This is a genomic window from Iodidimonas gelatinilytica, assembly GCF_008579125.1.
GTDB classification, from domain to species: Bacteria; Pseudomonadota; Alphaproteobacteria; order Sphingomonadales; family Rhodothalassiaceae; genus Iodidimonas; species Iodidimonas muriae.
On sequence record NZ_BKCL01000007.1, the window covers coordinates 1 to 57,671 of the forward strand.

45 protein-coding genes, 1 other RNA gene and 7 pseudogenes (1 of these 53 running past the window's edge) are annotated in these 57,671 nt (G+C 55.3%); 26 read left to right on the forward strand and 27 right to left on the reverse strand.

Annotated elements, in window-relative coordinates; genetic code table 11:
- Positions 1–69 precede the first annotated feature (69 nt).
- The 4 genes from JCM17844_RS09890 to JCM17844_RS09905 all read right to left on the reverse strand — a co-directional run bounded on the left by JCM17844_RS09890 (position 70) and on the right by JCM17844_RS09905 (position 5,779).
- Positions 70–1,722: a UDP-N-acetylmuramoyl-tripeptide--D-alanyl-D-alanine ligase gene (locus JCM17844_RS09890; RefSeq protein ID WP_150000811.1), complete on the reverse strand. Its 1,653-nt coding sequence runs from the start codon at positions 1,720–1,722 to the stop codon at positions 70–72.
- Positions 1,719–2,480, reverse strand: a complete 762-nt coding sequence (locus JCM17844_RS09895) for an alpha/beta fold hydrolase (RefSeq protein WP_210431766.1) — start codon at positions 2,478–2,480, stop codon at positions 1,719–1,721. Before JCM17844_RS09895 ends, JCM17844_RS09890 begins: the two co-directional genes overlap by 4 nt.
- Complete coding sequence (locus JCM17844_RS09900; RefSeq protein ID WP_150000813.1) at positions 2,473–3,696, reverse strand: D-alanine--D-alanine ligase; 1,224 nt, start codon at positions 3,694–3,696, stop codon at positions 2,473–2,475. Before JCM17844_RS09900 ends, JCM17844_RS09895 begins: the two co-directional genes overlap by 8 nt.
- 148 nt (positions 3,697–3,844) lie before the next feature.
- Positions 3,845–5,779, reverse strand: coding sequence for a sensor histidine kinase (locus JCM17844_RS09905; protein ID WP_210431767.1), 1,935 nt, complete (start codon positions 5,777–5,779; stop codon positions 3,845–3,847).
- A gap of 218 nt (positions 5,780–5,997) precedes the next feature.
- Here JCM17844_RS09905 and JCM17844_RS09910 point away from each other — a divergent pair, with 218 nt between their 5' ends.
- From JCM17844_RS09910 to cysK, 3 genes are all read left to right on the forward strand, one after another.
- Positions 5,998–6,720, forward strand: a complete 723-nt coding sequence (locus tag JCM17844_RS09910; protein ID WP_150000815.1) for a lysophospholipid acyltransferase family protein — start codon at positions 5,998–6,000, stop codon at positions 6,718–6,720.
- A gap of 184 nt (positions 6,721–6,904) precedes the next feature.
- Positions 6,905–7,777 carry a serine O-acetyltransferase gene (locus JCM17844_RS09915; protein WP_235898972.1) on the forward strand — a complete coding sequence of 291 codons (873 nt, stop codon included), beginning with the start codon at positions 6,905–6,907 and terminating at the stop codon, positions 7,775–7,777.
- 59 nt (positions 7,778–7,836) lie between these two features.
- Positions 7,837–8,757 carry a cysteine synthase A gene (cysK, locus tag JCM17844_RS09920; protein ID WP_150000816.1) on the forward strand — a complete coding sequence of 307 codons (921 nt, stop codon included), beginning with the start codon at positions 7,837–7,839 and terminating at the stop codon, positions 8,755–8,757.
- Between the two features lie 5 nt (positions 8,758–8,762).
- On the opposite strand, the gene JCM17844_RS09925 is transcribed toward cysK, so the two are convergent.
- The 4 genes from JCM17844_RS09925 to JCM17844_RS09940 are packed head-to-tail and all read right to left on the reverse strand — an operon-like array spanning position 8,763 to position 11,782.
- Positions 8,763–10,049 (reverse strand): DUF2336 domain-containing protein, encoded by a 1,287-nt coding sequence (locus JCM17844_RS09925; RefSeq protein WP_210431768.1) that lies wholly within the window; start codon positions 10,047–10,049, stop codon positions 8,763–8,765.
- Positions 10,050–10,053: 4 nt separating this feature from the next.
- Positions 10,054–10,794, reverse strand: a complete 741-nt coding sequence (locus JCM17844_RS09930) for a GGDEF domain-containing protein (RefSeq protein WP_150000818.1) — start codon at positions 10,792–10,794, stop codon at positions 10,054–10,056.
- The gene (locus tag JCM17844_RS09935; RefSeq protein WP_150000819.1) at positions 10,758–11,612 is read right to left on the reverse strand and encodes a PAS domain S-box protein; all 855 of its coding nucleotides are present in this window, start codon (positions 11,610–11,612) and stop codon (positions 10,758–10,760) included. Before JCM17844_RS09935 ends, JCM17844_RS09930 begins: the two co-directional genes overlap by 37 nt.
- Positions 11,579–11,782, reverse strand: coding sequence for a hypothetical protein (locus tag JCM17844_RS09940; protein WP_150000820.1), 204 nt, complete (start codon positions 11,780–11,782; stop codon positions 11,579–11,581). Before JCM17844_RS09940 ends, JCM17844_RS09935 begins: the two co-directional genes overlap by 34 nt.
- Positions 11,783–11,838: 56 nt before the next feature.
- Here JCM17844_RS09940 and JCM17844_RS09945 point away from each other — a divergent pair, with 56 nt between their 5' ends.
- On the forward strand, positions 11,839–12,591 hold the full coding sequence (locus JCM17844_RS09945; protein WP_210431769.1) for a pyrimidine 5'-nucleotidase: 753 nt from the start codon (positions 11,839–11,841) through the stop codon (positions 12,589–12,591).
- Positions 12,592–12,621: 30 nt separating this feature from the next.
- Here the strand turns inward: JCM17844_RS09945 and JCM17844_RS09950 are convergent, their stop codons facing one another.
- From JCM17844_RS09950 to JCM17844_RS09975, 5 genes and pseudogenes are all read right to left on the reverse strand, one after another.
- On the reverse strand, positions 12,622–13,536 hold the full coding sequence (locus JCM17844_RS09950) for a RidA family protein (protein WP_150000821.1): 915 nt from the start codon (positions 13,534–13,536) through the stop codon (positions 12,622–12,624).
- A 30-nt stretch (positions 13,537–13,566) separates the two neighbouring features.
- A complete protein-coding gene (locus JCM17844_RS09955; RefSeq protein WP_150000822.1) occupies positions 13,567–15,966 on the reverse strand; it encodes a TonB-dependent receptor in 2,400 nt (799 codons plus the stop codon).
- Positions 15,967–16,123: 157 nt separating this feature from the next.
- Positions 16,124–16,876, reverse strand: coding sequence for a sulfite exporter TauE/SafE family protein (locus tag JCM17844_RS09960; protein WP_150000823.1), 753 nt, complete (start codon positions 16,874–16,876; stop codon positions 16,124–16,126).
- Positions 16,877–16,903: 27 nt separating this feature from the next.
- Positions 16,904–18,219: pseudogene (locus JCM17844_RS17310) on the reverse strand (MFS transporter).
- The gene (locus tag JCM17844_RS09975; RefSeq protein WP_150000826.1) at positions 18,197–19,144 is read right to left on the reverse strand and encodes an NAD(P)-dependent oxidoreductase; all 948 of its coding nucleotides are present in this window, start codon (positions 19,142–19,144) and stop codon (positions 18,197–18,199) included. The pseudogene JCM17844_RS17310 and the gene JCM17844_RS09975 overlap by 23 nt, the downstream one beginning before the upstream one ends.
- A 270-nt stretch (positions 19,145–19,414) precedes the next feature.
- On the opposite strand from JCM17844_RS09975, the gene JCM17844_RS09980 reads away from it, so the two are divergent.
- Positions 19,415–20,440, forward strand: coding sequence for a LacI family DNA-binding transcriptional regulator (locus JCM17844_RS09980; RefSeq protein WP_150000827.1), 1,026 nt, complete (start codon positions 19,415–19,417; stop codon positions 20,438–20,440).
- A 32-nt stretch (positions 20,441–20,472) separates the two neighbouring features.
- Here the strand turns inward: JCM17844_RS09980 and JCM17844_RS09990 are convergent.
- The 7 genes and pseudogenes from JCM17844_RS09990 to JCM17844_RS10020 form a co-directional block, all read right to left on the reverse strand.
- Positions 20,473–21,746 (reverse strand): annotated as a pseudogene (locus JCM17844_RS09990) (dihydrolipoamide acetyltransferase family protein).
- A 12-nt stretch (positions 21,747–21,758) separates the two neighbouring features.
- Complete coding sequence (locus JCM17844_RS09995) at positions 21,759–23,207, reverse strand: NAD-dependent succinate-semialdehyde dehydrogenase (RefSeq protein ID WP_150000830.1); 1,449 nt, start codon at positions 23,205–23,207, stop codon at positions 21,759–21,761.
- A 3-nt stretch (positions 23,208–23,210) separates the two neighbouring features.
- Complete coding sequence (locus tag JCM17844_RS10000) at positions 23,211–24,188, reverse strand: alpha-ketoacid dehydrogenase subunit beta (protein WP_150000831.1); 978 nt, start codon at positions 24,186–24,188, stop codon at positions 23,211–23,213.
- Positions 24,176–25,212, reverse strand: a pseudogene (locus tag JCM17844_RS10005) (thiamine pyrophosphate-dependent dehydrogenase E1 component subunit alpha). Before JCM17844_RS10005 ends, JCM17844_RS10000 begins: the two are co-directional and overlap by 13 nt.
- Positions 25,213–25,229: 17 nt before the next feature.
- The gene (locus tag JCM17844_RS10010) at positions 25,230–26,537 is read right to left on the reverse strand and encodes a M24 family metallopeptidase (protein WP_150000911.1); all 1,308 of its coding nucleotides are present in this window, start codon (positions 26,535–26,537) and stop codon (positions 25,230–25,232) included.
- A gap of 175 nt (positions 26,538–26,712) precedes the next feature.
- Positions 26,713–27,459: a glutathione S-transferase family protein gene (locus tag JCM17844_RS10015; RefSeq protein WP_210431775.1), complete on the reverse strand. Its 747-nt coding sequence runs from the start codon at positions 27,457–27,459 to the stop codon at positions 26,713–26,715.
- A 10-nt stretch (positions 27,460–27,469) separates the two neighbouring features.
- Positions 27,470–28,183, reverse strand: coding sequence for a peroxiredoxin family protein (locus JCM17844_RS10020; RefSeq protein ID WP_188873631.1), 714 nt, complete (start codon positions 28,181–28,183; stop codon positions 27,470–27,472).
- A 152-nt stretch (positions 28,184–28,335) separates the two neighbouring features.
- On the opposite strand from JCM17844_RS10020, the gene JCM17844_RS15075 reads away from it, so the two are divergent.
- From JCM17844_RS15075 to dapE, 3 genes and pseudogenes are all read left to right on the forward strand, one after another.
- Entirely contained in the window at positions 28,336–28,494 is a 159-nt protein-coding gene (locus tag JCM17844_RS15075; RefSeq protein ID WP_210431776.1) for a hypothetical protein, read from the forward strand.
- A gap of 83 nt (positions 28,495–28,577) precedes the next feature.
- On the forward strand, positions 28,578–29,423 hold the full coding sequence (gene dapD / locus JCM17844_RS10025; protein ID WP_150000834.1) for a 2,3,4,5-tetrahydropyridine-2,6-dicarboxylate N-succinyltransferase: 846 nt from the start codon (positions 28,578–28,580) through the stop codon (positions 29,421–29,423).
- Positions 29,423–30,609: pseudogene (dapE, locus tag JCM17844_RS17315) on the forward strand (succinyl-diaminopimelate desuccinylase). Before dapD ends, dapE begins: the two are co-directional and overlap by 1 nt.
- Positions 30,610–30,665: 56 nt before the next feature.
- Here the strand turns inward: dapE and JCM17844_RS10035 are convergent.
- Positions 30,666–31,331: a putative metalloprotease CJM1_0395 family protein gene (locus JCM17844_RS10035; RefSeq protein ID WP_150000835.1), complete on the reverse strand. Its 666-nt coding sequence runs from the start codon at positions 31,329–31,331 to the stop codon at positions 30,666–30,668.
- 160 nt (positions 31,332–31,491) lie between these two features.
- Between JCM17844_RS10035 and JCM17844_RS10040 the strand changes: the two are divergent.
- Positions 31,492–33,023: pseudogene (locus JCM17844_RS10040) on the forward strand (acyl-CoA carboxylase subunit beta).
- 28 nt (positions 33,024–33,051) lie between these two features.
- On the opposite strand, the gene JCM17844_RS10045 reads toward JCM17844_RS10040, so the two are convergent.
- Positions 33,052–33,801, reverse strand: a complete 750-nt coding sequence (locus JCM17844_RS10045) for a DUF4197 domain-containing protein (RefSeq protein WP_150000836.1) — start codon at positions 33,799–33,801, stop codon at positions 33,052–33,054.
- A gap of 182 nt (positions 33,802–33,983) precedes the next feature.
- On the opposite strand from JCM17844_RS10045, the gene JCM17844_RS10050 reads away from it, so the two are divergent.
- Positions 33,984–34,991 carry a Vgb family protein gene (locus JCM17844_RS10050; RefSeq protein ID WP_210431779.1) on the forward strand — a complete coding sequence of 336 codons (1,008 nt, stop codon included), beginning with the start codon at positions 33,984–33,986 and terminating at the stop codon, positions 34,989–34,991.
- The gene (locus JCM17844_RS10055; protein WP_150000837.1) at positions 34,988–35,542 is read left to right on the forward strand and encodes a choice-of-anchor V domain-containing protein; all 555 of its coding nucleotides are present in this window, start codon (positions 34,988–34,990) and stop codon (positions 35,540–35,542) included. Before JCM17844_RS10050 ends, JCM17844_RS10055 begins: the two co-directional genes overlap by 4 nt.
- 47 nt (positions 35,543–35,589) lie before the next feature.
- On the opposite strand, the gene JCM17844_RS10060 is transcribed toward JCM17844_RS10055, so the two are convergent.
- Together JCM17844_RS10060 and JCM17844_RS10065 are read right to left on the reverse strand one after the other, a co-directional pair.
- Positions 35,590–36,102, reverse strand: a complete 513-nt coding sequence (locus JCM17844_RS10060; protein ID WP_150000838.1) for a tetratricopeptide repeat protein — start codon at positions 36,100–36,102, stop codon at positions 35,590–35,592.
- 137 nt (positions 36,103–36,239) lie between these two features.
- Positions 36,240–37,166: a glutaminase gene (locus tag JCM17844_RS10065; protein ID WP_150000839.1), complete on the reverse strand. Its 927-nt coding sequence runs from the start codon at positions 37,164–37,166 to the stop codon at positions 36,240–36,242.
- Between the two features lie 165 nt (positions 37,167–37,331).
- Between JCM17844_RS10065 and JCM17844_RS10070 the strand changes: the two genes are divergently transcribed.
- Positions 37,332–38,087 carry a hypothetical protein gene (locus JCM17844_RS10070; protein WP_150000840.1) on the forward strand — a complete coding sequence of 252 codons (756 nt, stop codon included), beginning with the start codon at positions 37,332–37,334 and terminating at the stop codon, positions 38,085–38,087.
- Positions 38,088–38,130: 43 nt separating this feature from the next.
- A complete protein-coding gene (locus tag JCM17844_RS10075) occupies positions 38,131–38,364 on the forward strand; it encodes a hypothetical protein (RefSeq protein ID WP_150000841.1) in 234 nt (77 codons plus the stop codon).
- 37 nt (positions 38,365–38,401) lie between these two features.
- On the opposite strand, the pseudogene JCM17844_RS10080 reads toward JCM17844_RS10075, so the two are convergent.
- Both JCM17844_RS10080 and JCM17844_RS10090 read right to left on the reverse strand, forming a co-directional pair.
- Positions 38,402–41,577: pseudogene (locus JCM17844_RS10080) on the reverse strand (efflux RND transporter permease subunit).
- Positions 41,574–42,773 carry an efflux RND transporter periplasmic adaptor subunit gene (locus JCM17844_RS10090; protein WP_150000844.1) on the reverse strand — a complete coding sequence of 400 codons (1,200 nt, stop codon included), beginning with the start codon at positions 42,771–42,773 and terminating at the stop codon, positions 41,574–41,576. Before JCM17844_RS10090 ends, JCM17844_RS10080 begins: the two are co-directional and overlap by 4 nt.
- A 129-nt stretch (positions 42,774–42,902) precedes the next feature.
- On the opposite strand from JCM17844_RS10090, the gene JCM17844_RS10095 reads away from it, so the two are divergent.
- Positions 42,903–43,592 (forward strand): TetR/AcrR family transcriptional regulator, encoded by a 690-nt coding sequence (locus tag JCM17844_RS10095; protein ID WP_150000845.1) that lies wholly within the window; start codon positions 42,903–42,905, stop codon positions 43,590–43,592.
- Positions 43,593–43,622: 30 nt separating this feature from the next.
- On the opposite strand, the gene JCM17844_RS10100 is transcribed toward JCM17844_RS10095, so the two are convergent.
- Positions 43,623–43,895, reverse strand: a complete 273-nt coding sequence (locus JCM17844_RS10100; RefSeq protein WP_150000846.1) for a hypothetical protein — start codon at positions 43,893–43,895, stop codon at positions 43,623–43,625.
- A 146-nt stretch (positions 43,896–44,041) separates the two neighbouring features.
- On the opposite strand from JCM17844_RS10100, the gene rnpB reads away from it, so the two are divergent.
- From rnpB to murC, 12 genes and pseudogenes are all read left to right on the forward strand, one after another.
- An RNA gene (rnpB, locus tag JCM17844_RS10105) (RNase P RNA component class A) lies at positions 44,042–44,432 on the forward strand.
- A gap of 433 nt (positions 44,433–44,865) precedes the next feature.
- On the forward strand, positions 44,866–45,348 hold the full coding sequence (locus tag JCM17844_RS10110) for a division/cell wall cluster transcriptional repressor MraZ (RefSeq protein WP_210431780.1): 483 nt from the start codon (positions 44,866–44,868) through the stop codon (positions 45,346–45,348).
- Positions 45,338–46,327, forward strand: a complete 990-nt coding sequence (rsmH, locus tag JCM17844_RS10115) for a 16S rRNA (cytosine(1402)-N(4))-methyltransferase RsmH (RefSeq protein ID WP_210431781.1) — start codon at positions 45,338–45,340, stop codon at positions 46,325–46,327. The genes JCM17844_RS10110 and rsmH overlap by 11 nt, the downstream gene beginning before the upstream one ends.
- Positions 46,324–46,887: a cell division protein FtsL gene (gene ftsL / locus JCM17844_RS10120; protein ID WP_150000847.1), complete on the forward strand. Its 564-nt coding sequence runs from the start codon at positions 46,324–46,326 to the stop codon at positions 46,885–46,887. The genes rsmH and ftsL overlap by 4 nt, the downstream gene beginning before the upstream one ends.
- Positions 46,884–48,569, forward strand: a complete 1,686-nt coding sequence (locus JCM17844_RS10125) for a peptidoglycan D,D-transpeptidase FtsI family protein (RefSeq protein ID WP_150000848.1) — start codon at positions 46,884–46,886, stop codon at positions 48,567–48,569. The genes ftsL and JCM17844_RS10125 overlap by 4 nt, the downstream gene beginning before the upstream one ends.
- The gene (locus tag JCM17844_RS10130; protein ID WP_235898975.1) at positions 48,569–50,029 is read left to right on the forward strand and encodes a UDP-N-acetylmuramoyl-L-alanyl-D-glutamate--2,6-diaminopimelate ligase; all 1,461 of its coding nucleotides are present in this window, start codon (positions 48,569–48,571) and stop codon (positions 50,027–50,029) included. Before JCM17844_RS10125 ends, JCM17844_RS10130 begins: the two co-directional genes overlap by 1 nt.
- Positions 50,026–51,363, forward strand: coding sequence for a UDP-N-acetylmuramoyl-tripeptide--D-alanyl-D-alanine ligase (locus JCM17844_RS10135; RefSeq protein ID WP_150000849.1), 1,338 nt, complete (start codon positions 50,026–50,028; stop codon positions 51,361–51,363). Before JCM17844_RS10130 ends, JCM17844_RS10135 begins: the two co-directional genes overlap by 4 nt.
- Before the next feature lie 122 nt (positions 51,364–51,485).
- On the forward strand, positions 51,486–52,562 hold the full coding sequence (mraY, locus tag JCM17844_RS10140; RefSeq protein WP_150000850.1) for a phospho-N-acetylmuramoyl-pentapeptide-transferase: 1,077 nt from the start codon (positions 51,486–51,488) through the stop codon (positions 52,560–52,562).
- A gap of 4 nt (positions 52,563–52,566) precedes the next feature.
- Entirely contained in the window at positions 52,567–53,934 is a 1,368-nt protein-coding gene (murD, locus tag JCM17844_RS10145; RefSeq protein ID WP_150000851.1) for a UDP-N-acetylmuramoyl-L-alanine--D-glutamate ligase, read from the forward strand.
- Positions 53,931–55,087, forward strand: a pseudogene (locus JCM17844_RS10150) (FtsW/RodA/SpoVE family cell cycle protein). The gene murD and the pseudogene JCM17844_RS10150 overlap by 4 nt, the downstream one beginning before the upstream one ends.
- Positions 55,084–56,274: an undecaprenyldiphospho-muramoylpentapeptide beta-N-acetylglucosaminyltransferase gene (gene murG, locus JCM17844_RS10155; protein WP_210431786.1), complete on the forward strand. Its 1,191-nt coding sequence runs from the start codon at positions 55,084–55,086 to the stop codon at positions 56,272–56,274. The pseudogene JCM17844_RS10150 and the gene murG overlap by 4 nt, the downstream one beginning before the upstream one ends.
- Positions 56,271–57,671 carry the 5' portion of a UDP-N-acetylmuramate--L-alanine ligase gene (gene murC, locus JCM17844_RS10160; protein WP_150000852.1) on the forward strand. The gene runs 24 nt beyond the window's last position, so the window shows 1,401 of its 1,425 coding nt (coding positions 1–1,401); its start codon is at positions 56,271–56,273; the stop codon falls past the right edge of the window. The genes murG and murC overlap by 4 nt, the downstream gene beginning before the upstream one ends.

The window sequence follows — 57,671 nt, forward strand, 5'->3', positions numbered from 1 at the left end:
GCAGCCTGAGGCGGCACAATTCGTGCCGTCTTTTTTGTGCAGATCGCACGGCTTTGGAAGCGGCCTGTCTTAAAATCCCGGCGGTTTTTCATAAAGGTCGGGCAGATTGTTTTCATATAAAATCACATCGCCATTTTGCGCATGGGCCTTGATCCAGTTTTGTGCATCCTCTTGCCGGTCAAAGCGCAAAAGCTGGGCATGGGACGGTTTTTGCGCTTCATAAGCGGTCACAAAGGACGGGATTCTTTCCGGCGTGACCACCAGCGCAATATCCACATGGCGGGCGGCCAGTTCGCCCAGCTTGTGATGTTCTTCTTCGTGCTTTTCCCCCAATTCCACCATGCCGGGGGTGATCAGGATACGCCGTCCGTCCTTGGCTTTTAAAATGTCCAGCAATTCCAGACCGGATGCAAAGCCCGATGGATTGGAATTATAGGCATCGTCGATAATGGTGATGTCGCCAGACCGCACCACTTCCAGCCGGTGGCGGCTTTGGGGGGCCGAGGAAAGGGCGGCGCGGATCGCATCGATCGGCATGCCAAGGCTATGGGCAGCGGCGGTGGCCGCCATGATATTATGGGCCTGATGCAAGCCATAAAGCGGTGCATGCAAAACCACCTCGCCCATATCATCCCCAACAATTTCAAGCCGTACCCCATCAGGCGTTTGATCGGCAGATACCAACCGCAAAGTGCAGTCTTTATCGCTGCCGACACGGATGAAAGGCGTTCCATCCGAAAGGCGTTTTTGCAGCAAATGGCCGGGGATGGCATCTTGATTGACGATTGTGGTGCCGCCGGATTGTGCTACGGCATCGGCCAGCTCAAATTTCGCATCAAACACCGTTTCAATCTGCTTGAACCGTTCATAATGCGCCCAACCGATGGCGGTGATTACGCCCAGTTTCGGCGGTGCCAAGCGGCAGAGCCGGGCGATGGAACCGGGGCCATAGGCACCCATTTCAACGATAAAATAGCGATGCTCCGGCTCTAATTGTTCCCGCACCACACGGGTGATGCCCATTTCCGTATTCACGCTGCCCGGCGTTGCCAATGTGGGGGCGGCGCTGGACAGGATATGGGCAAGGATCGATTTGGTAGAGGTTTTGCCGTAACTGCCGGTAATGCCGATAATATAAGGATCAAGCCGCCGCAGCTTTTGGCGGGCCTCTTCCAGAAAGCGGGCTTTGACGCGGTTTTCAAAGGGCTGCAATGCGGCATTAGCCAGCATGAGCAGATAGGGGGAGGCTTGTGCCAGAACCACAATGGCGATCAGGCTTGCGGCAAGGTTTGATGCGGGCGCCCCAAAACGGACCCCGGCATATATAAGGCCGGCCAAAAGCGCGGAAAACAAAACATGAAGCTGTAAAATGCGCTTGGCCCGATCTGTCATCACCAAGGGCTTTTTGGCCTGCGAAAGGCTGCGGCGGCTGCGGCGAATACCGTCTAGAAGTCCGAAGATCAAAGCCGCCCAGCCCAGCGCTTCAAGCCATGCAAAGCCATAGCTGAGGCCAAAGCATAATCCCCCTGCCGCCAGCGCAAAAACCGAGGTGGCACGGTCCCGGCCATGATGGGCGGACAACCAGTGCCGGAAGCGCTTGGCATCATATTCTTCTTGCTGGAAGTACATCAGATAGGCTTTGCCGCGCTGATGGGCAAAGACAAGGCCAAGAAGGGCTGTCAGGATCAGCGCTGCACTATATGGGAAAAACGCCGTGGTCATGAACTATGTCGCTCCAGAAATCGGTCGATCAGGGTTTGGCACTGCCAGATGCCGCGCCCCAGAATATCCAGATGGCCAAAACCTTTGAGGCAATGATACTCCGCTCCGGAAATCAGGGCGGCGTATTTTTCACCGATTTCAGGCGGTGTGGCATCATCCAGGGCACCATAAATCAGCAATGTGGGGCAGAGAAGGCTTTGGGCCTGTTCGCTTAGATCTTCATTGACGGCGGATAAGAAGGTGGGGCGCAGATCTCCGGCCTTGCGGTAATCGGCACTGCCAAAGCGTGCGGCATAGGCCGCGGCCAGCTTTGTGCCAAACAGCCGGTCGCAGGCCCGCGCCGCCTTGCCCATCATGCGCAAGAAAAAGGCACGGATGCGGAAGCTTAAAGACCGCCGCCGCTTCAATCCCGCTCCGGCGATCAAGATCACTGCGGCCACCCTGTCGGGATATCGGGCGGCATATTGGATCGCCACGCGCCCTCCATAGGAATGGCCGGCCAGAATGCGCTTTGGCCCCGTATCAAGCCACTGATGCAGGGCATCGGCATAATCGGCGGTGCCGGCACCTTTCGCCAGCATGGGGGTGTTCCCAAAGCCGGGGAGATCGACCACCCGATTGCGGGTCCGGGCTGCAAACAGCCCCGCCAGCCCCATTAGGCTTGCCCCCGTTTGCCCCCAGCCATGCAGCCAAAGGATCTCTGTTGCCGCATCCTTGGGGGCGGGAAGCGGGTGCTCGAACCAGCCTCGGTCAGTCACGGCCAAAGATCCGGGCATTGCCTATGGCTGTCCCGGTTTCCCCTTTTTCCGCACGGCTAAGAACCATGCCTTCTTCTACGATGGTACGGCTGAGATCGGTGAAGCTTAATGGATCTTGGGCGGTTTGCCATAGGAAATAGGCAAAGGAACCGGGGATGGAATTGACTTCATTCAGCCATAATTCGCCGGTTTTGGCGTTACACAGAAAATCGATACGCACGGTGCCTGCCAGATCCAGCAGATCAAAGGCAGTGCTGGCCGCGCTGCGGATCAGGCCGTCTTGCCCTTCACTCAGCTCCGCAGGGTTCAGTTCTCTGTTCAGCGAGGCCATCCCGTCGCTTGGGGCTTCATCAAGTTTCGGCGCACCATTGCTGCCTGCCCGGTATTTGGTGTTGAAATCCAGCATATCGCTGCCATTGAGCGGCTTTTCGATGGCCGATGTGATCACCTGCCCGTCTTTGCGCATGACGGCGATATTATATTCCACCAGATTGGGCACCAAGGGTTCGATCAAAGCGCCTGTATCCATGCGGAAAATGCTGGACAAGGCGGCGTCCAACCCATCGGCATCGCGGGCAATGGTCACCCCGACGCTGGAACCAAGGCGGCGCGGTTTTACGATCACCGGGAACATGTCGGCGCCCAGCTTTGCTTCCATTTGCGGCAAGATGGTATCGCGTGAAAGGAAGGTTCCGGCTGCGGGCTTTTCCACCAGAATATGGGGCAAAAGCGGAATATTGCGGGTTTTTAGCGCTTCCTTGGTGACATGTTTGTCCATCGTGGCCGCGGCCCCCAAAGGCCGGCATCCGGCATAAGGAATACCGGTAAAAGACAGCAAACCTTGCAAGCTGCCATCCTCGCCATTGGAACCGTGAATGGCGGGCACTATCAGATCGAACGGAATGGTGATGGCTTTGCTGCCTAAAAAGCCTTTTTGGCTGGCCATCAAATGCGGGCGACCACGAATGGAGGTGCCAAGGGGAAGGGTGACAGGGGTTAGCCGGGCGCGGGTATCGGCGCTGTGGGGATAAAGACTGCGCTTTAAAAGCAGATCGCCGGTCCACCATTGGCCATCCGGGTCCACATAAAGGGGCAGACCTTGATAGCGGGATTGATCCAGCGCATCGAGAAACTGCAAGCCTGTGAGAATGCTGACATCATGTTCAACGCTGCGACCGCCGAAAATGACAGCGATGATAAGCTTTTCTTTCGTCATAAAGGTCCTGCCGGGAATTCCTGATCCGGTGCCAATAGGGCATCACAAAGAGGCATCATAAGGCAAGGTTCCCGGGCCGTAAACGCATAAACGCCTGTGCTGCCCCCTTCTTTGTTCAGGCAGTTGCCGCCTATGGTCATATGGAGTGTTATGGGGCCATGTTTTTATGTGACGTTTTTGTATCGGGTGATGTGGCCTGATGCGCGGAAAGAGGCAGACGGATGGTGGCACAAATACCTTTATCGGGGACGTTTCCAAGCGATAAATTGCCCCCATGTTTCTGGATGAGAGAATGGGCTATGGACAATCCCAATCCCATGCCCCCTACGCTGGATATATCGCTGCGATTGCCTCGCCAGAATCGTTCGAACACCAAAGGCAGGTCTGCCTCTGCAATGCCGGGGCCTTGATCAGTGATCTCGATAATGGCGTCACGATTTTCTTGAGACAGGCGGATATCTACAAGGCTGTTTTCGGGCGAGAATTTAATGGCATTGCCGATAAGATTCAGCAAAACCTGCAACAGGCGGTGTTGGTCCGCCTCGACATAAATGGCAGCGTCATGGGTGGTGATTGCCAATCGGATGTTTTTGGCGTCTGCCCTTGGTTTGCTCATAGATAGGGCTTCTTCCACCATGGGACGCAAATCCCGTACTGTTTTTTGCAAAGGGCGCTCTTCGCCGGTGAGAGACGCCATCTCCAAAAGATCGCCAACAAGGGACAGCAGGTGGCTGCCAGCCGAATGGATATTTTGCGCATAATCGCGGTATTTCGCCTGACCGAGAGGCCCCAGTTCTTCCCGCGTCAAAAGTTGTGAGAACCCGATCACTGCATTCAATGGGGTGCGCAATTCATGGCTTATATTTTGCAGGAATTGCGTTTTGGCTTCGCTCATATGCTCGGCGTGCAAACGGGCTTCATTCAGTGCTTTCGTGCGGTCCAGAACACGCTGTTCAAGCATGTCGTTGATCCGTATCAGGTCGTCTTCGGCCCGCCGCCGCTCGGCATTTTCCTGCACCAGTTCCATGGTGCGATGCCGGACTGTTTCTTCCAGTTCCCGGCGGTGGCGTTCGATGGATTTTTTAGCGCGGCGTAATTCATCGATGGCCGCCCCCAATGTATAAGAGGCCAAAGTCAGGATCATGGTGAAAAGTTGGAAAATATAAATGTCGGTGCGGCTGGAAATAAACCGGGTACTCTCATCCAGATAAAGGACGGATGCCAAACCGGATATGGCAATGGTTGTCGCCACAAGAACCGCACCGCGAAAGCCGTGCCTCAGCACCGCCCATAAAACCGGGATCGCGTTCAGGAATAAAAGATTGTAAGTTTGGCCAAAGCTGGAAAAGAACACCAGATAGATCACAGAAATAAGCAAGCTGGCCCCGATCAAAAGATCGGCGAGGAAAAACAGATTTTCCTTCAGAAACCGGACATTCTGGTGCAACACGGTTTGGATACCGTTCCGGGCCAATAAGGACAGGTGCGGGATGAAAATGACCAGCATGAACGGCGCTACGATTGAAATGCCGATCACATCCCCCAGCATCCATTCCATCAGAGAAGGAAAAAACACCGAACTGGGACGCAAACCGGAAGAAATCCAGAACCCGATGGTGCTGATGCCAGCCAGAGTCGAGGTTAAAAGCGTTCCTACGCCGAAATGGGCCAGCATTTGCAGGGTCCAGGGGCGAGAGATGGACCCGATATGTTTGTGCAGATATTGTGCGCCTGCCAAGGATGCGATGCTTTTAAAAAGGGGAGGTAGAATCGTATAGATATTAAGAGCCCCATTTTCCCAGATCAATAAATTGATCGCGATATAGCTAAGACTTACAAGTGGCAGGCTTTTTGGCCCATAATACAGCATGAATGCCAAGGTAAAGCCGATGGATGGATACCAAGTGGTCACATTTAAAGGCGTTTGAAAGGCTTTTGCATGGGCATCAAAAAAGATATGGGCAAGAAGATAAGCCGCCACCAACAAGCCACATTGCCACCAGCCTTTGGGCCAGGGCTTTCCCCATTGCCATTGGGGATGCCGGGCAAAAAGATCAAAAGGCCGGAATATGGCCGCAACCATCCGGGGACTGTTGGTAAGACGTGACGGCCTTTTTGTTTCCATGCCCTTGCCTACTATTCTAATCTCTATGGCGTTCGTTATCTAAAAAACATTTGCCTTCACCGACTAAACGCGCTTTGCAAGAAAGGCTAGAACCTTCTTGTTGGCCCATTCGACGGGATGGGCGCGATGAAAAAGAGGCGGTGTGCAGTTTTGACAGCAGTTGAATAGGAAACCCCGTGCGTTCATTTTTATATAATACAAGTTTCTATATCCTTACGCTGGTCTGGGCGACAGGGCTGTTGATCACCTTGCCCATGCGTGGTCGCAAACCGCTGGCCCATGGCATTTGGCTGTGGACATGTATGGTCTTGTGGTTGTTGCGGGTGGTGGCAGGAATCAAGGTGGACGTGCGCGGCGCTGAGCATTTACCCAAAGATACGGCGTTGATTATTGTGTCCAAACATATGTCCGATCTTGATCCGATCGTGACCTATAATGTGGCCCCCAATATGACAGCTTTGGCGAAGAAAGAGCTGTTTCGTATCCCCGTTATCGGCCTTTTGTTACGCAAGCTTAAGGTGGCCCGTATCGACCGTCAATCGGGCACGGCCCATCAGGAAATGCCCCGTGTGGTGCGCAATATCCGGGAAGGCAAACGGCCTTTGGTGGTGTATCCGGAAGGCACGCGCGCCCGCGTTGGTGAAAAAAAACGTCTGAAAAGCGGGGCCTTTTATTTGCAGGAAGACGGGGTCTTGCCAGCCATTCCGATGGCCACCAATTCCGGTCTGCATTGGCCGAAGGGTCGTTTTCGGAGAACGCCGGGAACGGTGGTTTATGAAATCGGAACACCGCTTGCCCATACAAAAAATAAAGCATCGTTCATGGCGGAGGTGGAAGAAAAAGTGATAATGCGCTCTGAACAATTGATGCAAGAAGACCCTGTTTATTCAAAAGGATAAGAGGCGTTCTCGGCGTATTTCCATAAGAGGCAAAAGTCACGCTCTCGTGATGATGGGGGTGGGCTGCCTTGCGGATCGCTTTCGTGATGCATAGTAACAAGAAGGACTGCATATTGGGTCGGTTGGCGGGATGAGATTTCCCCGTGCGGCATGTATCAAAGAAAACTCGGAAAGATTGACGATTATGAACAAGACGTTGAAAATCAATCCTTCTGCTCTTTTCGAGGTGGCCTCCGGGCTGATTGAACGTCAGCGCAGCTATGGGGATGTGCCTGATATTCATATGGAAGAAGCGGGCCTTTTTCTGGATGAGTGTTTGGGTCTGTTGTTTCCGCAAATGGCCCGTCAGCGCCCCAAATCCCCACGTGAGGTAGAGGCGCGCCTGATCCAGATGATCGGGAAATTGCGCTATACTCTGTGCGAGGTGATGCCCGAACAATGTACGCGGGCCGAAGGCATTGCCATGCGGTTTGCCATGGCGCTGCCAAAAATTGCCGATCAGGTGCGTCTTGATGCACAAGCCGCGATGGATGGCGACCCGGCGGCGGGTTCCTTGGATGAGGTGATCCTTGCCTATCCCAGCGTTTATGCGGTTGCCAGTTATCGGTTGGCCAATCTTCTGGTCCATGAAGATGTGCCGCTTTTGCCGCGCTTGATGGGGGAATATGCCCATCGATTGACTGGCATTGACATCAATCCCGGTGCCACCATCGGGCAGGGGCTGTTTCTGGATCACGGCACCGCCATTGTGATCGGTGAATCGGCCAAGATCGGAAATAATGTAAAGATTTATCAGGGCGTTACGCTGGGCGCTTTAAGCGTTAAGCGGACATTGCGCCATGTGAAACGCCATCCGACCATCGAAGATGATGTGGTGATCTATGCCAATGCCACGATTTTGGGTGGGGATACGGTCATTGGCCGTGGATCGGTGATTGGTGGCAATGTGTGGGTGACCAAAAGTGTGCCGCCGGGCAGCCGAGTGATGTACCGCTCGGTGGGGTGGCAGGGCCTGTCGGAGCCAGAGCCGGAACGGGCAGACGATTTTACCATTTGACGTAACGACACCCAAATTTATGGGTGTCAAAATGATCGAAAGATGAGAGGAAACCAATTATGCGCGCCAACAGCATTCTCGATACTATCGGCAATACGCCCCATGTGCGGATCAATCGCCTGTTTGGTGACAACCATTCTGTGTGGATCAAGCAAGAACGGGTGAATCCCGGCGGGTCCATCAAGGACCGCATTGCATTGTCCATGGTAGAGGCTGCGGAAAAATCCGGTGCCTTGAAGCCTGGTGGCGTGATCGTCGAGCCCACATCGGGCAATACGGGCATTGGCCTTGCGGTGGTGGCGGCTGTGAAGGGCTATAAGCTGATCCTTGTCATGCCGGAAAGCATGTCCATTGAGCGGCGTCGCCTGATGCTGGCTTATGGTGCGGAATTTATTTTGACGCCGCGTGAAAAGGGCATGTCCGGGGCTATCGCCCGCGCCAGTGAATTGGTGGCGGAAACCCCCGGTGCGTGGATGCCGCAGCAATTTGAAAATCCGGCCAATATTGCCGTCCATCGGGAAACTACCGCCAAGGAAATCCTCGCCGATTTCTCCGACGGCCTTGATTATTTGATCACCGGCGTTGGCACCGGCGGCCATATTGGCGGTTGCGCCGAAACATTGAAAAAATCCATGCCCGATTTGCAGGTTCTCGCGGTGGAGCCCGACGGTTCTCCGGTGCTGTCTGGCGGTAAGCCGGGCCCGCACAGCATCCAAGGGATCGGCGCCGGCTTTATTCCTGAAATTCTGGATGTGTCCTTGCTGGATGGCGTGGTGCAGGTAACACCAGCCGAAGCCATGGATATGGCCCGCCGTGCCGCCCGTGAAGAAGGCATGTTGGTTGGTGTCTCATCGGGAGCCACTTTGGCGGCCATTGCCAAAAAGCTGCCCGATATGGACCATGGCAGCACGGTTCTCGGCTTTTGCTATGATACCGGCGAACGCTATTTGTCGATCGAAGGCTTTTTGCCCACTGAATAATCCCTTCATTCGGTGAAATAGCTGAGTTGCCAGACCATCTCGCTATCATCCAAAGGATAGGTTTCGCCGTTTTTGGCCGCCACAAGCTGAGACGGCGAAACCAGGGCCAGTTCCGTTTGAATCTGAAAGGCGGTGCGCATGCTGAGGCCCGCTTTCCAGGCAAGGGCCGTGACAGCGCGGCCACTTTTGGAATGCAGGATTTGCCGCACCACTTTGGCATCTATGTCGGCCATGACCCCAAGGCATTGAATCAATAATTCGCGCTGATTGTTTTCGATGCCGTTCACGATGAATGCATCGTCCAACATTCCGCGTGCATGATAATCGCGGGCCTGTTCCAAAAGCCTTTGCGCTTCTGTGTCGTCCACCCGTTCGGACATGATGCGCGCCCGCACCCGTTCCAGAATATTTTCGGCCGCGTCATTTTCCAAAGCATTGGCATTGATCATATGATGCACAAGGGCGCTGGCCACAAAGCCGGCAATGCGTTTCATCGCGCGGATCGACAGGGATGGACGCATGGCTAGGGGGCGATGCAGGCTTTTCACCTCGCGGGCCTGGTCGATAATGCTGTCCAGCGTTTCTTCGCGGATTTGGGCATTGGGGTTGGCCAAAAGGGCGGCCACGGCAGGAATTTCCAGTGTTGCGGCCACATCATCGGCCAGGTCTTCGCTGACAGTTTCGCGCCGTGCCACAGAAACCAACGCATTTTCCGTCAGCCCGGCGGCGATGATTTCCTTCAGATCGTCATCATTCAGGAGCGGCGAATATTCAAGGATCGGGCAGGCGACGGTTTCTTCCACATCGCGGGCCAATTGCAGCACCACGGATTTGGGAACGGCTGTGGAATTCTTGATCTCTTCAGCCAGAATAGCGCGCACTTTGGGCAGGCTGTCTTGCGCCAATCGTTCGATCACGGTGCAGATGCGGGTGCGCAGTTTTTCCTGTTCCAGATCGGGCAGGCCGGGTACAAGGCGGGCGATTTTCCGTGCCAGTTCAACGCGCACCTCTTCATCCGGATCGCTGGTGAGGATCATATCCGCCTGATGGGGCGTATTGTCATTGGTCGCCACCTTTTTGCGCACCTGACGATCCGCATCTTCTGCCAGATAATAAAGCACTTCGGGGCGGGTTTTCGTATTTTCCGCCAAGGCCCGGCGGTCGGTTACGGCACCGGCTTCCAGCAGGCGACGGGCTTCCAGATAGCGCTGGTCCTTTTGCGCTTTTTGCGCAGGCTGATGGGTTGTGCGCTGCGCCGGTGCGTTTGGGCCGGTATCGTTATTTTCTGTCATATCATCAGCCTTGGCTGTTGGTATCGGGCGTGCCGGGATAAGAGCGCGGTTCGGCAACAACGATGGTGGATCGCCCGTTTTTCTTGGCCTTATAAAGCGCTTCATCGGCGGCATCCGCCAGCATGTCGGGGGTTTCGATGAATTCCGGTGCGGTTTGGGCAATGCCGATCGACATGGACAAGGGCGAGGCGGGATCGCCTGCCGCCTTGCGCAAGTTGGGCACCAGCGCCAATAAGCTATGGGCTTTGTGATGGGCGCCAGCCAGATCGGTATCTTCCAGCCACAGACCGAATTCATCGCCACCAATCCGGCCTTCCAGATCACCGACCCGGCTTTGTTCACGCATCAATTGGCCCAGCTTGCGAAGCACGGCATCACCGGCTGCATGGCCCAATCTGTCATTAACCTGTTTGAAATAATCCAGATCAATGAACAAGAAGCTGCCCTGACGGCGGCTGCGCTTTTGATGGCCCAAGCGCTTTTCCATTTCTTCAAACAACGCCCGGCGGTTTAACAGTCCGGTCATATCATCGACCCGCGACAGAATACGCAGCTTGCGCATCATCTCTGCCTGTTTCAACGCAATGGCCAAATGGCCTGCAATGCCGTGGATCAGTTCCACTTCATGGGCGCGCCATGGCTCGGTCATGGTGTCGCGGGAAAAAGCCAAAGTGGCGGAAATACCTTGTGCCAATCCGGCACTGGCAATCAAACAATTGGCATGGTCCCCTTGACCCAATTCCACAAAGGCATCCTCGTCGCTTTCATGGCCGGGGCGTTCCAGCGCTTTGATGGCCAATTGGACAAGCGGTGTGTCTTCGGGGCTGCGATTGATCGTGTCTTCATTGTCGCATCGCGGCGGCGCAAGGCCCAGGCCTTGTCGGTGCGCAGGGCTTGGGCCGCTGCAGCGCTTGCCGAGCTCAAAATTTCCAAGGGGTCTGCTTCGGTGCGGATATCCAGAACAATGCGGGCCAGCAGGCTTTGGCGGGCCTGATCCAGCTTCAAGGCTTTATCCCGTTCATGTTCGCGGGTGATATCGCGGGCAACACCGCGTGCGCCCCGCCAATCGCCCTGGGCGTCAAATACCGGCACGCACGACACCAAGAGCAAAACCGATTCACCCTGTTTGTTGGCGGCCCGAACCTTTGTCGCTTTTTGGGGGATACGGGTGGAAAAAACGATGCTGGCATCTTCGGGGGCCAATTTCAGCAAAGATTGGGCGCTGCGGCCATTCATATCCTGTGCCGACCACCCCAGGGCCCCCATGGGGCTAACATAGGAAAAGGTTCCATGGGCATCAGTTTCCCATCCAAAATCGGCGGAACAATGCATCAGATCCTTGTATAGATCGCGGCTTTTCAAAAGGGCGCGGGTGAGATTGGTTTCAAAGGTGACATCCCGTGCCGTGATCAGCAGATGATCACCGCCAAAGGGCGTGGCCTGTACCTCATAGGCTTGGTGGTCCGCTTCATCCTCGCTCAGCGTGATCCGCCCGCCAACTGGCGCACCACATGCCGCGGCACTGAAGATCAGGCCGCGCAGATCGGGGTCGCGCGCCCCCATGGCTTCGGCCAGAATGACGCGTCGGGATTATGGTCGATCACCTTGCCGCTGGCATGCACAAGCATGGCGGGGCCACTGGCGCGCGCGATCAAATGGCGGGCATCTCTGTCTTCGCCCTTGAAGGCGGAGACGTCGGTCGCCACTTTCGTTGAGATATCAGGTGCGTTCATAGTAACGGAAAATACGCCGCCTGTTCTTAAAACCGGCTTAACTTGATGAGGACCTTGTGAAAAAAACAGATCGAAACATCCCTGCCGGTCAGGCGGGTTTATCGGCGCCGCCCCGGCTTTTTGGCATCGAAACATGGGTTTTTGATCTGGATAACACGCTTTATAGCCCGGATTGCGATCTGTTCAGCCAGATTGATGTGAAAATGAGCGGCTTTGTGGCGGATCTTCTGGGCCTGGATCTGATCGATGCCCGCAAACTGCAAAAGCAGTATTTCCTGACCTATGGCACCACTTTGCGCGGTTTGATGGATAATCATGGGGTGAGGCCGGAAGATTTTCTGGATCATGTGCATGATATCGATGTATCGCCGGTGCCACCCGACCCGCATCTGGCAGAGGCTTTGGCCGCTCTTCCCGGCCGTAAGCTGGTATTTACCAATGGATCGGTTCCCCATGCCGAGCGGGTGATGAAGCGGCTGGGCATCGACCACCTGATGGAGGATGTGTTCGATATTGCCGCTGCCGATTATCACCCCAAGCCCGCCGCCATCACCTATGACCGCTTTCTGAGCCATTATGGGGTGGAGGCCAAAAAAGCTGTGATGTTTGAAGATATGGCCCGCAATCTGGTGCCTGCTGCGGCATTGGGCATGACCACTGTGTGGTTGAAAACCGCTTATCAATGGGGGCATGTGGATCATGTAAAAGCGGCGGTGCACCATGAAACGGAGGATCTGGTGGGCTTTTTGCGCGCCCAATCGGGAGACGCGACGGACGAGAGAGCCTTCATTCCCGATGCTTCGTCTTGACTATGCTTTGCGGCAATACAGAGAGCTATTTCATGCTGCAATGATCAGATCAAACATGATCTTGGCACCGGGCTGGGGCAGGGCGCTAATGCCGATGGCGGAACTGCATGGGCGCCAACCTTTGAGATAACGCCCCATTTCTCGACCATCGAAATCATCTGTATAAAAAGAGACGATTCGCACGATTCGGTCTTTGCCCACATTCAGGGTTTGTAAAATGCGATCGATATTGCGCGTTGCCATGCGGACTTGTTCTCCAAAATCGTTGGGCAAAGGCACATTTTTTTCCGTTTCTTCTAAGTCTGCGGCAGTGATTCCTGATAAAAAAATGAGATCAGAGTGGGCATCGACCCGAATTCCTGGGGCAAAAATCATGCTGTCCGCAAGTTTTGGGCGAGTGTGTATGATTTCAAGGTCGGTCATGTCTGCGGTGCTCCTGTCTTTGCGGGCTGGGCTTGGCGCGATAGCGATGGCTTCCAGCTCCAATAAGGAGTTGGGGGCGCTTAATTTTCGGATCTCTACGAAAGAAAGTGCCGGGCTCCAGCCTTGAAAGTGCTGATTTAAGACTTTCCGGATAACCTTTTGGTCAGCCATATTTTGTTGGTAGCAAATAAGGCTGGTTATGTTGCTCCATTCTAGGCCTTCCGTCCGCAGCACCTCAAATAGGTTGCGCAAGGCCATATGCGTTTGCGCTTCCGCGTCGGAGGGTAAAACTTCATCCTGAGGTACATGAGGATGGCGGTGATAAAGGTCGAGAGCCGCAGTTCCCGACAAAAAAACGAGATTGGCTTCTTTTTCGACTTTGGCCTGCACAGCTGTAGCATGATTGGGTTTTTTCGTTCGGGAGGGTGTTGCGGCAAAAGCCACAACACCATTCGTTGTCAAAGTAAGAGACCCAAGGGCGAGGCCAGCTAGGAAATGGCGTCTGTCAGGAGGTGTCGTCATCTAGTCGGTCCTTTCTGGATACCACTTACATCAGAAATGATAACTGATGTCCGCGCCCCATGTGCGGGGCCTGCCGAACATGGACGGGCGGTCAACCGTATTGGGTTGAGGAGGGCCGACATTGAGTATCTCTTCTTCTTCAAAGAGGTTCTGAACCCAAAGGCTTGCTATCCACCGGCTATCCGCAGACTCCCAGCTTAGCCGCGACCCAAAGATATTGGCGTTGGGACGCAGACGCATGGGCTTGTCACTGCCGACCTGCGTCAGCTCACGATTGATAATATCGTCCCATGCATCGCCGCGCCCCCGGTAATCACCGCGCAGAGTCAGGACCGATCCATCCTCGAGATCGAAGGCATATTCTGCGGCGATGGTTGTCGTCCATATGGGTGCATTATCTAGCCGGAAGCCATCGGTAGGGTCGGGAATGCCGTCGCCTGTGATGTCCACATCAGTGGTTAATTGCGGATCTTGTAGGGCCCCGCCGATTTCTAGGCGCAGATTGGGCGTGATAAGAAATGTGCCTTCCACTTCCAAACCGATGGTGCGGGCACCGCCAGCATTCGTGATGATCTGGAAAAACCCTTGCTCCGTGTTACGGAATTGGAGCAATTGCAGATCATTATAATCCAACAGGAAGGCCGTCACACTGAGGCGGGCGCGATTGCCAAAGCTTCCCCGCCAGCCAATTTCATAATTGTTGGAAGTCTCTTCGTCGAACGAAATTTCAGCGGCTTCTGCCGAAGGTGGTTCGACCTGGAACCCCCCCGCTTTGTAACCCTGAGAGAACAGAGCATAAAGCATATGATCATCGTTGAATTGGTATTCCAGCGATGCTTTGCCCATCAGGTCTTTCCATGTGTCATTGACAACGACAGGGGTTGAAAAGCCAACAGGATTCGCCGCGTTGCCACAAGTGAACTGGAACGGCGGGTCGAAATTACAGCCTTGGATCTGGGCAATGGGGCCACCAAAACCAAAGGCCGTGTGTACGATTGTACCGTCTTTTTCATCACGGGCCCAGCGGGCGCCCACAGTCACGTTCAGCTTGCTGGTCAGGTCGTAGCTCAGTTCACCAAAAATGCCGATGCTGTCTGTTTGGGTGGTGGTGAACTTGGTGTCTCGTGTATCGGGGCGCCCTGCGCCACCATTTTGGAAAAACTGATTTTCACTAAACCAGTCGTGGTCGTCGGAAAGATACATGAAGCCAGCAAGCCAGCGCAGGCGACTGTCTGTACTATGATTGTCAATGCGGATTTCTTCTGTAAAAATATCCGCCGTCTGAACGCCGCGCTGAAATAGCACATTCTCAGGTGTGCCATGGGCATCTTGAAGTTGATCAACATCCCCATCTACATAACCTGTGACGGAGGTGATGTTGTAGCCTTCGGCGATTTCCCATGCGATTTCCCCCGTAAGATTGACCATCTCACGGTCGATAAAGAAATCTCCTTGGGAGATTTCTGTTTTCCAAGGATCACAGGGATCGAAAAAAGTGGTGGCCCATGCGGGATGGCCGGGAGGAGCAAATTGATCGCGTAACGCTACATCCGATCCGGCAATAACTTGCGGAATTTCGCAATTACGCGACCGGCGGACCGGCGCTTCATCGTCATCTTTGTTATATTCGGCTTTGAAATAAAGGCTGAGACGATCAGTGGGGTGGAACAGCAAGGAGCCACGGATGGAAAAATTTTGCTGTCCATCAAGCCCTTTTCCTGTGGATATAGACTCCGTATAGCCATCGAACGTATCAAAATTATAGGCGACTCGCGCTGCGAGCTTTTCGGATAAAGGCACATTAATATAGCCATCGGTTTCATAGCGTTCATGGCTTCCTGCCCCTGCGGATATGCGGCCGCTGAAATCAAATGTGGGGCGCTGTGTCACTAAGTGCACCAGTCCGGCTGACGCGTTGCGGCCAAAAGACGTGCCTTGGGGGCCGCGGAGAACTTCCACCCGTTGCATGTCAAACATGGCTGGGTTTTTTAAGATATCTTTTGAAATTGGCACATCGTCGATCACAGTCAGGATGGCAGATTCTAAAGAGCTGCCTTCCGTGCGTGAGCTAATACCGCGAATGCTGTATTCGGGCTGGGTTTTGTTGAAACCGACAAAGGTGGCTCCGGGTGTAAACTGGATCACATCGTCAGCAGTATTGATGCGCTGCTTGACCATGTAGTCGGCTGTCATGGCTGTAACGGAGACGGGGGCATCTTGCACCCGCCTTGCATAGCGCTGAGCGGTGATGGTGATTTCTTCCAGCCCAAAAATAGCGGTATCTTCAGCTGGTTCTGTATTCGCTTCTGTTGATGCAGACGTTTGCGCATAGGCGGATATTCCCAGCAAGCACAGGCTGATTGCGGATGCAGAAACACCGGTCATTATGGTTTGTAAAACGGCATAGTCCTTTTTCTTTTTGTTAGGCATCGAAAATCCTCCCCAGATTTCTATGTCTTTCAGACGTTGGCCATATCCGATCCATATTGTTCTGAGAGTGGGTAATGGATAAAGCAAACGTTTGCCTTATCACGATATTCCATGGAGTTTGGCTTGGCAATGCCATATTCCATCAGAAAAAGTAGAATTAAAGTGAGAACCAGGGATAAATGCTGGCCCAGATTAGGCGCATTTCCATCAGGATAAAGATAAACAATAAGAATCGGCGGAAGGTGTTTGCTGAAATGAGTCGTGATAATTTCACGCCAAAGTGAAGAGACAACATCACTGGGATCAAGGCGACAAGCCCCTCGACCAAGCGGCCAGCGGTAAACAGTCCCTGAACCACCATGGCGCTTGTTTGCATAATGGAAAAGGCTGTGAACGACAGAGACATGGAGAAGATGAAGGCCCGTTGGTTTAATCCAATCCCATGCAGAAATGGTGTGATAATAGGGGCGGATATGCCAGTCGCGCCTTGCATTGTTCCTGAGGCGAAACCAAAAAATGGAGCGAGTTTTTCTGCGCCGCGTAAGCGGAAATCGGGCTGTGTAAAAGTGAGAACAAGATAAAGCCCAAGCCATGTGGCAAGGATTCGTGTGAGCGTTAGGTCATTGGTCACGGCAAGAAGCCACGTGCCAGCCACGCCGCCAATCATTCCGAAAAAAAGGAAGGGGCCAAGAGCGCGGACGGGTGGGGCATGGTGCCGATGCACCCAAATAAGCCAGCCATTGGAAGCAACGCTTGGGATCACCATGACCACCACCGCATGCTCCACACCAACTATGGCCGAGAGCAAAGGAACTGCCAAAAGTGGGAGGCCTATCCCTGTTACACCTTTGGCGATGCTCCCCAAACTGAGGGAAAGCACCACCATTAGAAGAAAAAAGGGATCTGTCATGGGAGACCCATGTTTGAGGAAGGCTGTTTACGAAGCTATATCTCTTTTGGATTTTTGAAAGAACGAGATAATTGCATATGTAATTGATAAGCCAAACAGAATTATCCCGGCCGTTTCAAAAACACTGGATGGGTCTTCTGGGTCGATGAAGGGTTCAATCAGCACGGGCGATGCAAATTGGCCAAGGAACATGGCCGTCGTTACGAGTCCAATACCAAAGCCGCGCCGGGCTCCTGTTACTTCCGACAACATCCATGCACTTTGTGTCGGCACGATCAACCCGAATCCACAGCCGGCAATGGTCATCGCTGCCAGCAAAAGCGGGTAATTAGGCGTGACGGAAACCAGCCAGTAGCCCAAGCCCATTAAAGCAAAAATCAAGGTGAAAATAGTCACGAAGCTGAGGCGCTCCTTGAAGCGATAAAAAAGAACAGCAATACCGGCACCGGCCAGATTTGCTAGGGCAATTGCAAAGCCGACCTCGCCTGGCGATCCGGCAAAGCGCTCGGGAATGAAGAAGGGGATTTGCACCAGCGTCATGAAAAATAGCACAGAGGCCATAAACGCAGAAATGAGGATGAAGCCTACTTTTGGAATGGAAATAGGGGGGGCTATGGCTTTGGAAGCAGAACTCGGGGTAGTGGCGTCCGGTTTTTTGGGATCGTACAGACTGAAAATTGCACCGGGCAAAGCGAGGAAGGCAAGGGCATAGCCCCAAAAGGGAATGCGCCAGTGGATATCCGCTAGATACCCCCCCAAAAGTAAAAACAGCACGCCGCCAAATTTCATCGCCGAGCCTTGCCAGCCGATGAACCGGTCCCGCTCTTTACCGGTGAAATAATCACCTACCATGCCACTGTTAAGGTTTTGATGGCGGCAATAGACATGCCGAGAAAGAGACGGCCAATGAATAATTCGGTCAATGTTGAGGCGAAATAACCCGACATTCCAGAAAAAGCGAATAGAAACAGGGCTGCGATCAATAGCTTGCGCCGGCCCCAAATATCGCTGGCCCAGCCCATGAATGGTGAACACAAGACGATCATCAGAGCCGGGGTGGAAAGCAGGATGAATTTGATCAGATAGCGAATGCTGACCGTATCGGTAGTGAAAGACAACAGACTGACAAGAAAGCGCCCCGACGGGTCGCTCTCCATCTGACCTTTGAAATGAGTGGCAATATCGTGCATTGCTGGCGACACCATTGGCGTCGCCAGCAGTGCAAGGGCCGTGGCGAGCAACAGCGAAATTTTTCCGTATCCGGTGATCGTGCGCGGGTTACTCATAGGGCTGCCTTCCGGTTTTGAGTGAAGAGGGGGCTTAGTTCTTTTTAGTAAGCCCATCTGTTACCGGGATATTTTCCGAGGTTAACTGCAGCCCTGATGCCTTTGCCTGCAATTCCAGGAGTGCCCCGAAATCAATATCTTGATACCCATTGCCGATCATACTTTGTACGATTTCTCGTGTTAGTGCTGTCAAAGGTTGTGGTACGCCAAAGGTCCGGCCAGCGCTTAGGCCCAAATCAAGATCTTTTTTCAGCAATGCCGGGGTGAAAGTCGGCTTCCAGTCCAGATTGACAAAGGCAGGGGTTTTGTAACGGGTGAAAACGGAGCCCATGACGCTCTTGTTGATAAAATCAAGAAAAGCGTGGCGTTTTACGCCACCTTTTTCCGCTAGAATAGTGATTTCCGCCAAGGACTGGGTAACAACGCCAAGAAAAATATTATGGCAGATTTTTACCATGCGTGCGAGTTCACCGTCCCCAACATAAGACACACCTTCTCCCAGACAATCGAGCAGGGGGTGAACGGTTTGAAACGCCTGTTCCGGGCCGGACGCGACGATGGATAGCATGCCTGCTTCCACCACTTTGGCATTTCCTGAAACTGGAGCTGCAATCATTTGCGCGCCGCGGTCTGCCAGATCCTTACGCACATCGGCCGACCCTTCCGCCGAAACACTAGAGCAATCCACATGAATAGAGGGGGCTTGGGTTTTGTCGGATAGCACGCCTTGGTCACCAGATATGACCTGCTTGAGATCCGCAGGGCCAGAGACCATTGAGAAGGTGATGTCGCATGAGGCAAGGTCGCGTGGGTTATCGACCAGGGTTGCACCGAGTTTACCTAAAGGTTCCGCCTTAGCGCGGGTGCGATTGTAAACCGACACATCATAGCCTGCGTGGATCAAACGTCTGGCCATCGCAAACCCCATGCGACCTGTCCCGATCCAACCGATTTTCAGGGATGTCTTTTCCTGCCCCGACATAGATCTACCTTTCTATCTATTTTCATTTTCATGGGGTCAGCAATCCAGTTCTTGCGTACTTTAGTAGGATGGATGACCTCTGATCTTTCATTTCCTTGCGTTTGCGGCTACGCAAACCTTTGCGTAGATATAACTGCAAAGAAAAAAATGTGCAAGTATCAACGAATATATTTGTGTTAACAAAAGGGAAATTTGACCGTTTCGGAAAATCCTTTATGTAAGGAAAGAGGATGAGGCGCATTTTTTTGCGCGGAATTGCATGGGGACGAAATGATGGCGCGAGCACGAACAACTTTGCGGGATGTGGCGCAAAAGTGTGGCGTCCATCTTTCAACTGTTTCACGCGTTCTCAACCGCAAGGAGGGTTATGCGATTTCGGAAGAAGTCGCCGATAAAATACGTAAGGCCGCAGCCGAATTGGGCTATAAAACGAACCCCTTTGCTTATTCCTTGCGGGTAAACAGGTCTTTTACAGTGGGTGTTTTGGTTCCTGATTTGTCCAACCCCGTTTTCCCACCGATCATTCGCGGCATCGAACACCGTTTGGCACACTCCGGCTATACGGCCTTTTTAGGTGACACCGATAATAAGGTAGAAGAAGAACACCGCATTATTGAACGGATGAAAGGGCGGCAGACTGATGGCTTGATTCTGGCGACAGCCCATCGCTCCGACGATCTGATTAAAACCTGTATAGCAGAGGGATATCATGTGGTTTTGATCAATCGTTCGGTCGAAGATACGGCCGTTGCCTCTGTCGTTAATGATGATGCGGCTGGGATTGAAATGGCGGTTCGTCACCTTTTGGAACTGGGACACCGGCAGATCGCTCATGTGGCAGGTCCGCAGGAAATTTCCACAGGCTATCAGCGTTATCTTGCCTTTCTGGATGTCATGAGAAAACAAGGCCTGGAGCCGGATGAAGAGCTTGTGGCCTTTTGCCATGCTTATTCGGAAGATGAAGGTAAGTCGGCTCTTACTCGAATTTTTGAAAGCGGCAAGCGGTTCACGGCTGTTGTTGCCGCTAATGATCTGCTAGCGCTTGGATGTTACGATGCGATCGAGCAGCAGGGGTTGACTTGCCCTGATGATATCTCTGTGACGGGCTATAATGACATGCCATTTGCCAACAAGTTCAAGCCGCCTTTGACCACCATTCATATCCCCCTTTATCAGATGGGGGAACGGGCGGCTGAAGCGGTGTTGACAATGATTCAGGGCCCGCTATCCCAGCCGCAAAAGATCACTGTTCACCCGGAACTGGTTTTGCGTGGATCAACGGGCCCGCGAGGTTAGGCTGCGCGCCTTAGACTTTTGGCGCGTTTGTCTTAAAGGAAATCCGCAGACCAGTTGCGGTTTTCTATGATTTCTTTAACGCAGTTCAGGAAAGACGCTGAATAAGAGCCATCTACGACACAATGATCAAAGCTTTGCGCCAGAATCCCCATGGGACGAATGGCAATCTCATCGCCATCAGGGCCTTCAACCACCACTGGCCGTTTTTTGATGCCGTCGGTAGAGAGAATGGCCACTTGGGGCTGATTGATGATTGGTGCGGTGAATAGTGTTCCAAAACTACCGTTGTTTGTCAGGGTGTATCCCGCTCCAGATATATCATCGGGCAAAAGCTGACCGTTTCGCGCTTTTTGGGATAAACTGATAATGGCGCGGGCCAGGGCCGGGACTTTGAGATTTTCAGCATTCTTCAGAACAGGCGCGACCAGTCCTTTGTGGTCTAGATCAATGGCGAAGGCCATATGGATATGCTTATGCCGTAGCAGCTGTCGCCATCTCGTTCCGCATTGAGGTCGGGAAAATCGGGCAGGCTAAGACATACCGCCCGGGCGATGAAGGGCAGATAGGTAAGGGATGTGCCTGTTTCTGCGCGCCACGCGTCCTTCATAAAGGTGCGCACCCGTTCGACGGCACTGAAATCAACCTCTACAGCTTGCAAAACATGGGCACTCTGTTGTTTCGAAGCGAGCATATTCTGCGCGATTTTGCGCCGCAAAGAGGAAAAGGGCACCTGTTCTTTATCGTTGGTTGACACGGCGGTTGGCCGAGCGATGGTGGCTGGTTGCCGCACGTCTTTTTTATCGAGATAGGTGAGCACATCGCTACGCTGAATGCGGCCTTGGCGACCTGTCCCGGGAATTGCGGCAGGGTCAAGATCATGATGGGCAATCAATCGCCGTACGGCGGGGGATAATGGTGTCCCATCGGGCGCGTTTTTCGAGGCGCGTGTTGGTTTTTTTCTTGTTCCTGAAAGGCTTATTGGATTTACGTCCGAGTCTTTTTCTGGCGATGGAGAAGAGGCGTCTGCGACCATTTCACCCTTTTGGGGGGGAGGGACAGAAGAATTGCTTTGGTCCGCGGTTTCGATTACGCACAAAATTGTACCGACCTTTGCTATATCTCCTTCGGCTACCAAAATATCTTTGAGGACCCCTGCTACCAAAGAGGGCACCTCGGTCGCCACTTTATCTGTTTCGATTTCCAGTAAAATGTCGTCCACGGCGATCAGATCTCCGGGCTTTTTATGCCAAGCGGAGATGGTTCCCTCATCTACCGATTCCCCCAATTGGGGCATGATCACATCCATGAGTTCACTCCCCTACCAGTCTACCGCAATATATTTTTTCTCGAGAAACTCCATCATGCCATCATGGGCGCCTTCGCGACCAAGCCCTGATTGTTTTACCCCACCAAAGGGGGCTGCTGGATCAGAGACTACGCCGCGATTAAGACCAACCATGCCCGAGTGAAGGCGTTCCGAAACCATCAGGCCCTTTTTCAGGTTTTCAGTAAATACATAGGAAATCAGGCCATATTCCGTATCATTGGCGCGGGTGATCATGTCATCCACATCATCGAACCGTTGAATAGGGGCGATGGGCCCAAATATCTCTTCATGTAACACGCGTGCGTTTGGGCCGCTGTCGGTCAGAACCGTGGGTTGATAGAAAAATCCACGCCCATTGGGCCGGGTGCCGCCAGTGGCGATATGCCCGCCCGTGGATACGGCATCTTCTACCAGCGCTTCCATATCATCGCGGGCCGCTTGGTTGATCAACGGGCCAAGGTCGGTGTCTTCCTGAAGACCTGGCCCTATCTTTAAAGAGGCCATGGCTTCGGAGAAACGTTTGGTGAAAGCATCGGCAATGCCATCTTCCACATAAAACCGGTTGGCTGCGGTGCAAGCCTCTCCGCCATTGCGCATTTTGGCGATCATAGCCCCTTCAACGGCGGTATCGAGATCTGCATCATTGAACACAATCACCGGCGCATTTCCGCCGAGCTCCATGGAGCAGTTGATGACGGTTTTTGCTGCATTGCCTAAAAGGATGCGTCCCACTTGTGTGGACCCGGTGAAAGACAGTTTTCCAACGCGTGGATCGTCAAGAATGGCAGGAACGATCTCCGAAGACCGTGAAGAGGCAATCACATTTACCACACCCTTTGGAACGCCGGCTTCTTCCAAAAGTCGGGCAATGGCGAGAGCGGTGAGGGGCGTTTCCGAAGCCGGTTTCAAAATGACAGAACAGCCTGCAGCCAAGGCAGGGCCAATCTTGCGCGTTGCCATGGCCGCGGGGAAGTTCCATGGTGTAATCAAAAGGGCCACACCCACCGGTTGGTGCAGGACCATGATGCGATTTTTTCCTGAAGGTGCCATGGATAAATCGGAAAGATTGCGCACAGCCTCTTCTGCATACCAGCGGAAAAATTCCGCAGCATAAGCCACTTCGCCACGCGCATCTTTGAGGGCTTTGCCATTTTCCTGTGCGATCAGTTGGGCAAAGCCTTCCGCCCGCGCGGTCATCAATTCAAAGGCCTTGCGTAATATTTCCGAGCGTTCACGGGGTGGGCGTACAGCCCATGAGGCTTGAGCGCGATGAGCGGCTTCCACAGCATCTATGGCATCCTCTTTGGATGCGCAGGAAACGCGGGCAATGGTTTCTTCGGTCGCAGGGTCCTTGATCGCAATGTCGGCACCATCTGATGCCGGGCGCCATTGGCCATCGATATAAAGCCCTGTGTCAACGGATATGATGGGTTCGGCCATGATTTACCCCAATGATTTTAAGATAGTATCGGTGATACGATCGACGCTGGGGATTGTGAGATCCTCAAGCTGGTCTGCGGCAGGCAGGGGGATATGCGGTGTCGTGATGCGGACGATGGGTGCATCCAGTTCCCAAAATATCTCTTCGGAAACAAGGCTCGATAGTTCTGCTCCCCAGCCGCACAATCGTGGGTTTTCTTCCACGGTGAACAGGCGTCCGGTTTTTGAAACCTCGCGGAACAGGGTTTGCGTATCTAGGGGCACCAAAGAGCGTATATCGACGACGGTGCACTCTATCCCATGTTTTGCCTTTAGCCTTTCTGCGGCTTCTACGGCGCGAGGGACCATGGCTGCCAAAGCGGCGATGGTGAGGTCGTTACCATCACGCAAGATCTTGGCTTTTCCCAGCTCTTCCACATGTTCGCCGTCTGGTACTTCGCCCTTTGTGGGATAGAGGGCCTTATGTTCAAAGAAAATCACCGGATCGGGATCTCGGATGGCAGCGGCCAAAAGTCCCTTTACATCGGCCGGAGATGACGGTGCGACCACTTTAAGGCCGGGAATCATCATGGCCCAGTTTTCTATGCTTTGGCTGTGTTGGGCCCCAAAGCGAAGCCCACCGCCATTGGCCGTCCGAATAACAAGAGGCAGATTGATTTGCCCATTGGTCATGTAACGGGTTTTGGCAATTTCATTGACCACAATATCCCAGCAGACGGCAAAGAAATCCGAGAACATGATTTCCGCGATGGGGCGTAAGCCGGTCATGGCGGCTCCCATTGCAGCGCCGAGAATTGCCTGTTCGGCTATGGGAGTATCCCGCACCCGTTCGGCCCCGAATTTATCGAGCAGGCCAACGGTGGCCTTGAACACGCCACCTGCGGCGGCAATATCTTCACCAAGAAACACCACATCTTCGTCGCGTTCCATTTCCTGTGCGATGCCAGCAGCGACCGCGTCACGATATGTCAGTTCCGCCACGCCCAGCCTCCATCTGCCCAAACGTCTTTCAAAATCAAATCTTGGGAAGGTGGCGGTGATGCTTTCGCTTCTTCGGTCGCTGCATTTACAGCAGCAGCCACATCTTCCTCAATTGCGGTGATGGAGGCCTCAGAAACCCCAAAATCCAGCAGTCGCTGGCGATAAAACGGAATAGGGTCGCGGGCCATCCAAGCCTTCACCTCGTCATCGGGCCGATATTTTCCTGGATCAGCGCGGCTGTGGCCGTGATGGCGATAGGTTTTTGCCTCGATCAATGAGGGCCCGCCACCGGCGCGTGCCAGATCAAAAGCGGTGCGTGCGACACGGTAAACCGCATCAGCGTCATTGCCATCGACGATAATCTTGGGAAGCCCGTAGGCCGGTGCACGATCTGCCGCAGGGTGCTCCACCGGCGTTACATCACCGATGGGCGTATATTCCATATAAAGATTGTTTTCGCAGACAAAAACCACCGGAAGCTTCCATGTGGCCGACATGGAAAGGGCTTCATGAAAGGCTCCAATATTGGTGGTTCCGTCGCCAAAAAAGCATACAGCCACTTCACCGGTCTTTTTGTATTGGGCTTTCCATGCCGCCCCCATGGCGATGGGTAGGTGGGCCCCGATAATGGCATAAGAGCCCATGGCCCCCTTTTCCACATCGGTCAGATGCATCGAGCCGCCCTTCCCGGCGAGCAGCCACATTCACGGCCCATCAATTCACCCAAAACACCGGTCATGGAGGCTCCGCGCGCCAATGTGTGACCGTGGCCACGATAGGTGCAAAAGCTCCAGTCTCCGGGCTTCATGGCTGTGGCGAAACCTGCCGCGATGGCCTCTTGGCCGATGCATAGATGGCTGGTTCCCTTGATCAGGTTTTGCAAGAACAGATCATAAGCACGCTTTTCTAGCTGCCGCACTTCTTGCTGGCTACGATATAGAGCCAAACGAACATCTTCGCCGATGTCGTCGTTATTTTTTTCTGTTTTTTTTGCCAAGAGACAGGCCCTCCCCGAAAACGCCATAGACGGCGGTGGCTGGATCAATAACGATTGGCGATTGGAAGCTCTTCAGCAGGGAAGAGGGTGATGACCTTCGCTCCATCGGCTGTGACCACCACTTCTTCTTCGATGCGCGCTGCTCCGGAGCCATCTTTCGCGGGGCAGTATGTTTCCAGCGCGAACACCATGCCTTCCTTGATCTCCATCGGATGGTCCATGGATACAAGGCGTGAAATGATGGGCCGTTCATGCAATGCCACCCCAAGCCCATGCCCAAATTGCAAAGCGAACGCTTCCATTTCATTGGGGAAGCCGAACTCTTCGGCTTTAGGGAATGCTGCGGCGATGTGGTCGGTGCTGGCACCGGGACGAACCCGGCTTAAGGCTTCGTCCATCCATTCGCGGGCTTTTCGGTATGCGTCATGATGCGCAGGTGTTGCTTTTCCCACATTGAAGGTGCGGTAATAACAGGTGCGATAGCCCATATAGGCCTGAATAATGTCGAAAAAAGCTTGATCGCCCGGGCGGATGATGCGGTCGGTAAAATTGTGCGGGTGGGGGGCGCAGCGCTCTCCGGCGACCGCATTGATGGCCTCCACATCATCGGAGCCCATTTCGAACAGACGCTTTGAGGCCATGGCCACGATATCCGATTCACGAACGCCGGGTTTCAACGCTTCATAAATATCATGATAAACGCCATCCACCATCGCAGCGGCTGTGTTCAGTAGCATGATTTCATCGCGGCTTTTTACTTCGCGGGCATCAAGCATCACCTGCTGCCCATCGCGCACATCAATGCCAAGCTTTTGCAATTCGAACATCATCGGCGGCTCGATCACATCCACACCGACAGGCATATTGGCGACGCCTTGTTCGCGCAGCACATCGTGAATTTCCTGTGCTGCCCGTTTCACCAGGCCTTGATCTGGTGGAATAGTGCCGCGCAATCCTACATTGCCTGCATGGCAGCATACCGGCTGTAACCATGGAGCATAAATGCGATGATGAGCGGCCGCCGACCCGAAATCCCACAAATGCGGTTCACCATTTCCGGTTAGCACCGTATAGCGGCAGAATTTATCGCGCGACCATTCACCAATCATGGTCGAGGTAATGTAGCGAATATTATTGTTATCGAAGCATAAGAGTGCGCCTAGATCGGAGTTGCGCAACGCCTGCCGCGCCCGGCCCAGCCGGTATCTGTGCAGGCGGCGAAAATCTACACGCTCTTCAAAATCCACATTCATTACGCCATGGGCATTGAGGCGCGTCCAGTCATGTTTTGGATCAATATCGTCGGGCAGGATTTCCAGTCGCTCGGAAAGGGCGGCCGGCTTTTTGAGCATTTCTTGCTCATGCTCGTGATCACAGGGCCTGCCGTCATGGGAATGATGGGAATGATCTGAACTCATGGCACATCCTTAACGGTGTTTGGAGTGGAGGGCGCAAACGTTTGCCTTATCATGCATACTTCCAGGGGCTCGTCAATCATTGAACAGTATTTATATGGCTATAAGCTTGCTAGGGCACATAAGCGGTGATCGCCGTGTCAAAGCTTTGGCGCGCCTGAATACGATTATACCAATGTTCTAGATATGGATAATCATTAAGATTGAAACCTAGTTTCGATGCACGATGGACATTCACCACGGCGGAAAAATCAGCGAGCGAAATTTGGGGTCCGGCAAGCCATACAGTGCGTTCTAATTGTTTGTCGATTCGCTGAAGAAAATCACCAATTGTGGCTTCGTAACTTGCTAAATCGTCGGGATCGAAGCCCTCTAGATAGCGGCGATAAAAGTCGACCAAATTTGGATTTCGTTGGTGGGCGGCATAATAGGAAAATTTCTCTTGCGTGGGCGGGAATTTGTCACGAAACAGTTTTTCATAGGTCAGGGTTTTGATGCTGATTTGCAAGTCGTCGCCCAGCTCCATCCATGGGAAAACCAGACTTTTCTCATGGTGCGTGGTTGGCATCAGCTTGGGGCCAGGGAAATGGTCGTCCAGATATTGGATGATGTCGTGGGATTCGATAACGACCGTCCCATCATGCACAAGGGCAGGGACCACGCCTTTGGGATGGATGCCCTGATAATCCGGTGTCAAATGTTCAAACTTCATCAGATCGATCACATGGCTTTCCCATGGGATATTTTTTTCCGCCAGAATGAGCCGAGTTCGTTGCGAGCAATTTGAGAAGGGGCTGTGGAAAAGATGCACCCCTCGTAGCTCTCTGACCAAGTGGTTTTCTGGTTCAATGATGGGCATGATGGGGCCTTTAGGAATTTCTGAATTTGCCGTGTTTATTATAATAATCATCCACCAGCTTATGGCGTTTGATCAGTTTCGGGGTGGCCTTCACAAAGTCCCAAAGGGCGATAAAGCCGCCGGTCCACATGGTGCGTAAGGCTACCATCATGCCACGGCTAGCCTTCAATTTTTTCATGTCTGCATTTTCAACAGTGTGGATCTTTGTTCGGTCCGACAGTGCTTCGTGCAGGCCATCGACAGTGGCCCAATTACAGCGATAGTGAACCTTACCCTCGGGGTTGATCACATATATGATGTTGGGCATGCCCCCATAGGATTTATGCATGTCTCCTTCATAGGAATCGATATATACTGGGCGATCCTCGCCATAGCGCGGGGCAAGTAAAGTGGCGGCTTTCTTTTTCTCTTCAAAAGATGCGTGCTGACTAAGCCGTTCGCCGGGGTGGGCTTCCCGCACATAGACGATGATGAATTCCACATCGGGAAAATCGTCGCGTAGTTTTTGCATGCCCGGAATATTCTTTGTGTACATGGAGCAGGTGGCTGATCCTGTTTCGATCACGAGCCACTTTCCCCTAAAGTCCGAGAGGCTGACCGTTTTGCCATCCAATGTGGTCAAAGTGAAGTCTTGGGCCTCTTCGCCTGCCCTCGGGCCTTTGAATAAATCCCAGTCATATTGTTTTACGGTGAAACGGGGCGCGTTATAGATCATCTTGGTCATGGGTCGCTCCTCTCGCATTCCGGCGGCTTGGTGCCATATTTTCGCGTGTTCTTTTAAAGAAGGCAAACGTTTGCGTTTTTAACATAATTATTTCGGTGTGGAAAGTCATTCTGTTGTTTAGGGGGGCGTGATGTATAAAGGCGGCATTGGGCATGACCACTGTGTGGTTGAAAACCGCTTATCAATGGGGGCATGTGGACCATGTAAAAGCGGCGGTGCACCATGAAACGGAGGATCTGGTGGGCTTTTTGCGCGCCCAATCGGGAGACGCGACGGACGAGAGAGCCTTCATTCCCGATGCTTCGTCTTGACTATGCTTTGCCCACGCGTATCCTCGCCCGCCAAATGATGTTTATTGAATCTTCTCTTATGTTTCGCAGTTTGGAAAGAATCCATGCCCCAGTCTGATCTTCGCGCACATATTGAAAATGCTTGGGACATGCGCGACAGCCTCTCCCCCCAAAGCAAAGGCGAACACCGGGAAGCCGTGGAGGCCGCCTTGGCCGCCCTTGATGACGGAACCCTGCGCGTTGCCTCAAAGGAAAATGGCGCATGGGTGGTGCATGAATGGTTGAAAAAAGCGGTTTTGCTGTCTTTCCGCCTGAACGATATGGAGCTGATCGAAGGCGGGCCGGGCACCAACACCACATGGTTTGACAAGGTGCCTTCAAAATTTGAAGGCTGGACGGCGGCCAAATTCCAGAATGCCGGATTCCGCGCCGTGCCGGGGGCCATTGTGCGCCGTTCTGCTTTCATTGGAAAAGGCGCGGTGCTGATGCCGTCTTTTGTCAATCTGGGGGCCTATGTGGGCGAAGGGACCATGGTGGACACATGGGCCACGGTGGGATCTTGTGCACAGATCGGTGCCAATGTGCATCTTTCAGGTGGCGCGGGCATTGGCGGGGTGTTGGAACCCTTGCAGGCCGCGCCGGTAATCATCGAGGACAATTGTTTCATTGGCGCCCGCGCCGAAGTGGCGGAAGGGGTGCGGGTGGAAGAAGGGTCCGTCTTGTCGATGGGGGTGTATCTGGGGGCTTCGACCAAGATTGTGGACCGGCAAAGCGGCGAGATTTTCCAAGGGCGGGTGCCCGCCTATTCCGTGGTGGTGCCGGGCACTTTGCCGGGCAAGCCTTTGGCCGATGGCACGCCGGGGCCGGGGCTTTATTGCGCGGTGATCGTCAAGCGCGTCGATGCGCAAACCCGCGCCAAAACCTCTATCAACGAGCTGTTGCGTAGCTGATGGGCCGCGATCACGCCTTTGCGGATCTGTTTGCGCCCGATGGCTGTCTTGATGCCGCGGCGTTTGCGCAAAGTTTGATAAGATGTCCATCGGTGACGCCCCGTGATGAAGGGGCGCTGGACCTGTTGCAATCCGTGTTGGACTCTTTGGGCTTTTCCTGTCATCGGCTGCCTTTCGATGCGCCGGGAACGGCGCGGGTGGACAATTTATTCGCCCGTCTTGGCAGTGGCGCACCGCATATGTGTTTTGCGGGCCATACGGATGTGGTGCCGGTGGGCCACCCTGATAGCTGGCAGGTGGACCCTTTTGGCGGCCTGATTGAAGATGGCGTGTTGATGGGGCGCGGCGCGGCCGATATGAAGGGGGCCATTGCGGCCTTCGTGGCGGCGGTCAGCGATTTTCTGGCCGCCCATAAGGGGGGCTTTGATGGCTCCATCAGTTTTCTTGTCACCGGCGACGAGGAAGGCCCGGCCATCAATGGAACGGTGAAGGTGCTGGGATGGATGGCGGCCAATGGCCATATCCCGATATGTGCCTTGTGGGGGAGCCCACCAATCCATCGCGTCTTGGGGAAATGGTGAAAATCGGACGGCGCGGCAGTTTCAATGCGCGTCTGACCGTATGTGGTCATCAAGGCCATGTGGCCTATCCGCATCTGGCGAATAATCCCATTCCCGGCCTTGTGCGGTTGTTGGAGGCCTTGGGCCGCGATCAACTGGATCAGGGCACTGCACATTTCCAGCCGTCGAATTTGGAAATCACCAATATCGAGGTGGGAAACTCCGCCACCAATGTCATTCCCGGTAAGGCAGAGGCGGCGTTCAACATCCGCTTCAATGACCTGCACACAGGAGACAGTCTGGAACACTGGGTGCGGACGCGGCTGGATGCGGTGGGCGTGCCTTATGATCTGGATATTACCGTTTCGGGCGATGCGTTTTTAACGCCGCCGGGGCCGTTTTCCGATGCCATAGCAGGGGCCATCGAAGCCCGTTTGGGAGAGCCGCCGGCCTTATCCACCACCGGCGGCACATCGGATGCACGCTTTATCAAGAATTACTGTCCGGTGGCGGAATTCGGGCTGGTGGGGGCCACCATGCACAAAGCCAATGAATGTGTGAGCCTGGCCGATCTTGCGGCCCTGCGCGATATTTATGGCGATATTCTGGAACGGTTGCTGGCTTGAGGCTTTGGCCCTATGTGACGGCTTTGAAGGCCGTTGACCTCCAGACCCGCATAAAATCAGACGAGGAGCGACAGTCCCTCGCCCGGTTGGGTGACAGGCGCCGTTCCTTGAAGCGCTTCCCGTTCAAGTGCGGCGGCTTCGGCACGGGCAGCCTGAAGATCGGCTTGCGCCTGTGCGGCCACAGCACGGTCTTGTGATGATGGCTGTGCCGGTGCCAAGGCAGCGCGAACCACTTTTTCCAGCTTGTCGATGCTGGCTTGCGGGTCGCCTGCGATGGGGCCGCTGTCGATGGACACTTCACCCGCCACCGCATATTGTCGCCCATCCGGGCCGGTTTCAAATTCCAGTTGCGGCTGTCCGGCCAATTCTGCCCCGGCCGTTGCGTGGGCGGCTTCATGGGCACGCACTTCCCGATCACGGGCGCGCAGTTCATTCACCTGTGCTTGTTCTTCGGCGCTTAAATCATCGGGCAGGGCAGGCGGGTCGCTTGGCTGTCGGGTGTCTTCCGTGTCTTCATCGGCTTGGGCGGTGAGCGCCGTTTCGCCCGCCAGCAGGTTTTGTCCAAGCGATGGAGCCGCGGCCCTCGCTATGATGGGCTCCCCCGCACGCAGTTCATCTTGAAGCGTCGGTGATGCTGGCGCATCTGCTCCTTGCCCTAGCACAGTGGCAGGGGTGATGGATGGGGGGAACAAACCCGCATTTGCAGAAGAAATACCGATCATGCGGGGGATTTTAGCGCATTTCCGTTAAAAGCGCGTAAGTTTTTGGCGGATTTTTGAGGATTCATCGGGGCGGATAAGGCGGTAAGGATTGCGGAGGCCTGTTCGAGGCCCTAAAACCGAATGGCCAGCGCCTTGAAACTGCGATCCTGTGGGGAGTTTTATGAAAGAGATCCTTAAAGAACTGGAAGACCGTCGCGCCCAGGCCCGTTTGGGAGGCGGACAGAAAAGGATCGATGCCCAACATGCCCGCGGCAAGCTGACGGCCAGAGAGCGGATCGAGGTTTTGCTCGATGAAGGCTCTTTTGAAGAAATGGATATGTTCGTCACCCATCGCTGCACCGATTTCGGCATGGAGGAGATGTCCTATCCCGGCGACGGCGTGGTGACAGGGTCCGGGACCATCAATGGCCGCCTTGTCTATGTGTTCAGCCAGGATTTTACCGTGTTTGGCGGTTCGCTTTCGGAAACCCATGCCCAGAAAATCTGCAAGGTCATGGATATGGCCATGAGGGTGGGGGCACCGGTGATCGGGCTGAACGATTCGGGGGGCGCACGTATTCAGGAAGGCGTGGCGTCTTTGGCGGGCTATGCCGATGTATTCCAGCGCAATGTGCTGGCCTCTGGCGTGGTGCCGCAAATCTCGGTGATTATGGGGCCATGCGCGGGCGGGGCCGTTTATTCGCCTGCCATGACCGATATGATCTTCATGGTGAAAGACAGCTCTTATATGTTTGTCACCGGCCCCGATGTTGTGAAAACAGTGACCAATGAAGTGGTGACTCAGGAAGAACTGGGCGGGGCGATCACCCACAGCACCAAATCTGCAGTGGCCGACAAAGCCTTTGAAAATGATGTTGAAGCGCTGATGCAAACCCGGCGCATGTTCGACTTTTTGCCGCTCAACAACCGCGAGGCCGCCCCCGTCCGTCCCAGTTTCGATGGGGCCGACAGGGTGGAATTGTCTCTGGACAGTGTGGTGCCCTCCAATCCCAATAAACCCTATGATATGCATGAAGTGATCGAAAAGATTGTCGATGAAGGCGATTTTTTCGAGCTTCAGCCCCTTCATGCCCGCAATATGATTATCGGCCTTGCCGGATGGAAGGGCAAACCGTGGGGATCGTAGCCAATCAGCCGATGGTGCTGGCGGGATGCCTTGATATTGACAGCTCGAAGAAAGCAGCGCGATTCGTGCGCTTTTGTGATTGCTTCAACATTCCCATTTTAACCCTTGTGGACGTGCCGGGATTTTTGCCCGGAACGGCGCAGGAACATGGTGGCATCATCAAGCATGGGGCGAAATTGCTGTTCGCCTTTGGCGAGGCCACAGTGCCAAAAATTACCGTGATTACCCGCAAGGCCTATGGTGGCGCTTATGATGTGATGAGCTCAAAGCATCTGCGCGGCGATATGAATTATGCCTGGCCCACGGCGGAAATCGCGGTGATGGGGGCAAAGGGGGCCGTGGAGATCATTTACCGCGCCGAACGTGATGATGCGGACAAGATCGCCGAACGCACCAAAGCCTATGAAAGCCATTTTGCCAATCCGTTTGTGGCCGCATCCAAGGGCTTCATCGACGAGGTAATCATGCCCCATTCAACGCGCAAGCGGATTTGCCGCTCTTTGCAGGTGCTGAAAACCAAATCCTTGGAAAATCCTTGGAAAAAGCACGATAATATCCCGCTTTAACGGTGACCGTTCTTTGCGGATTTACGGCCTAGTTCAAGCTGCCGAAAACAGATTTTAAAAGATCTGTTGTGCGCTTTGCGGGATTGGCGCGTATGGCAGCCTCTTCCACCGCCAAGGTGGAAAACAGGCCGTTCATGGCCATTTCGGTGGTATAGGCCGACAGGTCGCCTTTTACATCGGGCACAAAGGGCACATCGCGGTAAGCCGCAATGGTTTCGTCATAAAGATCCAGCGCCCCCACATTTTCCAGACTGGTATCGATCACCGGTTTCATTTTTTCGGCCAAGCCGGGTCCCATCTGCCTCTTCAGATATTGCGTGGCGGCATCATCCGGGCCGGTAAGAATGGTGCGCGCATCGGTGATCGTCATGTTTGAAATCGCCTCGATAAACAGATCGCGCGCTTGGGGTGCGGCGGCTTCAGCGGCGCGGTTCAATCTCACCTCAAGCTCATCGGTCAAGGCGCTCATGCCGATGCGGTCCAGCGTTTTATCAACGCGGCTCAAGGTTTTTGGCAAGGGAATATGCAGTTCGGGGTCATCCAGATAACCGCCTGCAGCGCTTAGGGTGTCCACCACGCGCCCCGATGCCACTGTGAGTGCTTCGCGCAGGCCAGAACCGATGTCGGCTTCACTTAGCGCGGCGGTGCTTTGCTCTGTCTTTTCTTTTTTGAATAGGGATTTTGCTTTTTTCGACCAGCTTTGTTCTGCTTGTGCGGAAAAGGAAAGGGTAAGGACCAGAAGCGACGTAACAAGGGAATTGAGCAAGGGTCGGGACATGATATATTCCAAATTTAAATGTAGTATGGAATGTGCGCTTTATTCGCCTCTTCGTCAAATGATTGCACTTAGGTACGAAGAAAGGCCGACAGACTTTCTATGCTTTTGTTGAAAGAGCCATATCTATACAGACTTTGGAAAATATTGTTCTTGAAGAGAAAAAAAGGGAGAATCTCATGCTGGTGCGACCGCTTTTAGTTTTGATTGCCGGAGTGTTTATGTCGGTGGGGTTCGCTCCTTTGTCTGCGGCATCGGAAGAAAAGAACCCGGTAACCATCAAGGAATGGACCGTTCCATATGAAGAAAGCCGGCCACGCGATCCGTTCGCTGTCTCTGAAAAAGAGGTGTGGTTCGTGGGGCAGCGCAGCAGCTATCTGGCGCGGCTCAATCCGCAAGACGGCAGCTTTGAAAAGCACGACCTTGTGGATCAGGCGGGCCCCCATAATCTGATTGTCGGCAAGGATGGCATCGTCTGGTATGCGGGCAATCTGAAAGGCTATGTCGGACGGTTCGATCCCGAAAACGGCGAAATCGAAAAAATTGCTATGCCCGATCCTGCGGCCCGCGATCCCCATACGCTGGTGTTCGATGCCGATCAAAGCCATATCTGGTTCACGGTTCAGGGCGGCAATTTCATCGGGCGGGTAACCGTGGCGGATCGCAAAGTGGATTTGATCCCTGTTCCCACGCCCCGTGCGCGGCCTTATGGTATTCGCATGGCTCCCGATGGTACGCCGTGGATCGTGTTGTTCGGAACCCACAAGCTGGCGTCGGTGAATCCGGAAAGCCTTGAACTGACGGAATATGAAATCCCCCATGAGGATGCCCGTCCGCGCCGGTTGGAGATCACCTCAGGCGGCGATATTTATTATGCGGATTATGTTCGTGGCACTGTGGGGCTTTATGATCCCGAAACGCGAATGGTTACCGAATGGCCGCTGCCATCGGGTGAAAAAGCGCGGCCTTATGGCACCGCCATTGATACCGATGATGTGGTCTGGATCGCCGAAACCGGGGTGTTGCCCAATCAACTGGTGGGCTTTGATACAAAATCGGCGGAATTCGTGTCCGTGACCGCGATCCCTTCGGGGGCAAGGTCGGTGCGTCATATGGATTATCACGCCCCCAGCGATACCCTGTGGTTTGGCACCGATGCCAATACCATCGGGCGGGCCGAGCTTGGCCAGTGATTGCAAAAACAATGAAGGAAGCCGCCTTTGCGCTGTGTGTTGCGTGCGGGGCGGCTTCTGCCGCTTTGGCCTTTCCCGATGGGGCGCCATGGGGAATGGATCCCGCAGAAGGCTGCAATCAGTGCCATTTCGATGGTGATATGGTCGTGCCGTCTGCCGCTTTGGCGGTGGACGGGTTGCCCGAACGCCCTTTGCCCGGCCATCGCTATCGCCTGCATATCGGCTTCGAGGCCCCCGATGCGGCTTTGCGCGGCATGGCTGTGCAGATGTTTTATGAGTATGGCGCCCCCGCCGGAGAGCTAAAAGCGGTCACATCGGCTGTGGAAGCACAAGGAAGCATGGGGCGCAGCCGGGAAACAGCGGCCCAAAGCTGGGAGTTTGAATGGACGGCACCACAGGATATGGGGCAAAAAGATGCGGATCGCCGCGCGATCATGGTCCATTTATGGGGCAATGCAGCCAATGGCGACGGGTCGCCCTTTGGCGACCAGATCCACCACCGCATCATTCCCTTGAACGGATTATCCAAAGGCTCGGCAAAGCGGCCATAACAGGTGTTTGTGGTCCATGACGAAACGAAAGCTATGACCAGTGCGGTCTAGCTTCCAAAGCCGGCTTGTGCTTCGGCCAGATCGATATTATGGCGCACCACATCTGCCTCATGGCTTTTTTCGGGTAGGTTCGCCAGTGCCGCGCGATAATCGGTGATGGCTTTTTGCGGTGTCCCACGCATCAGGTGAAGGGTGCCGCGGGAATTGAGAGCCATCCAGTGATTGGGACGGATCTTGATTGCCTTGTCGCAAGCGGCCAAGGCTTTGTTCCAGGCATCCACCGTGCTGTGTATGACACAAAGCGCATTCCATGCCGCATATTGGACCAAGGGCGTTTTGTCTTTTTCCAGAAGATTTTCTGCCGCAAGAATGGCTTTGTCCGTTTTGCCGTCATTCAGCAAAATGCGGATCTGGGTGATTTCTGCCGGTTCTTCAAAGCGGATGATGTTAACGGGTTGATCGTTGTTTCTAACGATCCGGCTGCCTGTTGTTTGTGCAAGGGCTGTAGCGCCGGTAAAGGCCAGCGAAATGGCTGCCAATGCGCAGGAATAATACCGCATACCATGTCTCCTCAATGGAAGGTGGATGTTGCGCAGTATGTCTATATTACTATATTTTAATGTCTAATGGGAGTCTGCGATAGGTGAAGGGCTAGGGCCACGGTTGCGCCTTGAGGCCGTATCCTTACAGCTATTCCTTAATTTCTGAACACATTCATGCCGGTGCGCCGGGCAAACAGTTCCAAGGCGCGGGTACCAGCAAGGGAATTCCCCGCTTCATTCAGGGGCGGCGACCATGCGCACAGGCTACCGATACCGGGAATAATGCATAAAATGCCGCCACCAACGCCGGATTTTCCGGGCAAGCCTACCCGAAAAGCGAAATCGCCTGACATGTCATAATGGCCGCAGGTCATCATCAGGGCATTGATCCTTATTGCACGCCCGGGTCGGGTGATCTTGGCTCCGTTGATGGGGTCTTGGCCGCCATTGGCCAGATAAAGCCCAGCACGGGAGAGTTCGGTGGCGGTCATTTCCAGCGCGCATTGGCAGAAATAAGTGTTCAGAACCTGATCCACATCATTGTCGATTACCCCGAAACTTTTCATGAAGTGCCCAAGGCTGATATTGCGGTGGCCCCATTCCCGCTCGCTTTGGGCCACTTCTGGATCGATTCGTACACGGCTTGATCCACTGGCCGTGCGCACCAAGGTGAGCATGTCGTCCAGAGCACCGCGGTCCCCTGCCGAGCTGATGACCGCATCGGTGACCGCCAAAGCCCCTGCATTGATGAAGGGATTTCTGGGAATGCCGCATTCATATTCCAGTTGGGAAATGGAATTGAACGCATTGCCAGAAGGTTCGCGGCCCACCCGTTTCCACAATCGACCGCCCAAAGCCTCTAAAGCCAATGTCAGCATGAACAGTTTGGATATGGATTGCGCGGAAAAGGGCGTGTCCGCATCGCCGCTTTTATAAACCGCTCCATCAAGGGTGGTAAGCACCAATGCAAAGGATTTTGGGTTCGCGCTGGCAAGGGCGGGAATATAGCTTGCCACAGCCCCCTTGCCTAAAATCGGGTCCACCTCGCGGTGGATCCCTTTGATGATTTTTTCCCAGTTCATGGCGTGACAATAACGGGGCCGGACAGCCATTGCCAGACCGGATCTGCGCCGTGCAGGAGGGGGCGCATATTAAGGCTTGCAAAATGGATTCTATATCGGGATGATATAATAAGAATGATGTCGCCGGAACAAGGCGACGATCCATATATAGCGAGGATAGGGCTTATGAAACCGATCTATTTCCTAATGGCGACAGGTGTTTTTTGTTTCGTGCAGATGGGGGGCGCAGCAGCGCAAAGCCCGGCCCGGGAAGATGGTCCTTTGGCACAAGCCGTTGCGCTTGCCAAAGAGCATGAGCCAAATCAGCTGGATTATAGCTTTGTGCGGCGGATTAAGGTGGATACGGAAGATGAGGTATTCGACCGTACGGAACGTTATGATCCCCGTCTGGATCAGGAGAAGAAATGGGAATTGGTTGCTATTGAGGGGAGAGAGCCCACGCCTGAAGATGTGGAAGAGTATAAAACCGGTACCTTCAAGGTGAACGGCAGCAGCAATAATTTCGAGCTGTATCACGATGTGATCGGCGATCTGGATTGGGAAGATGCGTTTCTGATCAAGGAAACAGAAGATCAGGTATTTTACCGTCTTGAAGGCGATTTCACAGAGATACTGGAAGAGGATGATGTTGATTTCTCCGAGAATCTGGAAGCCCATCTCATCGTGGATAAAACCGATGGCGTGCCGTTTGTTTCGGAATTTCGGGTCTTTGCTCCCAATCCTTTCAGCAAGGCGATGGTTGCCAAGATCAAGAAATTCGAGATGCAGTTTCGCTTTGCCCGCAATAGCCAGTCCGGTGATATCCTCCCCCAGGAGGTTGATGTGAACATATCGATTCAGGCTCTGTTTTTCATCTCCGTTGATGCTGTCACCCATATCGGTTTTTCGGATTATGACTATCTGAAAGAAACGAGCGATTGATAAGGCTGGCTGAACAGAGCCGCCAAACGCAAAGGAGTGATAAATGGGCGTGTTTGAAATGGTTGTGCTGATCGTGCTGATTGCCACGGTCGGCGAGATTGTCAAAAATCGCGCGAAAACCAAAACCCGCATGGAAGATCTGGAAAAGCGTCTCAAGGAATTGGGGGTGGCGGATCAATTGAAACGGGTGGACGATCTGGAACAACGGGTGCGAACGCTGGAGAGGATCGCTACAGACAAGCGCAGCCGATTGCATGATGAGATCGACGCGCTTTAAGCCTTGGACGGCATATGGGGCCAGCCTTGAAGAGCGGTTATTCCCCGGCGCGGGATAAAAGCTCGATTGGTCCGGGATGCGGAGGGGTTTGCGGTGCGTTTGCTTTTTTCTGCGTGGGCTTCTCGCAGAAGAACAGCTTGAAGGCCGCAGGCGCGAAATAGAATGATACCAGCATGGTTAGAAATGCCCCACCGGCGATGGCCACGGCAAAAGGCGGCCAGAACTGGCTGGGGGACAAGATCAGCGGCATGAAGCCCCCCACCGTAGTCAATGTGGTGGAAATGATATGCCGTCCGGTGGAAAGAACGCCGTGGATGATCGCCTCATTATCGCCGGAGCGGGCGGCGGGATCGTTTTTCAGTTCGGATAGAATAACGATGGAGGCATTGATCGCCAGCCCCACAAGCCCCATCAGCCCGACAATGACCACAAAGCCCAGCGGATAATTGAACACCCACAGGGCCAGCAGCCCCAGACCCGCCGCTTGAATGGCTGAGGCAAAGGTGATGCTTGCAAGGCGGAAGCTGTCGAAGGTGAGGACGATGGCAATGACCATCAACACCGCCAGCACACCCGCCTGTGCCATCAGCTTGCCCACCGCCTCGTTGCGTTCTTCACTTTCGCCACCAAAATCGATGCTATAGCCCGGCGGCACTTGAAAGTTCGCCTCTTCCAGCCGCTTCGTGATTTCGGCAAAGGCGGTTTCCGGCAATACGTCGGGCAAGATGAAGCCTTGTACCGTGTTGACCCGTTCGCCATTGCGCCGGGCGATAGAGCCCACAGAGGGGGTGACATCAATGCGGGCGAGGGCGGTCAGGGGAACGCTGGTGAAACTGCCATCGGCGGCGCGGCCCCGTACGGGTGGCACAAGTTCCAGTTCCCGCAATCCGGCAATATCGGATCGGTTGTCGGCGCTGGTGCGCACACGGACCGGGATTTCTTCGGTTTCTTCGATGATGGAGCCGCCCTGCACCCCATCCACTGCGGCGCGTAATTGATCGGCAACGGCCCGCAGATCAAGGCCCAATGTGGCGGCGGCCCGTTCATCGGCTTCGACACGGATTTCCGGGCGACCCACTTCAAGGCTGGTGCGGGTGTGGATCACCGATGGCACGGTGGCCATGACCTGGCGCACCTGTTCCCCCAGATCGCGCAGGGTTTCAAGATCAGGGCCATGAAGGCGCAGTTCCACCGGCGCATCATAAGGGGGGCCTTGTTCCAGCTTGCGCACCAGCGTTTGCACATGGGGATAGGCCCTGTCCAATTTGTCCTGATAGACATCGATCATGCGATTGGTGGCTTCATCGCTGGTGGCGGTGATCATGGCCTGGGCGTAATTGGCAGCCCCATCGCGGTTGCTGATCAGATTATAATAAAATTTTGCGGCGCTTTGCCCGATATACCAATGGGCCGACAGCAGATCCGGGTCGGCGCTTAGCATGGCATGCACATCTTCCACCAAGGCGCGGGTTTCCTCGATGGAGGCCTGCGTGGGCAATGTCATTTCGATATGGAACTGGTCGCGGTCGGCGGGCGGAAAAAACTGCTCGGTGAGCGTGCTTGCGGAAAAAATCCCGAAGATCGGCAAGGCGCTGGCCATCAGCATGGAGAGTTTTGGATGGGCCATCGACCAGCCCAGAGACCGGCGAAAGGCTCGCCGCACCGGTTTTGCATTCACCCCTTCATTCCACCAGGTGCGGGGCGATTCGTCCAGGCTGTCTGTTGTTTGTGGTGATGCGCTTTTGCCCAGAACCCGGCCCGCCATGGCAACGATAATGGTAAAGCTGATGATATAGCTGGCCACAAGGGCAGCGATCACGCTGGCGGAAATCCCGCCGACAAACTCCCCCGCATTGCCGGGCATCAAGATGATCGGCATGAAAGCGATGATGGTGGTGATGGTAGAGCCCATCAAAGGCAGCCAAAGCTTTGCCACGGTCCGTGCCACGGCCTGGCTACGCCGTTCGCCGCGCAAAAGCCTGCTTTGCACATCATCGGTTACCACGATGGCATTATCCACCATGATACCAAGGGCAACGATCAGGCCGGTGACCACCATCTGTTCGATTTGAAAGCCGAAGATATTGAGCGCCGCCAAAGCCGCCAAAGCCGCCAGTGGCAGGATAGAGCCTGCAATGATGCTGGCTTTCCATCCCAAAGTGACCAGCAAGGTGACCATGACGATGATGGCCCCATAGATCAGATTGTCCATCAGATCCGACAGGCGTTCATTGGTATATTTCGCCTGATCGAACAAAACATCGGCGGTGATGTTTTCCGGCAAGGTTGTCTGATAATCGTCCAGCACCGCATGAACGGTGTCCATCCATGTATCGATACGGCTGGTTTCCAGCATGCGGGCGCCCACCACCACACCATAATCGCCAGAAAGATAGGCCAGCGAATCCGGCGGGTCGCGGTGGGTGCGTTCGATCTTTGCCACATCGCCCACCGTGGCCATGCCGGTTTCGGCACTGGCGGTCAGCGGGATGGTGCGAATCCGTTCAAGCTGTCAAAGGCGCCGGATACTTGCACCACATAGCGGTTGCTTGCGCCCGATACCGTGCCTGCGGTGTTTTTGGAATCGGCGGCAAAAATCCGGTTGGCCACATCGGCGGCAGACATGCCCATGGCGGCCAGCATATCGTCGTCCAGAGTGACAGAGATTTCTTCCGAAGGCAGGCCAAAGGTCCGCACGAAATCGGTGCCAATCACATTGCTGAGCCGGGTTTCCAGTTCCCGCGCATGGCGGCCCAGAATTGCATAATTGGGAGTGCCTTCGCCGTGCCAGACAAGGCCTATGATGCTGGTCAGGGAATAAAGGCGGTCATCATCATAGACAGGGGGAAGGGAGCCGGGCGGCAAATCGGTGACTTCATTGATCTTGTCACGGAGTAAGCTGGACACCCGGTCCACATCGGTCACTTCGTCTTTCATCTCGATGGTGATGAAGGATAGCCCCAGCCGTGAAGCCGAAGAAATATCATCCACTTCCGAGACTTCGCGGATCTTGCGTTCCAGTTTTTCGGTGATCAGGGCTTCCACCCGCTCGGCGCTGGCACCGGGAAAGCGGGTAATCACAAAGGCCACCCGGTTTTCCATATGCGGGTCTTCAAGGCGCGGCATGGTGGTCACCGCCGCGCTGCCGGCCACCAGAATCAACAGCAGCAACAAGATGATCAGGCGTGGGTAATTATACAGACTGCGCATCATTCAGCCCCGCCCGTATCCGTGGCTGTTTTGCCGGGCAATTGGCCTTGCGGCCCCATTTGGCGGGTTTGAACGATGTCCACATGCTTGCCCGGGGTGACGCGCGCAACGCCCCCGTCAATGATCAGATCGCCATCGCGCACGGTGCCCGATACAAACACGCGGTCTGCTTCATTGTGCAAGATCTGCACATTTTCAAACACCACATGATGGCGGCCTTGTTCATCGAGAACCACCTTATAAACCCGCCACAGGCCCCGCACATCGGCGGTCAAGGCCTCAAGCGGCAACCAGAAGCCGGGCGTGTTGACGGGATCGGTGATTCTGGCGGTCACAAGCGAGCCATCGGCAATCAATTGCGAGGCATCGCCCGTAATATCCATGGTGACAAGGGCGGTGCGTGTTTCGCCGCGGACGAAGGGCACAATGGCCTTCACTTGCGCAAAGACCAGATCCCCGTCCTGCGTGCTTAACGGCACATGATCTCCCGCTGCCAAGCGATGTGCAAAATCGAGCGGCATGCCCACTTCCGCTTCCAGACCGCCGCTTTCAATCAGCGACAAAACAGGCTCGCCGGCGGCCACAACGGCCCCTTCATCCAGCAAACGGCGAGAGATCATGCCGTCAAAGGGCGCAACCAGGCGGGATTTTTCAATATCCACTTCCAGGCTGGCAAGGGCAGCATTGGCACTGCTGCGTCGGGCTTTCGAAGTATCGGCATTGGCCACGGCATCATCAAGCCGTTGCTCTGTTACATGGCCTTGCTTGAACAGGGCGCGGCTGCGCTCGGCGGTTTTTTGGGCAACAACAAGATTGGCATCGGCTTCCGCAAGCTGGGCCACCAATTCCGAGCGGCGGGCCAGCAACCGGTCCGTATCCAGCACCGCCAGAATTTGTCCCTTTTCCACAATCGCCCCGGTATCCACCAGAACGCGGCGCACAATGCCCCCGCTGTCAAACCCCAGATCCGCCTGCCTGCGTGATACCGCCCGTCCGGTAAATCCACGGGAAATGTCGTAATGATCGCGGATTTTCACTTTCAAGACCGAAACCGGCAAGGCACGCTCTTGTGTCAGATTTTCCGCGCCCGATTCCTTAAAGCCAATCCGGCTCATCAAGATAACAAGCATGATGACGATGAATGCGATGCCCGCCAGCAAAGAAAAGCGACGCATTTGTGTGGGCGAAAATCCGGTCATGCGCAGATCGTTCCTGTTTGCCTGATCATTCGGTTGGGCCTTGCCCCTGCCTTTGAACGCCTTTATAACAAACTAGACTGTATAGTCCAATATATAACATCAGCCCTTTCGATTACCATCAGGTAAAGAATGACAGAAATTTTTGTGAATAAGGCGCAGATGGCAAAAACAGCTTCGATGGCTCGGCAAGGCTTGGAAAAAAGCCGGGGGCGGCCACGCAGTGCGGATAAAAACCGGGCGATCCTTGATGCAGCCAGCGTCTTGTTTCTAAGCGTTGGGTTTGATCGGGTCTCGATGGATCAGATTGCCAGTAAAGCCGAAGTTTCCAAACAAACCGTTTATGGCCATTTTAAAAGCAAGGAAGGGCTGTTTCGCGCGGTGATCGGCCATCGGGTATCGGATTTTTTTCAAGACGATCTATTGGGTGCGATCGGCCATCGCTCGATCGAGGAAACGCTGAACCGCCTTGGGCAGCAATATATGCGCCTGATCTTGTCCGATGATGCGGTGGCCATGTTCCGCATTTTGGCAGGTAATGCGGAAAGTCACCCCAAATTGGTGGCGATGTTTTTTGAAGAGGGACCGGGGCGTTTGGCGCAGGCACTGGAATCGGTGTTTCTCAATGCCCATGGGCGCGGCGATCTGATCTGTGCCGATGCCCAAAAGGCTTCCCAATTATTTGCTACATTGTTGCGCGGCGATTTGTATCTAAAGCGCACGCTGGGGCTGGCATCCGGAATAGAAACGGACGAAATCAACCGGCATGTGGCTGATGTGGTATCCACATTTCTAAAGCTGTACCCACCGCAAGAAGGCTAGGGCCGCCCCATATCAAGAGCCGGTCTTTGTTTAGTTGGGCGCAGTTTGCCCATCATTGGGGGCAAGCTCTTGGGGGGCCATGGTCGAACGCATGTGGCGTTCATTTTCTTTGTCGCCGGGCAATCCATCGGGCAATTGCTTTGCCACTGTGCGGGTATCGGGGCCCATGGGCAGATCCGCAAAAATGGGGTCCACGTCCTTGTCGGAGGAAAACCAGCTGCAGCCTGACAGGCCAAAAGCCAAAAGGGTCAGGCTGGCGGTGCGGAGGATAAAGCCGGGGCGAAGAGTGGAATGTTGAGCCATGATATTTTGTATAAACTTTACCGGATGGAAGATGCGCAGACACTGCCTTATCCCATGCCGGCGTGCAAGCATCCAAAGTGGTAAATGGGGCTTTGCTGCCAAGAAGGCTTGATCTGGGCAGGCTTTTGCCCCATGTCCTTGGCGCGTCAGATGGCCGGGCGGCCGCGCGATCCTTTTATGAGGATTTCGAGGAAAGTCCGGGCTCCACGGAGATACGGTGCCGGGTAACGCCCGGCGAAGGCAACTTCAGGGATAGTGCCACAGAAAGCAAACCGCCCGGCCTGCCGCATTTGCGGGTCACATGCCGGGTAAGGGTGAAAGGGTGCGGTAAGAGCGCACCGCCGGTCTGGTAACAGAGCGGGCATGGTAAACCCCACCGGGAGCAAGATCGAATAGGGACGACGAATGGCCGTGTCTTTGGGCTGTCGTCCGGGTTGATCGCTTGAGGCTGCCGGCAACGGTAGCCCTAGAGGAATGGTCGCCACTTCGCGTTTATGCGCGAATGTACAGAACCCGGCTTATAGGCCATCTGACGCCTTTTTCCTGATTATTTTGGGTAATTTTGTGCCACATCCCGTCCCTTGCACCATCCTGTTCTTGTGAAAAACGACTCGGAATGGCTGCGTTATGGGATATTTCCCCACCGGACATGCTTCGGGTGGCGGGGGTCTATGACCGACAGTCAAGAACAAATATAGAACTATTATGAATTTATGCCGTGTTTAAAAGCTATTCCGGGCGATTCTGAAAGTACAGCCTTCATTGTTATTATGTTCGGTTATTTCTAAAGTTTTAAGGAAGCGGTGGAAAAAGCACCCTTCAAGCCCCTAGAAACACGGGAAAACAGCCTTGATCCCATTGCAGTCCAATTTATGGCATGGTATCCCATAAGAACCCAAAAATTGTGGGATAATGATGATAACGCGTCATAGGCCTTTGTGGCTCGATGCAGGCAGGGATGGCAGGGGGCATGCGCTTCACAGCCAATTACAGCAATAAAGTCGATGCGAAGGGGCGGGTATCCGTTCCCGCGCGCTATCGTGCCTTGCTGGAAAAAAGCGAATTTCCCGGCATCGTTGTTTATGAATCCTTCAAGCTGCCCTGTCTGGAGGCCAGTTCCCGCGAGTTTATGGACGAGCTGTCCCAAAGGCTGGCCGAGGATTTCGGCGCCTTTGAAGATGAAAAAGAAGCGCTGGCCACAACGATTTTGGGGGCGGCCTTTGATTTGCCCTTCGATGGTGGCGGGCGGATTTTGCTGCCCCAGTCCTTGATGCAATTTGCGGGCATCACCAGCATGGCGGTGTTTGTCGGTGTTGGTGAAAAGATCCTGATCTGGGAACCGGCTGCGTGGGAAGCCTATCGCGACGAACAGCGGGCCAAGGCGCGGGCGGCGGCACAGCGTTTGGGGGCTTTGCGCCCACGTGCCGTTGCTGCGGCAGGGGGTGGCCAATGACCGAGCTCCCGCCCGTGGCACGCGCCATATTCCTGTTATGCTTTCCGAAGTGATCGCAGCGCTACGCCCAAAATCCGGAGATTGTTTCGTTGATGGAACATTTGGCGCCGGTGGCTATAGCCGGGCTCTTTTAGAGTCGGCGGATGATGTGCGGGTGTTTGCCATCGACCGCGATCCCGAAGCCATTGCCCGCGGGGCCGATCTGGTGCGGGAAAGCAACGGACGTCTGGTTTTGATGGAAGGGTGCTTTTCTGACATGGAGGCGCTGCTGGCGCACCATGATGTGCACTCTGTCGATGGGGTCACTTTGGATGTGGGCGTGTCGTCCTTTCAGATTGAAACGGCGGCGCGTGGCTTTTCTTTCCAATCCGATGGGCCGCTGGATATGCGTATGGCGCGTGCCGGGGAAACAGCCGCGGATCTGGTCAATACCCGCAGCGAAACAGACCTTGCCGACCTGATTTATCAATTGGGGGAAGATGTGCGCTCGCGGCGTATCGCCAAGGCCATTGTTGCGGCGCGGGCGGAAAAGCCCATTTTGCGCACCTCGGAATTGGCGGAAATCATTGTGGGGGCCGTGGGCATGGGGCCGCGCGCCAAGAAAAAAATCCATCCGGCAACCCGCACATTTCAAGCCTTGCGGATTGCCGTGAATGACGAATTGGGCGAATTGGAGCGGGCGCTGGACGCCGCCGAACGGGTGCTTGCCCCCGAAGGTCGCCTTGCCATTGTGGCTTTTCATTCCTTGGAAGACCGCATTGTGAAATCTTTTTTGGCCGAACGTGCCGGGCGGTTGCCTTCCGGATCGCGGCATCTGCCTGATTTGCCGGATATGGGGCCGCAGCCCAGTTTTTATCTTCCGAAGAAAGGGGTCATCAAACCGTCGGATACGGAAGTGTCGACGAATCCACGGGCCCGGTCTGCGCGTTTGCGCGTTGCGGTGCGGACCGAAGCCCCGGCATGGAGGGCTGCGGCATGAGGCAACTTTTGATCGCCCTTATTGCTCTTTTGGCCATTGGGTCTGCTGCCGGGCTTTATCAACTGAAACATCAGGTGGAAGCGCGGCGAGATGCTGTGATCGCCCTTGAGCGCCAGATCGTGGATGATGCAGAAGCGGTGCGCGTTTTGGAAGCGGAATGGGCGTATTTGTCCAGCCCGCAGGTGATTCAGGATCAGGCCTTCCGGTATTTGAAATTGCGTCCGGCAAGCCCTGAGCAGCTTGTGTCGTCGCTTGCGGCTTTGCCATATCGTCTGGAAGGACGGCGTTTGGCATCTGCCATGCCTGATGATGTGTTTCGCGTGCCGTCACCCCGTAAAAAGCCGACGGCTCCGGTACGGATCGAAGAGCACGATCAACCGGTGATTGCCGTGTCTGATGCGCGGGATTATAGCGCCGCACCCCGCGTCCAACAGCCCCGATTGACCCGGACGGACCGCGCTAAAGACAACGCGCCCTCCCGCCAAACGTCACGGCCCACACAGCTGGATTTCGGAGCGCGGATGCAAAAAGCGCTTGAGCGTATCGGGGATGAGAGATGACCTTGACGCGCGTCAGAGTGGACGGCGCGCGGGCCACAGCAATGGAGCGCGCCCGCCAGCGTCTGGTTGTGATAGCCGTTTTGTTCGGCGGGGCGTTTTTGCTGATGGGTGTGCGCACGCTTGATCTGGGCTTGTTCCGGGCGGTGGCGGAAACCCATTCCTTGTCGGCTTCGGCCACTGTGCGGGCTGCATCGCGCGCTGATATCGTGGACCGCAATGGCGTGGTTCTGGCTACCAATTTGCGCACCGCTTCGCTTTATGCCGATCCCAAGCGCATCCTTGATCCGGAAGATGCAGCGGCCAAGCTGGTCCGTATATTGCCGGATCTGGCCCAAGCGGAATTGCTGGAGAAACTGCGCTCCAGCCGCCGCTTTGTGTGGATCAAGCGCAAGCTGTCGCCCCGCCAGATGTGGGCTGTGAATGCGCTTGGATTGCCGGGGCTTGCGTTTCAGGAAGAAGAAGAGCGCGTCTATCCGCAAGGGCGGTTGGCGGCGCATGTTCTGGGCTTTACCGATCCCGACGGGCGCGGCCTTGCGGGGGTAGAGCATTTTTTCGACAGCCGCTTGTCGGATGTGACCATGGTGGACGAGCCGCTCAGGCTTTCGGTGGACGTGCGGGTGCAGCACGCTCTTGCCGATCAGATCGCGCAGGCTATCGAGCGCTTTTCTGCCAAGGCCGGGGCGGGGCTGGTGATGGATGTACGCACAGGCGAACTTCTGGCACTGGCCTCGCTTCCTGATTACGACCCCAATCATGGGGGCGGTGCGCCAAAAGATGCGCTGTTCAATCGCGCCAGCCAGGGCGTTTATGAATTGGGGTCCACCTTCAAGGCATTCACTGTTGCCATGGCGCTGGAAACCGGCGTGGCGGATTTGTCTTCGCGTTATGATGCATCGGAGCCGATCCGGGTGAGCCGCTTTACCATTCGGGACGATCATCCTCAGGCCCGTATTTTAAGCCTGCCGGAAGTGTTTGTGCATTCGTCCAATATTGGCGCTGCGAAAATGGCGATGGATGTGGGGGCGCAAGGCCAGCAGGCGTTTCTTTCGCGTATCGGTATGTTGCGTCCGGCGGCGCTGGAGATTTCCGAAGTGGGACATCCTTTGGTGCCGGAACGGTGGCGCGACATTGCCACCATGACCATTTCCTATGGCCATGGCATCGCCGTTAGTCCGGTGCAATTGGCCACCGGCCTTGCCGCAATGGTGAACGGCGGCGACCTTTTTCCCGCCACTTTGATCCGCAAAACTGAGGGTCAGATGTCTTCGGGAAAACGGGTTATTTCGGAAAAAACCAGCGATATCATGCGGCGGCTTATGCGGCTTGTGGTGCGGGATGGTACGGCCAAATCGGCGGATGTGCCCGGCTATCAGGTGGGCGGCAAAACCGGCACCGCGGAAAAACCGGCAGCCGGTGGCTATGCCCGCAAAGCGTTGTTGTCGTCTTTTGCCGGTGTCTTTCCCATGGATGATCCGCGCTATTTGGTTTTCGTTTTGGTGGACGAGCCAAAAGGCACCAAAGCCACATGGAATTTTGCGGGCGGCGGTTGGACCGCAGCCCCCACCGTGGCCAAGGTTATCCTGCGTATTGCGCCAATTTTGGGGGTGGAGCCGCAAAAGGAAGATGATGGTCTTTTCCAGCAGGCGGCCTATGTGATCGAAGATTCGCGGAGGCATCCGTGATGGCCGATTCCATGCACATGCGCCCTTTATCCGATCTTTTGGGCTTTGATGGTGATGGCGATATGGCGATCACCGGCCTCACCTCCGATAGCCGTCGGGTGCAAAAAGGATATCTGTTTGCAGCCCTTCCCGGCAGTCAGGTAGACGGCCAAGGCTTTATCCCCGATGCTGTGGCACGGGGGGCGGTGGCGGTTCTTGGCCCAAAGGGGCTAAAGTTGCCCGGCGATGTGGCGCGGATCGAAGCGGCGGTGCCGCGCCAGGCCTTTGCCCATATGGCATCGTGGTTTTATGGGCCATCGCCCGAGGTGATGGCCTGTGTGACCGGCACCAATGGCAAAACGTCTGTGGCCAGTTTCACGCGTCAGATTTGGGAACAATCGGGATTGGTTGCGGCCAGCATCGGCACGCTCGGGGTCGAAAGCACGGTGATGACCCGCCCCGGCGGCCTCACCAGCCCCGATCCTGTGGCGCTGCATGAAGCTTTGGCCAGTTTGCAAAAAGCCGGTGTCACCCACGGCGTGTGCGAGGCATCGAGCCACGGGCTGGTACAATATCGGCTGGACGGGGTGCGTCCCAAAGCTGTGGCCTTTACCAATCTCAGCCGCGATCATCTGGATTATCACCATACGCTGGAAGCCTATTTCCATGCCAAGGCCCGCTTGTTCAGCGATCTGGCGGCCGATGATGGTGCGGCGGTTGTTTTTATTGATAGTGAAGCTGGTGTGCGGATGGCCGATATCGCCGCAGGTCGGGGCTTGCGCCTGATCACGGTGGGGCGGGCACCTTATGCGTCGATCCGGCTTGATGGCATCAAGGCAGAAGGCAGTGGGCAACGGCTGAAGATCGTATATGACGCCGTGACCCACGATATCATATTGCCGCTATTCGGCAGATTTCAGGCCGAAAACGCTTTGGTGGCGGCAGGGCTGGCGATTGGCTGTGGTGGTGATCCGAAGGCGGCGTTCAAAGCGCTGGAAACGTTAAAACCGGTGCCGGGGCGCTTGGAAAAAATTGGCGATACCCAAAGCGGTGCGCCGGTGTTTGTGGATTATGCCCATACCCCTGATGGCCTGAAAACCGTGCTGGAGGCATTGCGTCCCCATACCGCCAACCGGCTTGCAGTGGTGTTTGGCTGCGGCGGCGATCGTGATCGCGGCAAGCGCCCGGAAATGGGGGTATTGGCGCAGGATTTGGCGGATCTTGTGGTGGTGAGCGACGACAATCCGCGCTCCGAAGATGCCGCCGCCATTCGTCGGGACATTCTGGCGGCCTGCCCTGATGCGCGGGAAATCGGTGATCGGGCCCAAGCCATTGCCTTTGCGATCCAAAGCCTGAACGCAGGCGATTGTCTTGTGATTGCGGGCAAGGGCCATGAACAAGGGCAGATAATCGGCGACCGTATTTTGCCTTTTTCCGATATCGCGGTGGTCAACGCACTTTTGGCAGGGAGAGGGGCGTGAATATCCGCGAACCTTTATGGACAGCGCAGGAAATCCGGGCGGTTCTGGGCGCTATGGGCGCAAGCCGCTGGTATGCGGACGGCATTGCCATTGACAGCCGCGATCTGGTGCCCGGCGATCTGTTTATCGCGCTGGATGGCCCAAATCATGATGGCCATGATTATGTGGCGCAGGCTTTTGCGGCAGGGGCCGTTGGGGCCATTGTTTCAAAAGCGGTGTCCGGTGTTGCCGATGATGATCCCCGTCTGGTGAAGGTGGATGATGGCATGGCGGCACTTTATAAGCTGGCTGCAGCCGCGCGGGCGCGCATGACGGGCAAGGTGGCGGTGGTTACCGGCAGTGCAGGCAAAACCAGCGTCAAGGATATGCTGCGCCTTGCCTTGGGCCGCGAACGCCTTGTCCATGCCAGCATCCGCAGCTTTAACAATCATCTGGGCGCGCCTTTGTCTTTGGCGCGGATGCCGCGTGAAACGGCCTTTGCGGTATTTGAATTGGGGATGAGTGCGGCGGGCGAAATTGCGCCTTTGTCGCGCTTGATGACCCCGGATCTGGCGATTGTGACCGGTGTTGGCAAGGCACATGCACAAGCGTTTGACAGCCTTGAACAGATTGCCGATGCAAAAGCCGAGATTTTCGCGGGATTGACCCTCGGCGGTGTGGCGGTGCTGGGAATGGATCACGATCAGGCATCGCGGCTTGTGGCGCATGCGAAAGCGGCAAAAGCGCGGCTGGTGACGGTATCGATGGAAGAGACATCCGCCGATGTGGGGCTGGTGCGCTATCATGAACAGGCGCAGCTAAGCTGCTTTACCGCGCGGCTTGGGAAAACGCTGGTGACGGGCAAGGTCGGGGCCGGAGGGCGCCATTGGGTGGCCAATGCCTTGCTGGTTTTGGCCGCAGTAAGGGAACTGGGCGGCGATCTGGGCTTGGCGGCGCTGGCCTTGGCAGATTTTCGCCCCGCAAAAGGGCGCGGTGTGCATCGCCAGATTGCTTTGCGCGATGGCCCCTTCACCTTGATCGACGATGCCTATAATGCCAATCCGCTGTCTTTTGAGGCCAGCCTTGCCGCATTGGCTTTGGCGGTGCCAGGGGCAAAGGGGCGGCGTCTTGGCATTTTTGCCGATATGGTGGAATTGGGGGCCGATAGTGCCTCTTGTCATCAGCCTTGGCCAAAGCGGCGCAGGCAGCAGGCTTGGCGCAGATCATCGCGCTTGGCCCCGAAATGGCGGCCATGGCCCGGCACGCAAATATCCCGGTTACAGAGGTGGATGGCCCCGAACAGGCGTTGGCGCAGGCCAAGCGGATCGTCCGGCCCGGTGATGTTTTGTTGGTGAAAGGCTCCCATGCGGCACGGCTTGATCGGGTTGTTTCGGAGTTTTTCGCATTGGGTCAAAGTCCGTTTGTACCGCACCGCCAACAACCGCTTGCTGCGGCGGCGATGTGAAGGGAGAAATGGGTGCTTTATAATTTTCTGATCCCGCTGGCCGATGATTTTGCCGTGCTCAATCTGGTGCGTTATCTCACCTTTCGTACCGGCGCGGCCTTGTTGACGGCCATGCTGATCAGCCTTGTGATCGGGCCGGGATTGATCCGCTGGTTGAAGGTGAAGCAGAAAAAAGGCCAACCCATCCGCACAGACGGGCCGCAATCGCATATTTTGTCAAAAGCAGGCACGCCCACCATGGGGGGGCTGATGATCCTGATCGGGCTGGTGGCCAGCACGATCTTGTGGGCCGATTTGTCGAATCCTTATGTGTGGGCTTGCTTGGCGGTCACCGCCAGCTTCGGGGCCATCGGGTTTCTGGATGATTTTCTCAAGGTCACCAAAGCCAATCCCAAAGGCGTGCCGGGGCGTTGGAAATTTCTGGCGGAAAGCTGTGTGGCTGTCGCCATTGCCTTGTGGGTGGCGCATATCGGCTCGCCCAGCCTGATGCTGCCCTTTGTGAAGGATACCATGGTCAATTTGGCGTGGTTTTATCCCATTTTCGGCGTGTTGGTGATTGTGGGCGCCGGCAATGCGGTGAATCTGACCGATGGGCTGGACGGATTGGCCATCATGCCGGTGATTATCGCCGCTTCGGCCTTCGGGTTGATTTCCTATCTGGTGGGCAATGCCATCTATGCCGATTATTTGCAGATCAGCTATATCCGTGGATCGGGCGAACTGGCGGTGTTTTGTGGCGCGATCATCGGTGCGGGCCTTGGTTTTTTGTGGTTCAACGCGCCGCCTGCCATGGTGTTCATGGGCGACACGGGCAGTCTGTCGCTGGGCGGGGCTTTGGGGTCTGTGGCGGTGGTCACAAAGCATGAACTGGTGCTGTTGATCATTGGCGGGCTGTTTGTGCTGGAAACCGTGTCTGTGATCGTTCAGGTGGCCAGTTTCAAGCTGACAGGGCGGCGGGTGTTTCGCATGGCACCCTTGCATCATCATTTTGAACATAAAGGCTGGTCGGAACCCACCATCGTGATCCGGTTCTGGATCATTGCCCTTATCCTTGCCCTTATCGGGCTTGCCACCTTGAAGCTGAGATAAGCCGATGATCGTGCCACACGCATATCAGGGAAAGCGGATCGGGGTGTTCGGCCTTGCACGCACCGGGCTGGCCGCTGTGCGGGCGCTTTTGGCTGCCGGTGCCCATGTGTGGGCATGGGATGATGATGTGGCGCGCAGAAAAGCGGTGCCGTGCCCCGCCATCGATCTTTATGACGCGGATTTTTCCGGTCTGGATGCCTTGATGTTGGCCCCCGGTGTGCCGCTTCATCATCCGCAGCCCCATGCTCTTGTGCAAAAGGCGCGGGCGGCAGGGGTTCCCCTGATTGGCGATATGGATCTGTTCGATAGCGCGCGTCAGGACTTGCCAGCGCATAAGCTGGTGGCGGTAACGGGCACCAATGGCAAATCCACCACCGTGGCTTTGATCCATCATATGGTGAAAGCCTGTGGGCGGCCTGCGGCCCTGGGCGGGAATATCGGTATTCCGGTACTGGATCTGGACCCTTTGCCCGAAGGCGGGGTGTATGTGTTTGAACTGTCATCCTTCCAATGTGACCTGACCCATAGCCTGGATGCGGATGTGGCGGTGTTGCTCAATATCACGCCCGATCATCTGGATCGGCATGGGGATATGGCGGGCTATGTGGCGGCCAAGCGCCGTTTGTTCGAGATGCAATCCGAAGCGCATTTGGCGGTGATCGGTGTGGATGATGCCGCAGGCCGGCAGATGGCCACAACCCTGCCGCAAAACCTTGTGCCGGTTTCTGTCCGCGACGAACGGGTGGACGGGGTGGGTATGACCCCTGATGGCCAGTTGGTGGAGCGCAAGGACGGGGCGGCAAAGGTTGTGGGAAGCCTTCAGGGCCTTGCCACCTTGCGCGGCCGCCATAATTGGCAAAATGCCGCGGCCGCCTATGTGGTGGGACGGCAGCTTGGCTTTTCACCCAATGCCATCATGGCCGCCTTTGCGGATTTCCCCGGCCTTGCCCATCGTTGCGAAGTGTTGGGGCAGAATGGGGGTGTTTTGGTGGTGAATGATTCCAAAGCCACCAATATGGAGGCCACCGCCACCGCTTTGGCGGCCTATGACAAAATTTTGTGGATTGCGGGCGGGCGCGCAAAATCCACCGATTTAAGCCCTTTGGCGCAGTTTTTCCCGCATATACGCCATGCCTATCTGATTGGGGAAGCGGCTGCGGATTTTGCGAAGGCTTTGGACGGTCATGTGCCTGTTACCCAATGCGGGACGGTGGATGTGGCCAGCCAAAAGGCCATGGCCGATGCAAAACCCGGCGAGACGGTGCTGTTTTCGCCCGCCTGCGCCAGCTTCGATCAGTTCAGTGACTTTGAAGCGCGGGGCGAGGCTTTTCGCCGATCCCTTGCGCCTTTCCTGTCGGGAGAGCGCGCATGAGCCTTCTCTCACGTGCCGATGAAAGCCTTGTCGCCCGTTGGTGGTGGACCGTGGACCGTTGGTTGTTGGTGGCGGTGATTTTTCTTCTGGGGGCCGGGCTGGTGCTGACCTTCGGAGCCAGTACGCCGGTTGCCGAGCGGCTGGGCCTGCCGGTCTTTTATTTTGCCAAGCGCCAGTTGGTGTTTCTGGCTTTGGGGCTGGTGCTGATGATCGCCGTCTCTCTGGCTTCGGTGAAAATGGTGCGGCGCGGGGCCATTGCGTTGTTTGCCCTTTGCCTTGTGCTGATGGTTGTCACCTTGTTGTTCGGGCCGGATTATAATGGCGCCACCCGTTGGGTGAATGTGGCAGGGTTCACGCTGCAGCCGGCAGAGTTTTTAAAGCCTGCTTTTGCTGTGGTTTCGGCATGGCTGTTTGCCGGTGCCATGGACGACAAGAGCTTCCCCGGCCGCCAGATCGCCAGCGGTTTGTTTGTTTTATGTGCCGGATTGCTGATTTTGCAGCCCGATATCGGCCAGACCATTTTGTTGGGCAGCGTATGGTCCATACAGATGATTTTGGCGGGCCTGCCGCTATTATGGATTGGTGGCCTGTTGGTTCTGGGCATTGTCACAGTTTTCTTGTGTTATGTGTTCGTCCCCCATGTGACCGAGCGCTTTGACCGTTTTCTCGATCCTTCCAGCGGCGATACATATCAGGTGGATACGGCGCTGAATGCCTTTCGTGCCGGTGGATTGTTCGGGCGCGGGCCGGGCGAAGGGGCGGTGAAGAAAGTGCTGCCCGATGCCCATACGGATTATATCTTCGCCGTTGCCGGGGAAGAATTCGGGGCGCTTGTGTGCCTGATTATTGTGGGGGTGTTTGCTGTCATTGTGATGCGCGGGCTTGTGCGTTTGACGGAAGAAGAAGATCCCTTCATCGTTTTGGCCGCAGGCGGGTTGCTGTCGCTGTTTGGCCTGCAAGCATGATCAATATCGGTGTGAATTTGGCGCTTTTGCCCTCCAAAGGCATGACCTTGCCGTTCATTTCCTATGGCGGGTCTTCCATGCTGGCTTTGGGCTTGAGCATGGGGATGGTGCTGGCGCTGACCCGTAAAAACCGCTTTGAAACCGGGCCGAGACTTCATACCAGCACATTGCGGGGGCATTGGGCATGATGGTGATCGCAAAGCAGCCCATAAAGGTGATGATTGCCGCTGGCGGCACCGGTGGACATATGATGCCTGCCTATGCGCTGTCTATGGAATTGCAAGACCGCGGCCATATCACCCATCTGGTTACAGACAAGCGCGGCGCTGCCGTGCCGGGGCCATTGGCCGATCAACCGGTGCATATCCTTGATAGTGGCCGCATGACCGGCGGCTTGTGGGTGCGGGCGCGGGCCTTGGCGCGGATTGTCCGCAATATCAGGGTGGCGCGGCGACTTTTGCGTGAAGAGCGCCCCAATGCGGTGATCGGCTTTGGCGGATATCCGGCCCTGCCTACCTTGCTGGCCGCGCGGAGCTTGAAAATCCCCATTTGCCTGCATGAACAAAATGCGGTGCTGGGGCGGGTCAATCGCTTGATGGCTCCCATGGCCGAAGCCATTGGCCTGTCTTATCCCGATACGGAAAAGCTGTCGCGGGGCATGCGGGCCCGCACGGTGCTTACCGGCAATCCCGTGCGCAACGAAGTGGCAGCCTTGGCGGCCAAGCCTTATCCGGCGCTGGATGAAGATCATATGCTGCGGCTTTTGGTGGTGGGCGGAAGCCTTGGGGCGCGGGTGCTGTCCGATGTGGTGCCCGATGCCTTGGCGCTATTGCCTCCGCATCTGAAGAACCGCCTTCAGGTCACACAACAATGCCGTGAAGAAGATCTGGAAAAGGTCCGCGCCCGCTATAAAGATGCGGGAATTGCGGCGGAACTGGCCAGCTTCATTGCCGATATGCCCGAACGTCTGATGTGGACCCATTTGGCCATTGCACGGGCCGGTGCCACCACCCTTGCGGAATTGATGTGCGGCGGGCGGCCTTCGATTTTGGTGCCGCTGCCCATCGCCACCGATGACCACCAGACCAAAAATGCCCGGCATTTGGCCGATCAGGGCGGCGGATGGCTGATACCCGAGACGGATTTCACGCCGCAAACTCTTGCCAAACGCCTGCAAAGATTGGCGCTGGAGCCGGAGCGTCTGCGGGTGGCGGCCCGGCGCGCCCATCAGCTTGGCCGCCCGCAAGCGGCAGAAACGCTGGCTGATTTGGTGGAAGAAATCGCCAGCATGCGCGGTGTTCGGCCCGATCAATCGGCATCGGGAAAAAGCGCATCCCCTTTTGAAGTTTCCGATCAAGATGAGGCCATGTCATGAAATCCATCCCCTTCGACATTGGCGTGATCCATTTTGTCGGTATTGGCGGCATCGGCATGTCGGGCATTGCCGAAGTGATGCACAATCTGGGTTATCAGGTGCAGGGCAGCGATATTGCCGCAACCCCCAATGTGGAACGGTTGCGCGGCTTGGGGATTGCGGTGTCCATCGGCCACCATGCGGACAATCTGGGCGGGGCCGAGGTGCTGGTGATTTCTTCGGCGATCCGGCCCGATAATGCCGAATTGCTGGAGGCGCGTGATCGTCAGATCCCGGTGGTGCGCCGCGCTGAAATGCTGGCCGAGTTGATGCGCCTTAAATGGTGTGTTTCGGTGGCGGGCACCCATGGCAAAACCACCACCACATCGCTTTGTGCTGCGGTTCTGGACGCGGGCAATTTCGATCCCACGGTGATCAATGGCGGCATCATCAATGCCTATGGCACCAATGCACGCTTGGGCGAAGGCAAGTGGATGGTGGTAGAGGCCGACGAATCCGACGGCACATTTGTGAAGCTTCCGGCAACGCTGGCGGTGGTCACCAATATTGATCCTGAACATCTGGATTTTTACGGGGATTTCGATACGGAACGGGCTGCCTTTCGCCAATTCATCGAGAATATCCCTTTTTATGGCGCGGCGATTTTGTGTATCGACCATCCGGAAGTGCAATCCTTGATGGCCGGTATTGTTGACCGCCGCATTGTCACGTACGGCTTTTCAAAGCAGGCGGATATTCGCGCCGTGGATCTGGAATTTTCCAAGGGGGGCGCGGATTTCGCTGTGGAGGTGATGGACCGCCATAGCGGTGAGGCACGCCGCATTGAAGGGCTGCGTCTGCCGATGCCGGGGCGGCACAATGTGCAAAACGCCCTTGCTGCTTTGTGTGTGGGTCTGGAAATGGGCCTCGATGACAAACATCTCAGTGCTGCTTTGTTGGGATTTCGCGGTGTGAAGCGGCGCTTCAGCCTGGTGGCCGAGGTGGACGGCGTGACCATTGTTGATGATTATGGCCATCATCCGGTGGAAATTGCCGCTGTTTTGGGGGCCGCCCGCGAGGCTTATGATGGCCGGGTGATCGCCGTGGTGCAGCCGCACCGCTATAGCCGCCTTAAAAATCTGTTTGAGGATTTCTGCACCTGCTTCAATCAGGCCGACCATGTGATCGTGGCGCCGGTTTATGAAGCCGGAGAAACGCCCATTGAAGGGGCCATGGCCGATGATCTGGCCCGTGGTTTGAAAGCCCACGGACATCGCAGTGTCACATTGATCGACGATGAAGCCGCATTGGCGCAGGCGGTGGCTTCAGTCGCCGGACCGGGCGATCTGGTGGTATGTCTTGGGGCCGGGTCCATCACCCGTTGGGCGCATAATCTGCCCCAAAATCTTGCGCCCTTG

Coding starts and splice junctions, on each gene's coding strand:
- JCM17844_RS09890 (WP_150000811.1), bottom strand. CDS start 1,722: ATGACCACGGCGTTTTTCCCATATAGTGCAGCGCTGATCCTGACAGCC.
- JCM17844_RS09900 (WP_150000813.1), bottom strand. CDS start 3,696: ATGACGAAAGAAAAGCTTATCATCGCTGTCATTTTCGGCGGTCGCAGC.
- JCM17844_RS09905 (WP_210431767.1), bottom strand. CDS start 5,779: ATGGTTGCGGCCATATTCCGGCCTTTTGATCTTTTTGCCCGGCATCCC.
- JCM17844_RS09915 (WP_235898972.1), top strand. CDS start 6,905: ATGAACAAGACGTTGAAAATCAATCCTTCTGCTCTTTTCGAGGTGGCC.
- cysK (WP_150000816.1), top strand. CDS start 7,837: ATGCGCGCCAACAGCATTCTCGATACTATCGGCAATACGCCCCATGTG.
- JCM17844_RS09925 (WP_210431768.1), bottom strand. CDS start 10,049: ATGACAGAAAATAACGATACCGGCCCAAACGCACCGGCGCAGCGCACA.
- JCM17844_RS09935 (WP_150000819.1), bottom strand. CDS start 11,612: ATGGGGGCGCGCGACCCCGATCTGCGCGGCCTGATCTTCAGTGCCGCG.
- JCM17844_RS09940 (WP_150000820.1), bottom strand. CDS start 11,782: ATGAACGCACCTGATATCTCAACGAAAGTGGCGACCGACGTCTCCGCC.
- JCM17844_RS09950 (WP_150000821.1), bottom strand. CDS start 13,536: ATGACGACACCTCCTGACAGACGCCATTTCCTAGCTGGCCTCGCCCTT.
- JCM17844_RS09955 (WP_150000822.1), bottom strand. CDS start 15,966: ATGCCTAACAAAAAGAAAAAGGACTATGCCGTTTTACAAACCATAATG.
- JCM17844_RS09960 (WP_150000823.1), bottom strand. CDS start 16,876: ATGACAGATCCCTTTTTTCTTCTAATGGTGGTGCTTTCCCTCAGTTTG.
- JCM17844_RS09975 (WP_150000826.1), bottom strand. CDS start 19,144: ATGTCGGGGCAGGAAAAGACATCCCTGAAAATCGGTTGGATCGGGACA.
- JCM17844_RS09980 (WP_150000827.1), top strand. CDS start 19,415: ATGATGGCGCGAGCACGAACAACTTTGCGGGATGTGGCGCAAAAGTGT.
- JCM17844_RS09995 (WP_150000830.1), bottom strand. CDS start 23,207: ATGGCCGAACCCATCATATCCGTTGACACAGGGCTTTATATCGATGGC.
- JCM17844_RS10010 (WP_150000911.1), bottom strand. CDS start 26,537: ATGCTCAAAAAGCCGGCCGCCCTTTCCGAGCGACTGGAAATCCTGCCC.
- JCM17844_RS10015 (WP_210431775.1), bottom strand. CDS start 27,459: ATGCCCATCATTGAACCAGAAAACCACTTGGTCAGAGAGCTACGAGGG.
- JCM17844_RS10020 (WP_188873631.1), bottom strand. CDS start 28,183: ATGACCAAGATGATCTATAACGCGCCCCGTTTCACCGTAAAACAATAT.
- JCM17844_RS15075 (WP_210431776.1), top strand. CDS start 28,336: ATGACCACTGTGTGGTTGAAAACCGCTTATCAATGGGGGCATGTGGAC.
- dapD (WP_150000834.1), top strand. CDS start 28,578: ATGCCCCAGTCTGATCTTCGCGCACATATTGAAAATGCTTGGGACATG.
- JCM17844_RS10035 (WP_150000835.1), bottom strand. CDS start 31,331: ATGATCGGTATTTCTTCTGCAAATGCGGGTTTGTTCCCCCCATCCATC.
- JCM17844_RS10045 (WP_150000836.1), bottom strand. CDS start 33,801: ATGTCCCGACCCTTGCTCAATTCCCTTGTTACGTCGCTTCTGGTCCTT.
- JCM17844_RS10060 (WP_150000838.1), bottom strand. CDS start 36,102: ATGCGGTATTATTCCTGCGCATTGGCAGCCATTTCGCTGGCCTTTACC.
- JCM17844_RS10065 (WP_150000839.1), bottom strand. CDS start 37,166: ATGAACTGGGAAAAAATCATCAAAGGGATCCACCGCGAGGTGGACCCG.
- JCM17844_RS10070 (WP_150000840.1), top strand. CDS start 37,332: ATGAAACCGATCTATTTCCTAATGGCGACAGGTGTTTTTTGTTTCGTG.
- JCM17844_RS10075 (WP_150000841.1), top strand. CDS start 38,131: ATGGGCGTGTTTGAAATGGTTGTGCTGATCGTGCTGATTGCCACGGTC.
- JCM17844_RS10090 (WP_150000844.1), bottom strand. CDS start 42,773: ATGACCGGATTTTCGCCCACACAAATGCGTCGCTTTTCTTTGCTGGCG.
- JCM17844_RS10095 (WP_150000845.1), top strand. CDS start 42,903: ATGACAGAAATTTTTGTGAATAAGGCGCAGATGGCAAAAACAGCTTCG.
- JCM17844_RS10100 (WP_150000846.1), bottom strand. CDS start 43,895: ATGGCTCAACATTCCACTCTTCGCCCCGGCTTTATCCTCCGCACCGCC.
- JCM17844_RS10110 (WP_210431780.1), top strand. CDS start 44,866: ATGCGCTTCACAGCCAATTACAGCAATAAAGTCGATGCGAAGGGGCGG.
- ftsL (WP_150000847.1), top strand. CDS start 46,324: ATGAGGCAACTTTTGATCGCCCTTATTGCTCTTTTGGCCATTGGGTCT.
- JCM17844_RS10125 (WP_150000848.1), top strand. CDS start 46,884: ATGACCTTGACGCGCGTCAGAGTGGACGGCGCGCGGGCCACAGCAATG.
- JCM17844_RS10130 (WP_235898975.1), top strand. CDS start 48,569: ATGGCCGATTCCATGCACATGCGCCCTTTATCCGATCTTTTGGGCTTT.
- murD (WP_150000851.1), top strand. CDS start 52,567: ATGATCGTGCCACACGCATATCAGGGAAAGCGGATCGGGGTGTTCGGC.
- murG (WP_210431786.1), top strand. CDS start 55,084: ATGATGGTGATCGCAAAGCAGCCCATAAAGGTGATGATTGCCGCTGGC.